A 52,716-nucleotide genomic window follows, 5' to 3' on the forward strand; every position below is an offset into this window, starting at 1 on the left:
AGTCGCCGTCGGGGCAGGTGCATTCGGCCGGGGTGCCGTCGGGGGTGGTCATCGGGTCTTCTTTCGGGCGCTGGTGGTCCAGGAGAACGGGCCGGGCAGGTCGATGCTGGTGGTGCGGCGTCCGGTGGTGGAGTAGGTGCGCTTGATGCCGCGCGGGCCCAGGCTGAGCGAGGCGGACTTGCGGCCGACGTTCAGCCGGACGCCGGGGAAGAGCTTGACGCTGGTTCTGAATCGGAAGCCCATGGCGGGCACCCCCTTCTTGGTTGATACTTTAATCCTAGACTACGGGATGCGGGGAAGCAAGTTTCCGCAGGTCAGACCTCATACGCCTCGGCCTTGTAGACGTCATAGTCGGCGAGTTCGGCGCGGCCGGCGCCGGTGATCTCGACGCGGTCGCCCCGGCCGTAGCGCAGCCATCCGCGGTCCACGGACTCCAGCACCCAGCGCGGGGCGGGGTAGCCGGGGATCTCGCGGCTGCGGTCGGTGAAGCCGACGACGGCGCCGAAGGCACGCTGCACGTGCAGGGCGTCCGCCGCGGCGGCGCGCAGCGCCCTGGCATGGGCGTCGGCGGCGCGGCCGACCCTGCGGGTCAGGGCAGGTGCGAGTTCGCCGGTCATCGGCGGAAGGCGACGGACTCGAGGTCGCGTACTTCCACGGCCGACTGGGCGATCTCCAGTTCGTCGATCCAGCGGTCCTCCTCCTCTTCCAGGAAGTCGCGGATCGCGTCGATGTCGCCGGCGATCGGCTGCGGCACCTCGACCTTGATGTACTGGTCGTAGGCGAGTTCCTCGTGGGCCGTGACGTGGAGTTCGACCAGGACGGTGTTCTCCTCCCACAGTTCGACCGGTTCGACGGCGGTGGTGTGCAGGTGGTTGGCGCTGTCGCGGTCGAACCACTGGGCGGCGGCGTGGACGGCCGCAGCCTGGTCGGCAGTCAGGGCCTCGGCGCGGTCGCCGTTCTCGCCGAGGAGTTCGACGGCGGCGCGGGCCAGGACGGCAAGGGCTTCGGTGCCGAACTCGGCGACCAGCCGCTCGGGTTGGGTGGTGGTGGTCATGGCGACTTCCTCTTCTACTTGTAGCGGGCGGTGACGGCCGGGCCGCCGTCGGCCGGGTGGACGGTGATGGTGCACTCGGTGACCCAGTCGATGCCGTCGCTGATCCAGCGGGCGGTAGCGAGCGCCCAGGGGGCGCCGTAGCCGGTCATCGCGTCCCAGGTGCCGCCGTTGCGGGCGACGGTCCAGCGGCCGGCGGTGGCGCCGTGGTCGGCGGCCAGTTCCGCGAGGGTGACGGTGACGGTGGCGTTCTGGGTGTCCACGGTGCTTCCTCTCATGCCTTTTTGATACTTTAATCCTAACTGTCGGTGTGGGGGGAAGCAAGTTTCCGCAGGTCAGAGAGCTTCCGGCTGGCCAGCGGTGAGCCTGCCCGACCAGACCCCTGCTGGCAGTGGGCGCGGTCGCCGTCGCGGTCGCGGTCGCGTCGGGCGCGCTCGGCGCGCAGCGCCGCGAGGTAGAGCCGGGCGTGGGCCCTGAAGCGGGCGTGCCCGCGCCGGCGGGTGGCGCAGATCCAGGCGTAGCGGTCGATCTGCTCGGCCAGCACGGCATCGGTCAGCTGCTCGATGCGCTCCAGGGCGCGGGTGGCGAAGGAGTTGTCCGGTCCGCCGCTCACTGCTCACCGCCCGCCGTGCCGACGACCTCGTACGGACCCACCATCAGGTCCGACAGGGAGGAGTCGTTGAGGTTCACGTCGTCCATCCAGCGCTCGCAGTTGTCCTGCAGCCACGCCTGCATGCCCCACCGGTCCCGCCGCAGGACGGCCGGGACCTCGACGCGTTCGCGGACCTTGAACTCGACCTCGGCCTTGACCACGAACTCCAGGTCCAGCTCTACGGTGGGCTGCCTGTCCGGCCGTTCGGGGTTCATGCGGGCTGCTCCAGGAAGGCGGTGTGGACGAGGAAGAGGCGGGCGGCCTCGTTATCGGGGTATTGGTCGGTGCGCTGCTGGGCGCGGGCCAGCTCGCGTACCGCGGCGGCACTGCCGAGGATGGCGGCCTCGGTGGGTGCCTCCCCGATCGGCAACCACAGGGCGGCGGTGGCCTGGGCCATGGCGAGGGCTTCGATACCGAGGACGTCTTCGTTGGTGGCGTTGAGCTGGACGCGCAGGCGGCGGCGCTCGCGCAGGCGCTCCTTGTAGGCCGCGAGGGCGAGTTGGCGCAGGTGGGCGACGTGCTCACCGGGAGGGACGCTGGCACGGTGGAGCTCGCGGACGGTGGGGCTGGCGGTCATGGCGGTCTTTCAGTCGATGGGGTAAAGCTGGCGGTAGGTGCGGTGGCGGCCGGTGCCGTCGAGCAGACGCAGGCGATAGCGGACGTCGCCGGTGAACGCGGCGCGGTCGATGGCGCTGACCTCGGCCATCCGCAGGTGCTGCGGGAGGTCTGGGACGTAGACGGTCTCGCCGACGGCGTACTCGGGCTCCTCGCAATCGGTGAACTGCGGGTCGAGCTGGACGGGGCCGGGGTCGGACATGGTCTCTCTCCTTGTTGATTCTTTAATCCCACCTGCCGGCGCGGGGGCGTGCCTCCGCGGGTCAGCCGTACGACCGGTATCCGCCGCCGTCGGATCCGGCTCCGATCCAGCCGTCGCCGGCCTCGGCCAGGTAGGCGGCGGCCTGCTCGGACATGGAGCCGGGGGCGATGAACGGGCAGCCGGGCCTGCCCTCGTCCTCGGGGCAGGTGTACCGGCCGCTGTCGCAGCCGTAGCAGGCGCTCACCGCTGCTCCGCCCGGGGCTCGTCCTTCGGCTCGACGGTGACGCGGATGTCGGCCAGGTCCCCGGTGATGGTCAGGCCCTTACGGACGGCCTGGCGGCGGGCGGCGGTGCGCAGTTCGTCCAGGTCCTTGGCGGTGAGGGCTTCTCGGTGCCATCCCAGGATGACGTCGAGTTCGCCGCCGATGCCGTCCTTGCGGACGGGGACGACGGCCCGGTAGGTGTGCGGGTACTCGGTCACTTCGGTCACTTCCATTCTTGTTGATACTTTAATCCTACACTACGGTGTGGCCTGGGGCCAGTTCGTGCCCGGTGGCCGCTGCGAGCAGCCGGGCTTCCCACCGGCGCAGCCCTGCTCCGAAGGTCGGCCTCGCGCCTTCGGCCTTCAGCGCCCGGTGCTCCAGGGCGATCCGGCCTGCCACGGAGACCGTGCACGGGTCGCCCTCGCGGCGCAGGCAGGCCAACCAGCCCCGGTCCAGCAGGCGCCACGAGGCGGCGGGCGGGATCTCGGCGAGCCCGGCCCGGATGCGCAGAATTCCGTGCCGGTCGGCGACCAGGCGCGCTGGCGCGGCGGCCACGATCCGCAGGTCAAGGTCTTGGCGCTCCGTCAGTTCGCTGGGGCGCACCAGGGGCTCCAGGGTGATGGTGCGTGCGGCCCGGCCTACGTGCTCGCGCACGATCGTGACCGTCCCGGTCACCGAGACCCGTACCGGGCAGCGCAGCCGTACGGCGCGGGCGACCAAGGCGTCGGCGTGCTGGGCGGTGATCCTCTGTGTGAAGGGCTGTCCGTCGCCCGGGTATACGCGCTCGTGGTAGGCGGTGCGGCGCAGCTCCAGCTCAGGCACGCCCTTCCCCCTGCTGCTCGCGGCAGGACGGGCAGCCGGCCGCGAGGGTGCAGTCCAGGCCGTCGCATTCCTCGCCGTCTTCCAGGTCCGATCGGGAGCACGCGCCCGCGGGGCCGCTGCCCGAGCAGTTCCCGCTCCCCTGGTGGTAGCCGGAGGCGGCCTCCTCGACCAGGGCCAGGACGGCGGGCGGGGCTCCGGCGGTGGCGGCGGCGCGGTTCACGTCGCCGAACCAGCCGCAGGTCGCGTCTCCCCACCCGGGGTCGACGGCGTGGGCGCGGATGCGGTCGGCGCCGACCGGGGTGCCGTCCAGGAACAGGGACACCCACAGCGACCCGTGCGGGTCGCGGTCCACGACCACGTCGTAGGCCGTCGCCTGCGGGGGCGTGCCCGGGTCGGGCGCCGGGGCGGGGGTTTCCGGTGGCGTGTCCGACGGGGCAGCCGTGGCGGGCCGGTACGCCCCCGTATCGGCGCTGATGGCGACAGCGGTGAGGGCCTGTGGAGCGCCGATCACTGCTCGCCTCCGGCGAACGCGCATCCGGAGTGGTAGAACTCGGCGGTCTGGTCGATCAGATCCCGGACCGCGCGGGGCACTCGGTCTCCGTGCTGGCGGACGGCGGCGAACCAGTCGCACCCGCCGCCGGAGCGGCCGGGGTCGATGTTGTGGATCTCCAGCAGCGGCCCGGTGGGCAGCTGCGCGCCGTCGGCGAAGACCGTGGTGGTGGTGTCGCTGTCGCTGTCGCGTTCTACGACCACGTCCAGCCGCGTGGTGGGCGACGGCTTGGGCAGGCGGGCGTACACCGCGCGGGCGATCTCTGGGGCGCGCTGGTCGAAGTAGGTGGTGCCGGGGTGCCAGTACGTCCTGGCCACCGCGCCGTCGGGCAGCGGCGGGCTGAGGAGGGCGATGTCCTGGACGCCCCAGCCGAAGCCGCTCGCCTGCTCGGTGGTGTCCAGGACGTACGTGATCTCGACGGCAGCCACCTGGAACCGTCGGCCGCCTTCGTCCTGCCACTCGACGGTGCGGGCCAGCCGGTGGCAGCGGGTGGTCTCGGTTCGCTCTCCGGTAGCGGTCAGCGCGGGCAGCTCGAAGGCGCTGGCCGTGCTGGTCTCGGAGGTCTCGTTCATGGTGGTTGTGCTCCTAACGTGCATGGTTGCTCATGTCGGTTGCTGTTGTGGGTCAGTGGGCAGGCGATCAGCCACGGGTGACACGGAGGCGGGGGCCGGGCGTCCGGAGGAGGCCCCCGACTTGCGCTCGGCGCGCGGAGCGCGACCGTGACGGCCGGGAACCTCGCTGAGACCGCGCAGCGGACCGCGATGGGTGTTCCTTCACTGGGGGGTAGATCTGGGTGTTCCGGTGGTGCAGCCGGCTTCACCTACAGAGGTGCAACCCGCTTCAGGTACCGGAGGTGCAACCAGCTTCAGGTGGGCTGGCCTGCGATGCTGGCCGGCATGGACAACGAGATCGCGCTCCGGCCGCGGGCCGGTGTGGAGCTGCGGGACGTCGAGTTGGGCCTGTCGCAGGAGGTCCGGGACCGGGCCCGGCTGCACGGGGTGCTCTTCCTGCCGTTCGAGTGGCTGCCGGCCGGGGCGGACGCGGACGCGCACGCCGACCGGGTGATGGACCGTCTGCTGGACCAGCTCGCCGAGCGCGGCCAGGTGCGTGGGACGGTGCTGCCGGTGACGGTGTACGGGCCGGACGAGCTGCGCGAGTCGGCCCCGGCCGCCGTGGCGTCGGGCAGTTGGCCGCGCGAACTGGCGGACCGGTTCCAGTGCGTGCTCACCGCGTCGGGCGACGCGGTGTTCGTGGCGCGTCACGACCGGGCCGCGGGGTCGATGTAGGTGTCGGCGACCGGCAGGTCCGGGCGCAGCTCGGCCAGCACGTCGGGATGGACGGGGCGCTCGCCGGAGGCGATGGCGGTGAACAGGGCGCCGCAGCCGGGGCCGGGGAGCCAGCCGGAGACGCGGTCGTGGGTGAGGGCCTGTGGCAGGGTCTGGGCGCCGCAGTGGGGGCAGCGCGAGGACCAGTCGTCGACGTAGATCGTGGCGGTGGCGCTCATGCGGCGTGTCCCTGGGAGTAGGTGTCCTCGTCTACGAGGTAGCTGCCGGGCAGGTCGCCGGCGGTGATCTGGCACCAGTTGCCGCTGCTGTAGAGGGGGCGTCCGGCCCACAGGCCGCACAGGTTCCAGCGTTGGGGGTCCTCGATGTCGGTGATGCGGTCCTCTGCCTCGGTGCCGAACAGGATCGCGACCTCGCGTGCGGTTGCGGCGTCGGGGGCGGCGATCGCGAGCTGGTAGAGGTTGATGTCGCCTTCCTCGTCCATCCCGGCGTCGACGATCGCGGTGAAGACGGGGCCCTGGTCCTCGGCGAGCAGGTCGCCCAGGGAGGTGGCGCGCTCTGTGCCGTCGGCCAGGGCTGCGCGGTAGAGGTCGATCAGCTGGCGGGCGTCGGGGGCGGGCATGCCGCCCTTGAGGAGTCCGTCGGTGATGCTGGCGCGGAAGCTGGTGGCGCACAGGGCGGGGTCGGTGTCGTTGAACGCGGTGCCCATCGGGGCCGTCCTCTCTCTTTCTTGATACTTTAATCCTAGATGAAGTCGGGGGCGGAAGCCAGTTTCCGCCCCCGAAAAGACCTGGTCAGAGTAGGTTTTGTCAGCCAGCCAGGGCGAAGTCCCGGGCGATGTCGCGGGCCAGGTTCACCGCGCGGATCTTGTGCGGGCTGGCGTCCACCAGCGACCGGGTGAACCGCGTCTCGGCGTTCTTGGCCCACTGCACGTGGTCCGACCACTCCACCGCGCCCTGGACCAGCTTGTAGGCGGAGGGCCGCATGTCGTTGGTCGGCGAGGCCAGCAGGCTCCGCAGCTGGACGCGTCGGGTCTCCACTCCGTTGACCTTGCGCACGGTCCGCTCGTGCTCGGGCGGCAGCGGGAAGAAGCGCTGGACGAACTGCTCCTCGGCCGCGGCGTCCACCCGCTGCAGCGCCAGGTGGTCCAGGACCTCCATGGTCGTGTCGAACTCGGCCCGTGCCCCGTGGACCGCGAGCCGGGCGGCCTCCAGCATGCTGCGCCAGTTCTTGGTGTGCCGGATCGTGAAGATCCGGCCGCCCTTCTTGCCGGCGGCCTGGGCCGGGCGGATGACGTTGGCGCAGTCGTAGCGCGCGAGCAGCGTGGTGGCGGAGAACGCAGCCCCGCCGGTGTGGCCGGCAGTCACCAGCAGGTGGGGGAACTGCGGGGAGAAGTCGCCCAGTACCGTGCGGCTCTCGCCCAGGTCGGCGAGGGCCCAGATCTTCTTGCCGCCCTGCAGTTCGCCCAGGCGGCGCCAGGAGATGCGGGTCTCCACGCCGATGGCCTCCAGGATCTCGCCGATGTCGTCGTGGTTGATCATTGCGAGTCCGGTGTTCACCACACCCAGGCGCTTGCCGGTGTCGGAGCGGACGCGCTGCTTGGACTCGGGTATCTCGACGTACTTCACGCCGGGCACGCCGTCCTCGATCACGATCGTCTCGTCCCACACGGGGCGGTCGATCGGCTCCCAGGTCAGGCCGGCGGACTGGCGGGCTTCGGCCCAGGTGCCGGTGAAGGAACCGCCGGACATGGTGTTCCACAGCGGTTCGTTCGCGGGGGCGCGGTTCGGGCGCTCGATGGTGATGGTCATGGTGCTCTGCTTTCTGCTCGGAGGCGGCGCGGGCCTGTGGGCCCGCGCCGGATGGCTCAGACGACGCTGTCGGCCGAGAAGGTCTGGAAGCCCAGGTCACGCAGGGCGCGGGCGGCGTCCTGGGCGGCGTAGTCGGCCGGGTGGGTCAGCGCGATGGACACCAGGCGGATCAGCGGGAACAGGCGGCCCGCGATCAGGACGCCGAACATGATCCGCTCGCCCGGGTCGACGTCGATGACGGCCGCGGCTTCGAGGACGGCCGTCCGGGCGAGCACCGCGGGGGTGTCGCTGTCCTGGACGCGCATCTGGGTGAGGTGCTGCACTGGGCTTCCTTTCCTTGCCTTCTTGATACTTTAATCCTAGATGACAGCATGGGCGGAAGCAAGTTTTCGCAGGTCAAAGGCCCAGGAAGTTTCGCCGCACCACGGCGGCCTCTCGCTTGCGGGCCTGGCGGCGGCGCAGCCGCTTGGCCTTCGCGCCGGCCTGGCCGTTGAACCAGAAGCACGTGCAGCCGTTGCGGGTGTGCCCGCACTCGCGCCGGTAGCCGGGGTTGGTGCGGCCAAGGAGCGGGGCATTCATGGAGCCCTCCGTTCAGTGGGACTGATTGATACTCAAATCCTATACAATGGGGGGCTGTTGGGCAAGTTTCCGCAGGTCAGCACCTGCTTGTGTGCAGCCGCTCCCCGACGCCGCTCGGCGAAGGGGAGCCGTGCCGCGTCCGCCCGTGGTCAGGCATACGGGAAGGGCGGCTGCTTGAACCCACCGGCACGGTCGACCAGCAGGGGGTCCAGGCGACCGCGGCGGTCCACCACGACGCCGGGCGGCAGTGCCCTGACGCCGAGGACGCTGTAGCCGGCGACGTCGTGGGCCAGGTTGAGGGCCGCCCACCACCCGGGCACCAGCCGGATCGGGTCGCGCACCCCGGCCAGAGCCTCGGTCAGCGGATGCCCCTGGGGGACCTCGGTGCGCTCCATCAGGCGATTCAGCGCGTCCCTGTCCAGCTCCAGCCTGTCGAGCACGGACACGAGCGGCGTCAGACCCACCGATGACCCGTCAGCCGCCCCCAGCCCCTCGGCACGAGCCGCGTCGCAGAGGGCCGCGGTCAGCAGAGCCTCGGCAAGGCCCACGACCGCCGGGCCCAGGCCAGGCTGCCGCCATGCCGCAGCGTGCGCCTCCCGGGACCAGTCCATCATCTGAACCGCCCAGGCGTGGCAGGCCGACCAGACATCCCCGAACGCCCCGCCCACCGCTGCTTCCGCCTGCCCGCTGTTCACGGCCTGCCCCCCGTATCCGCTCGAACCGCCCGTCAGTGCCCCGCACGCTACCGGCACTCCCGGCGCGGACGACCTCCTTCCCGCTACCCGGCGCGACCCCGGACCAACCGGATTCCTCGGTTTGACCGACCGGCACCCACCGGCCGATACAGGTCGCTACGGTGTGCTTCCATGAAGTCCTTCGTCTTCCAACGGGCTGCCTCGGACTGGGCCACTGAGACCGAAACGCTCCTGCACGTCTACGCCTTGATCGACTTGGACCGCCACCGGCAACTGGCCGGCCTGCTACGCGGATGCCGGGAAGCCACGCAGGACTTCCCGCTGACCTTCGTCGAGGACCGCTGGCTGCACATCACGCTCGACCAGATCCCCGACAAAGCCGCCGTCGACATTCCGGAGCCCGAGCGGGAACAGCTTCGGGCCGAGCTCGCCAGGCGCCTTGGGGACTTCCCGGCCTTCGAGGTGACGATCGGTTCCGTCCTCAGCTACCACTCCGGTCTGATCGCGGACATCAGCCCCGACGACCAGCTCGACGCACTGCATGAAGCGGTCCACGGCGCGATCCGCGACCTGCGCGGCGAAGCGGCAGCGGCCTACCCATGGTCTGCCCAACATTTGACTTTGGCCTACGCGAACGGCGAGGCCGACTCCGATGAAGTGCAGCGCCGTCTGCGGCGGGTCAGGCCCAGCCACGCGCCACTACGGATCGACTCGGTCCACATCGTCGACGTCGCCGCCGACGCCTTCGCGAAGACGATCACCTGGACGGACCTGGCCGAGATCCCTCTCGGTCGCGCTGCCTGATCCAGGATCGCACGGCGATTCCCGAAAGGAAGGCAGACAGATGACCGCGTGGGAGATAGCCGAGAGCGCGAGCAGGGCCAAGGGGCCGTCCGCCCCCAGCGAGGACAGACTGACCCTCGCCACCAGCGGGTGGATCGCCGCTATCGACGGCGCCACCGATAAATCCGGCAGGGACTACGGTGGGATGACCGGCGGTGCCAGGGCCGCTGACTGCGTCGCCGAAACCCTGTCCTCGCTCCCGGCCGGCACCGCGCCCGCCGAGGCGGTCGCCCGCATCACTCAGGGCCTGGCCGATCTTCGCGCCAAGTGGGACATCCCGCTGGACGACCCGGTCGCCCCCAGCGCCGTCGCCGCCGTTCTCGTACCGGACCTGGAACTGGTCTGGCGGGTCGGTGACGTGCACATCGCCCTGCGCACCGCGGACACCTGGACGTACCACGCGGCCGGCAAAACCGTCGACGACGTACTGGCCGGTGCCCGCGCCGCCTACCTGCACTGCCTGCTGGCGTCGGGGCGCACCGCGGACGAACTCGCCGACACGGATCCGGGCCGCGCGCTCATCCTGCCCGTCCTGGAGCAGCAGGGACGGCTGGCGAACCAGAGCGGCCCCTACGGGTACGGGGTGCTCGACGGAACGAGTGTCCCCGAGTCCTACGTCGAGGTGTTCCCCCTCGCCGGGGTCGAGGAAGTCGTGCTCGCCACCGATGGCTACCTGTCCGCGGCCCCGGCCCTGGATGCGGCGGAGAGCGCCTTGGCGCTGTCCCTGTCCGAGGACCCGCTGCGGATGACCACCCACCCGGGAACCAAGGGCGTCAAACCCGGAGCCTCCTCCTTCGACGACCGCACCTACATCCGGCTGCTGCGCCGCACCGGAGCAGCAGGTCCTGCGACCGTGGAAGCCTGAGCGGGGTCAGCGGCGCGCGAGGCGCCGGCCGGTCGACGCGACAAGCCCCGCTGCTCCTCCAACCAGGCCAGCAGCTCCGGCGAGGGGTCCAGGTGGGCGTTCCAGCACCTCGGGTACCAGCAGTCGAACCACTGCCCTCCCCACCGCTGCTCCGGGCTGGGGTCCTCTATGGGCTGCATCGTCCCGTGGCCGGCAGGGCACGGCGGGCCGCTCACTGCTCCACGTCCTTCCAGTGCGTGGCCGCCTGGACCAGCACGGACCGGATCTGCTCGACCGGGACGTGCATCCGTGATCCGGAGACCACGTCGGTGGCCTCCACCGACTGGCCGTCGACGTACACGGTGTGGACCTGCGCGGGGGACACCGGCTGGCCCGGGTGGTCGACCAGCTCGACCTGGACGACCAGGCGCTGTCCGATCTCCAGGGCGTTCAGCCGGTCCCGCAGTCCGGCGGCGGTGATCGGCGACCGGCGGTAGAGCGGGGCCTCGACGGGCACGGTGAACCAGTAGTCCCGGCCGGTCTCGGTGTCGTCGCACTCCAGGGTCACCGTGCCCAACGCCGGTGCGACGTCGGCGTCGGCGCGCATCTCGAACGTCCTCACCCCGAAGGACATACCGGGGCCGCAGGGCAGCCCGGCGTCGGCGAACGCGAACCAGTCACCGGCGCGCAGTTGCTGCGGCGGCACGGGCCGGCTCACTGCTCGCCGCCGGGGCAGCGGGCGGGCATGACCACGTCGTAGGCCAGGGCGAGGATCTGCGAGGTGCCGAAGTCGGCGCGCACGTAGTGGCCCTGCGGGGTGCGGAACGAGTCGGCGTAGTCGGCCGGGTCGGCGTCGCCGTGGCGCACCCGCCACCAGCCCTCGGCCTCGGCCAGGGACGCGGGCGAGGCGTCGTGGCGCAGGTTGACGCCCTCCAGCGGGTTGGGGCCGGTCCGCGGGCCGCCGACGGTGGCCAGTGTCAGGGTCTCGGCCTGCTTGAGGGCGTCGGTGATCTCCCGGACCTGGGTGGTGGAGGGCCCGTCGGTCCAGGCGACCAGCGGGAAGTCGCCGCGGCGCGCGGAGACGGTGAACTCGGTTCCGGGGAACGCGGCTGCCAGGGTCTGGCGGATGTGCCGGTTCACCTGGGCGGTGGTCAGGTTGCTGGTGGCCATCAGTCGTTCACCCACCCGAAGAACAGCCAGGTGCGGTTGCCGGACCGCCGGCGCGAGCTCTCGGCGGCCGGGGTGCCGGTGTCGATCTGGATGGCGCCGGCCGGACCGAGGTCGCTGTACTGGCCGCGGGGGTCCTCCATCAGTCGGGTGGCTTCGGCCTGGGCGAGGGCCAGGGGCATCGGCCGTTCGGCGGCCAGTTGGTAGGCGTCGCCCTTGGTGTCGGCGTTGTAGCCGCCCTCGTTCCAGTCGGCGTGCCGGGCCGCCTTCCAGGCGGCGGCGACCGTGGGGCCGGTGGCCGTGGTGGTGAACTGGTGCGCTCCCATCGGTGCGCACCTCCTCTCTTGTAGGTGGCCGTGCCCCGGGTGGGGCGCGGCGGGGTCAGAACTGGTCGTACAGGTCGCGGGGGTCGGGTCCGAGGGGCGAGTAGTAGCCCTCGGCGGCGCGCAGCCAGGCGCCCTCGGCCCAGATCTCGGCTTCGGTCTCGGCTCGCTGGTCCAGCAGCTCGGCGTGGTCTTCGGCGGAGACCGTGGCCGCTATCTCGTCGGGGGTGAACAGGCTGCGCGTCACGGTGCGGTCCTTCGGGTCGGGCGGTGCGGGGACCGGCCGGGCCCCGCACCGGGGCGGTCAGGAGAACTGGGGGTGCCCGCTGAGCCGGGCGATGGTGTTCAGCGCGTCGACGGCGTTGCCGAACCAGTCGGGCGTCAGGCTGCCGTCATCGACGCCGGCGACGATGCCCTGGGCCTCGTCCTTGATCAGCTGGCCTTCGGGCTTGGCGGTGTCGATGCCGTCCGCGTACTCCGTGAGCCGGTCCAGAACCATTCCGATGTTCACTGCCGCACCTTCCCCTTGCTTCCTTCTTGATACTTTAATCCTAGCTGACGATGCACACGGAAGCAAGTTTCAGCAGGTCAGAGCCTGTACGGAGGGCGGAAGTCTCCAGCGCTTGCGGTCAGCAGAGATCCCCGTGCGGGGCGACCAGTGTGACCTCGCGGGTACGGCCGTCGGCCGCCCGCTGGACCAGTACGGTCGAATTGTCCATGTAGTTGATCGTCTTCACGTCGACCCACCCGGGGTCCACCTCGCGCAGCTGGTGCAGGATCTGCCGGTAGCGCTGCTGGGCCGCGACCATGGCGTCCCAGGTCGGCAGGTCGAAGGCGTAGCGGCGCGAGCCGCCGTACTGGCGCTGGTGGCGCCAGGGGTCGGCGTCGGAGCCCAGGTAGGCGGTGCCGACGGTGCGCCGGACCCCGCCGGGGTAGTTGATGATGCCTTCGGCGATGGCCCAGCGCAGCATGGTCATGGCGTCGGCGAAGTGCAGGTCCGGTGCGGTGCGGATCTCCTGCTTGCCGTCGACGATCCAGTTCACGGGGCGTCCGGCGACGGTGTACCTGGCCACGGCGTTCCTCCTTCGGTTCAGCGGGTTGGGTCGGGTGGGTCAGCAGCCGCAGGCCGGGGCCTTGACCATGAAGCAGTCGGGGCAGGTGGCGTCTCGGACCTTCTTCGCGGCGGCGGCGTTTCGGGCGGCGCCGATCCGGGCGTTGTGCGCCGCGGCTTCCTGATTGCGGACGGCAGCAGCCCTGGCGTACTCATCCTCGGCGCGGGAGCGGGCCAGCCACTCCCGCGCCTCCAGTTCCCGCCGCTGGTCGGCGGGCATTGCGGCCCTGGCCTGGGAGTCGGCGATGAAGTCCAGGACGCCGGCGCGTCGGGCGGAGTCGATGATCTGGTCTACGGTGATGGCGGTCCTGGCGTTCACTGCGCTTCCCTTTCCTTGCCTTCTTGATACTTTAATCCTATGTGATAGCGACGGCGGAAGCAAGTAGAGACCCCCTTTGGCCTGGGGTTATACCAGTCCCAGTGCCGCCTGGCAGGCCCGCAACTGATCCGGGGTTGCCTCCAGTGCGAAGGGCGCCTGGGGCGTGGCACCGGACACCTCGACCCCGCAGATCCAGACCGCGCACTCGCGCTCGTCCAGCTCCACCAGCTCGACCCAGTAGCGGTGCCCGTCGGCCGCCACCCAGGAGGTCAGGTACCCGACCCCGTCCGGGCTCGGCGTCCAGTGGCCCTTGGCGGCGGCGGCGAAGACCTCGTCGGCGATGGCAGAGGGAACAGTCACGGCGTCTCCTTTACTTTTTGATACTCTAATCCTAGATGACCGGGTCAATGGAAGCAAGTTTCCGCAGGTCAAAGCATCCCTTGCCGCTGCATTGCGGCGAGTAGGTCCGCGGCGTACTGCCGAGTGCCACCCATCACCGAGACCGCCTCCTCCCATCGGCCGGCCGCAGCCAGCAGGTGTCCGCGGCGGGCGCCCTGCTCGATCCGCCCCGCGTACCAGGCCACCCACGACGGCAGTGCGGGGTCGCAGGCGCCAAGCTGGACGGCCATGTCGTAGGCGTCCAACTGGGCCCGGCGACCGGTGGCGTACTGCGGCTGCCGGTCGGGTTCCGCGCCGAGAGCCGCGATGGCGCGGGCGACCAGGTCGGTGATCTCGTACGCCACCGTCGTGGCCGCCAGGTCGGGGGTCACCGGCCGGCCGCCGCGGTCCACAGCGCCCGGTGCTGCTCCTGGGTGGCGTGGACCCGGTGGACGTTTTCGCTTCCGCCCCAGCCCTCGGCGCCGTCGATGCAGGCCAGGTAGCGGCCGGACTCGTCCAGGGTGAGCCAGTAGAAGTAGCCGTCGGAGGCGGAGACCTGGGCGCGGTAGCCGAGGTTGGTCAGCGTCCAGCCGCACTTGGCGGCCTTGGCGAAGACCTCGTCGGCGACGGCGGGGGCGATAGTGAGCACGGGCTTCCTTTCTTCAACCTTCTTGATACTTTAATCCTAGATCAGAACGAGCCGAAAGGCAAGTTCTCGCAGCTCAAAGGCCGGTCGCCCCGGAGTCGGCCGGAACCCCGCCCCGGAGGGGTGCCCGCGCCGTCGCACCGCGGGCACCACCTCCGAACGGCCCGTCAGAACAGTTCGACCTCCTCGAAGTCCGGCGGCGGCGGGGGCGGGCCCGGCACCGCACCCAGCTCCGGCACGACGATGCCGGCGGCGGCGAAGTAGCCGCCCAGCATCGAGCGGTGGCACCAGTTGCCCCTGCCCTTGTCGGTACGCGCGAGCTGCTCGAAGCACATCAGCACCAGCGGCGTGGTCGGCGAGGCGTTGACCGCCTGGTGGATGCGCCACGCCTCGGCGGCCGACACCTCCAGTTCGCGCCGCCAGATCTCGGAGAACCGCTCCTCGTACCGCTCCTTCGGCAGCGACAGCATCGGCCGGGTGGGCATGAAGCCCTCGATCTTCCACGGCAGGGGGTACCGGATGTAGCGCGGGAAGCCCGTGGAGATGCGCACCGGCACCCCCATCTCCTCGCGGTACTCGGGGAACGAGCACGTCGCCAGCGGCGGGAATTCAGGGATCGCCATAGAGGCCCCTCCAATCTGTTGATACTCAAATCCTATATGTGATGGGTCGCAATAGCCAGTTTCCGCAGGTCAGGAAGCCGGTAGGTTCAGACAGCCCCAAACCGGTCATACACATACGGAAGCCATCACACTGCTACAGTCCCGACACGCGGCCATCCTTCCCCCCGGGATGCCCGCGTCCTGCGCCGGTGGTGACAACGACAGCACGACCCCATGCCTGTGGGTAGGTTCAGGTTCAACTCCTGGCCGGCGCTCCAACACCCGCCCCTGGGAGGCACCGGATGTTCCAGGGGACCATCCCGCCCGAGATGCGCGCCATCGTCCACGAGCACGCCCGCCACTGGCCCGCCGGCTCCGACGTCTACGTCGGCTGCTCCGGCAACCTGACGATCGAGCGGACCCTGGACGGCATGGGCCACCGCCTGCACTCCAACGATGTCAACCCCTACAGCTGCGCCCTGGGCTGGCGGTACTCCGGCCAGGAGGTCCCCTTCACCGTCAAGGACGCCAGCCGCGAGCTGCTGGGCTGGCTCGACCCCTACCTGTCCACCCCGTCCGGGGCGCTGGCGGTGTTGATGCTCGGCACCCGGTTCCTGGACTTCGTCGGCAAGCCCCTGCCCTACCACCAGCGCATGGTCGCCGCCTACCGCGCCCAGTTCGACCGGATGCACGCCGAGACCGTCGGCAAGCTCGACGCGGTCACCCTCAAGCTGGACAGCTTCTACGCCGGCGACGTCCTGGACCACCTGCGCGGCGCCCCGCCCAACGCCCCGGTCGCTTCCTTCCCCCCGTTCTGGGCCGCGGGCTACGAGACGATGTTCCGCGGCATCACCACCCACTTCGACTGGCCCGAGCCCGAGTACCCGATGCTCGACGACGAGGGCAAGGAGGAGATCATCCGGCTGGTCGCCGACCGGCCGCACTGGCTGCTGGGCCTGCACTTCAAGCACGCGGACCTGGAGCCCTACCGGGTGGGGTACGTCCGGCTGACCCCGCGGGCCATGCCGATCTGGGTCTACGCCCACCCCGGCACCTCGCGCTACATCGGCCCGTCCACCAAGACCGAGCCCGTGCTGATGCCCAAGATCCGGGCCCGCGAACAGGTCACCGGCCCGCTGACGCTTCACCCGCTGACCGCCGGCCAGTTCGCCAGCCTCCGAGCGCAGTTCCTGGACCCGCGCATCGCCCCGGGCACCCCCTCCCTCGCGGTGGCCGTGGCCTCGCAGGGCCGGATCATCGGTTCCTTCGCGTTCCTGCCGCCGAAGTTCGAGGCCGACACCGCCTACCTGATGTCCGACTTCCCCGTCGCCTGGTCAGCCCACAAGCGCCTGTCCAAGCTGATCGTGATGGCCGCCCTGTCGGACGAGGCGCGCACGCTGCTCCAGCGGGCCATGAACCGTCGCCTCAACCACGTCACCACCACGGCGTTCTCCGACAACCCGGTCTCGCAGAAGTACGGTCGCGGGGTGCCCGGCATGAAGCTGACCAAACGCGCCCCCTGCGAGGACGGGCAGCACACCTGGCAGCTGCAGTACGGCGCACCGCTGGGTCAGTGGACCCTGGCGCAGGGCCTGGAGCTGTGGCTGCGCAAGCACGCCGGCGTGATGAACGGAGTGATGAACTGATGGCCCGCCCCCGCAGCCACGCCCCCGCCCCGGTTCCGCAGCAGGCCGACGCCCCGAGCGTCGAGGAGTACCTGCCGGTGCCGAAGATGGTCAAGCGCAACCCGGCCGACCTGACCCGCCTTGAGGTCAACGCCCGGTACATGACCCAGGCCCAGTACCAGCGGCTGGTCGACAACGTCAGGCGCGACGGCTGCCTGACCTCCGTGCCGCTGATCTGGGCCGAGCCCGGCCTGCCGGAGGGCAGGGAGCGGATCCTGTCGGGCAACCACCGCACCGACGCCGCCCGGGACGCCGGGCTCGAAGAGATCGACTGCATGCTGCTGGACGGGCCGCTGGCCTCCGCCCGCCGTATCGCCGTCCAGCTCTCCCACAACGCGATCAACGGGCAGGACGACGCGGCGACCCTGGCGCAGCTGTACGAGGAGATCGACGACGTCGACTGGCGCGACTACGCCGGCCTGGACGACAAGACCCTCCAGCTCCTGGACAAGGTCGAGCTGCAGTCCCTGTCCGAGGCCAATCTGGACTTCGCGACCGTGCAGCTGGTGTTCCTGCCCCACGAGCGCGACGCGGCCACCGCGGCGCTGGAGGCGGCCCGGTTGTCGGCGGACTCGACCTGGCTGGCGGCCCGCCGCGACTACGAGCCGGCGCTGGACGCCCTGGCCGCCGTCCACGCCGCGCACAACGTCGGCAACGTCGCCACCGCGTTCGGGATCGTCCTGTCGGTGTTCGAGGCGCACCTGGAGGACCTCAAGGCCGGCTTCGTGGACCGGCTCGGCCAGCCGCTGCACAAGGGAGCCGTGGGGTGGGAGGCGGTGTTCGCCTCCCGGGCGGTGCCCGCCGCGGACGCGGCCCGGGTCCTGGCGGCGGCGAAGGCGTGCGGCACGGCACTGGGCCGCGACGTCGATGCTGCTGAATGGGTTCTGCTGGCCGCTGAGCGACAGCTGTCGGAGCAGGACCTGTAGTGGCCGCCATCAAGCCCCTGGTCATGGACCCCGACCGGCCGGCGTGGGAGCAGCAGCCCGGTGAGCGGGACGAGGCGTGGGACCAGTTCCGCACCTACCGGGACCTGGGGCGGGCCCGGCGCTCGCTGCCCGAGGCGGCGAAGGCGCTGGGGCTGTCGTACGGGCACACCAAGACCCTGGCCTCGGCCCGGCGGTGGGTGCAGCGCGCGACCGCCTACTACCGGTGGCTGGACGAGATCGCGGAGGCCGAGTGGGTCGAGGCCCGCAAGAAGGCGATGGCGGACGACGCGAAGCTGCTGCGGATCGTCATCGGGGCCGCGGCCCAGCGCCTGGCCACGGTCGACCCGGCGAAGCTGACGGTGACCGAGGCGACGCGGTTGATGGACCTGGGGCTGCGGCACCGCCGGGCCCTGTTCGGGAACCCGACGGACGTCATCGCGATCACCGGGCCGCAGGGCGACGCGCTGACCGTGCAGCTGCAGGACTTCGAGCAGCTGCCCGAGGAGCAGCGGGCGGTCAAGCTCAAGGAGCTGGCCGCCTCGGCGGCCCGCCGGGCACACGCGCTCGCTGAGGCCGACGAGGAATCCGACGACGCGTGAGCGTCGGCACGGACGCCGAGCTCTACGGGGAGCTGCTGGCCGGCACCAAGGCCGTGTCCCGGCAGCTGCTGCGCGACCCGATGACGCTCGCGCGGGGCCTGGACGGGTTGTTCGTCAACCGGGCGCACCTGCGGGTCCTGTCGCGGGCCTACGCCCGGATCGAGGCCGGGGAGCTGGACCGGGTCCAGATCTCCACTCCGCCGCAGGTCGGCAAGTCCTCGCTGTCCGAGTGGGCGGTGTTCTGGTGGCTGTGCCTGCACCCCACCCACCGGGTCATCATCGCCTCGTACTCCGCCTCGCAGGCCATCAAGCGCGGCCGGAAGGTCCGGGCGCTGATCCGCCAGTACGGGGCGGAGTACGGCCTGTTCCTGGACCCGGAGAACTCCGCGGTCGACGACTACGCGCTGACGTCCGGCGGCGGGGTCAAGTCCGCCGGGTTCGGCGGGTCGATCACCGGGTCGCCCGGCGACATGGTCGTGATCGACGACCCGCACAAGAACCGCGCGGAGGCCCGGTCCACCCGGATGCGCGAGTCGGTGTGGAGCTCCTACAGCGCCGACCTGCTCTCGCGCCTGGCTCCCGACGCCCCGATGATCTTGATCCAGACCCGCTGGGACCCGGACGACCTGGCCGGGAAGGTCGTGGCCCAGGAGGGCCGGGTCGAGGATGGCGGCCGGTGGCTGGTCATCAACATGCCGGCCTTGTGCACCGACCCGGCCACTGACCCGCTCGGCCGGGCCATGGGCGAGCCGCTGCCGCACCCGAAGATCGACCCGAACGACAAGGCGAAGGCGCGGCGGCACTGGGAGGGCCGCCGGGCGGGGACCAGCGTGCAGGACTGGTTCGCGCTCTACCAGGGCGAGCCGCGGCCGGTCGAGGGGGCGCTGGTCACCCGGGAGCTGATGCGCGACCGCCGCCACTACCGGTCGGGTGTGCGGCCGGTGCGCATCGGCGTGGCGGTCGACCCCTCCGGCGGCGGCCGGGACAGTGCCGGCATCGTCGGCGGGCACCTGGGCGACGACGGGCGCCTGTACCTGACGCACGACCGCACCGCGCCGATGTCGACCTACGAGTGGTCGCGGGAGGCGTGCCGCCTCGCCGCGGAGATCAAGGCCCAGGTCTTCTACGTCGAATGGAACTTCGGCCGCGACCAGGCCACCCTCGCCCTGCACACCGCCTGGGACGCGCTGCGCCGCGAGTGGGACAAGGCCCGCGCCGCCCTGTCTCCCGCCGAGCTGGAGCGCATCAAGTCGATCCCGGCCGCGGAGCAGACCCTGGAGCAGCGGCCCACCAACCCGTTCAGCGAGCTGCGCCCGTACATCGACCCGGTCAACGCCAAGTTGGGGAAGGTCTTGCGGGCCGAGCCGATCGCCCAGCAGTGGCGCGAGGACCGCATCCGTACGGGGAAGTACCTGCCGGAACTGGAGGACGAGTGGTCGACGTGGCAGCCCGGCGGCGAGTCGCCCGGCCGCATCGACGCTTCCGTCTACTTGGCCTACAAGTTCCTGCGGGTGCCCGGCAGCGGGGAGGCGTTCTCCTCCCCGGCGGAGGTGTCGATCAGCCAGGTGGAGGCCGGCGGCGGGTGGACCGCGGCGCGGATCGAGCGCGGGTGGCTGCCCGGCCCCTGACGGCAGATCCAGGGTCTCGCGCCTGGAACAATCGTTACCGATCCGTATCCCGCCCCAGTAGAGAGTCAGCGCATGTTCACCGTAGGACTGACCTGCGACGGCCCCGAGTACGTCGACGTTGCAAGCTGCCGGGTCGCCTTCACCCACGGCGGCGCGACCGACGTCGAGGAAGCGGCAGCCGCAGCCGCCGACCTAGACGACCTGGCCCTCAGTTCCGGATGGCGCAAGCACCGGCACGACGGCCACGAGGTCTTCTTCTGCCCGTCCTGCTGGCCGCACTACTCAGAGGAGCAGAACGCGATCCGCGCTCGCTGCGGCATGGACCCGATCTGAGGAACGGGCGCCGGCCCGGTATCGCCATTCCCGAGACAGGTGATCCATCGTCAGAGTACGTATTAGCTAACTATCGCCGCTGATCGACGGGATCCGCATGACAGTGCAGCTGCGCATCGGCACCTACAACATCCACGAGGCCGAAGGCGACCTGGCCGAGGCGCAGATCGCGATGCTCGCCGAGCACGGTCTCGACGTGCTGTGCATCCAGGAAGCCGGCGGCACCGGCTGGATGGAGAGCCCGGATCCGCACGAGTACACCGGCACCGGCCCGGTCCTCAAGCGCTACTGCGAGGGCCTGGGCATGGACGGCATCGCGGCGCGCAGCCGGGCCGACCACCGGCACACGGCGCTGCTGTGGCGCCGCGGCCGGATCCGCAGCGAGGGCATCAACGACTACTCCTGCATCGCGCACCGCACGTTCGCCCAGCACCGCCTGGACGTCGACGGCATCGGTGTGGTCTGCGCGATGAGCGTCCACGGCCACAACGCCAACGGCGAGTCGCGCTACAGCGAAGCCCAGCACATGGCCCGCCTCGCGGCTCCGAGCGGGCGCGCGGTCGCCGCCGGGGACTGGAACGCCGTCCACGGGCGCCCGGCCGGAGCGCTGTGGGCGCACCTGGGCGAGCCGGACGAGGAACCAGACATCACCCGGCTGCCGGACTACATGCTCGCCTCGCAGGCGCTGCTCGACCACGCCGGCGACCCAGTCCTGGACGAGTCCGGCCAGCCCGTCTTCGACCGCCGTGCCAGCAAGGTCCTGGGGGTCGGGGGGTTTCGGGAAGTAGCGGCTGAACTGCTGCCACCGCACGAGCGGCAGCAGACCGGGGCGTTCCTCCACCGGGACGCCCCGCGCCGCCTGGACCGCGTCTACACCTACGGTCTGCGCCCGGTGTCGACCGAGACCGTCGCCGATCCGCAGGCCGACTTGTCCGACCACTACCTGGTCATCGCCACCGTGTCCGCCTGAGCCGGGCCGAGCCGAGAGAGGAATCACGATCGTGGCACTACAGATCACGGCAGCGGGCCAGATCCACCTGAAGCGGTGGGTGCAGGAGCTGCAGGACGACCTGGCGGACGTACTGGCATGCCACCAATGCGGCGCCGACCAGGACCTGACTCTGGTCGTGGAGGACGAGGAGGTGCGCATCCGGTGCCCTCACGGCCACGAGTGGAGCGACCGAGAGGTGGTGCCCTGGGCCGTGCGCCAGGTGCTCCACCAGTCCTACACGAACTCGCCGGTCTGGCTCGCCTCACCGGGTCAGATCATGGGCATGGCGCTGCCGCTGATTGACGAGGACCAGACCCTCCAGCCCTTCGCCGTCGACGACGTCGACGAGGACGATCCGCGGTGGGGGTGGGAATGCGATACCGCTCTTCCCGAGGGCCCGGCCCTGGTGCAGAGCATGCGACTGGCACGAGACCTGGCCAACGGGGCGATGCTCGCCGAGGGCACCCTGTTCGACCTGTGGCACCCTGCGGTGGGCGGCGACCCGGTCCTGTCGCACATGACCACCGTCGTCCTCGCCCTGGCCATCTACGCCGCCGCGGAACAGGAACGGCGGATCATCCTCAAGGAAGTCTCCCTGGAGGCGGTGCGGTTGCAGCTCGCCGCCACACCTGCGGACCTCCTTCGGGCACTTCGCCCGACGGGGACCGCGGACTGGGGCGGCCGGCTGCGCCGTGTGGACGCGCAACGCCTTGATCGGGCGACCGACCAGGAGTGGGCGCTGTGGCACGGAGCCGCCCTCGCCACCGTCAGGTGCCAGGCGGAGTTCGAGACCAATGCCCACTGGTCCCGCTCGCCCTCCCTGAGCCTTGTTTGCCGCCAGTACTGGGAGGACGACATGACCTGGTATCAGGGAGAGATCGGCGGGTTCCCCGTGTGATCCCGGGGGATGGTCAGCGCTTGGCGGCGACGGCGGCCAGGATGCTGACGCGGTCGTCGGGGTTGACCTCCTCGTCGGGGCGCCACTGCGGGCACAGGACCAGTCCCGGCTCCAGCAGCTCCAGGCCCTCCAGGAAGGCGGCGACCTGTTCGCGGGTTCGCAGGTTCATGCCCTCGGGGACCTTGCTGTAGGCCCGGCCGACGCCTGCGATCTCGTCGTCGGTCAGGGCCTCGCCGGTGACGTGGCTGAGGACCACATGGCTGCCCGGGGGCAGGGCCTGGACCAGGTGGGACACGATCTCGCCCGGGTTCTCGGCGTCCTTGAGGAAGTGCAGGACGGCGACCAGGAGCAGTCCGACGGGGCGCGAGAAGTCGATGGTCTCGGTGACTTCGGGCGCGGCGAGGATCTTGTCCGGGTCGCGCAGGTCGGCCTGCAGGACGCGGGTGGAGCGCTGCCCCACCTGCGACATCAGGGCGCGGGCGTGGGTGAGCACGATCGGGTCGTTGTCGACGTAGACGACCTTGGCGTCGGGGTTGGCCGCCTGGGCGATCTGGTGGGTGTTGCCCGCGGTGGGGATGCCGGTGCCGATGTCGAGGAACTGGTCGATGCCCAGACCGGCCAGGGTGCGCACCGCGCGCTGCAGGAAGGCGCGGTTCGCGCGTACCGCCTGGCGTGCGCCCTCGCCCAGGGCCATGACCGCTTCGCCGGCTTCGCGGTCGGCCGCGAAGTGGTCTTTTCCGCCGAGGAGAAAGTCGTAGACCCGGGCCGGGTGGGGCACCTCGGTACGCAGGTCGGTGGGGGCGGGGAAGCCGCTGGGGTCGGCGTGCATCCAGTCGTCGCCCTGGGCCACGGTGCTCTCCTTCGCGTGATCGTCGCTCGGAGTCCCAGGCTAGAGGTCAACGGTCGTACGCGGTCTGACAATCGTTCAACTGGTGCCAGCTGCGAGCGGCCCGGTCGCGGACGAGCAGCAGCACCGTGCGGATGGGCGGACGGATCCGGTCAGGCTCATACATGCCCAGAGCAGCACTATTCGGCAAATTCGGTCATCAAGGCCATATCCTGCGGTCTGTGCCTGAATCAGACCCTTTCGTATACGTGCTCGCCCTCGGTGCCGTTCTGCGCCTGACCCACCTGCTGGTCGACGACCGCATCACCCTGCCCCTGCGGACCTGGGCGGCCCAAGGAGCCGGCCCCGGGCGCAGGTTCGGGGCCGCGGTGCTGTCGTGCACCTGGTGCACTTCGATCTGGACCTCGGCGGCCACCGTCGCCCTGTGGTGGGCAGCCCGCTGGGCGCAGCACCCGGGCCTGTTCGCGGTCCCGGCGCTGGTGCTGTCGCTGTCCTGGGTGGCGTCGGTCCTGGAGATCTGGTCCGACCCGACCCCCTCGGAGCGCTCCTCCCACCATTTCCACCACCTGCCCGACCCGGCCCGCATCGTCCTGACGTCGAGCGAACGGGGCTGACCTGATGGAGTGGCCGAAGATCCTGCGCCACGAGCGGGGCAAGTTCAAGGCTGTCGAGGTCGAGGGCGGCGTCCAGCTGCAGCCCATCGGCATGGCCGTCATGGCGTCGGCCGCTTTGGTCTCCCAGGCTCAGGTCTCCGGCATCCTGCAGCGCCAGAACTCCTGGCAGACCGAGGCGTGGGAGCTGTACGACCAGGTCGGCGAGCTGCGCTTCGGCCTGGAGTGGCTGGCCAACGCCTGCTCCCGAGTCCGGTTCTACCCGGGCAGGGTCGACCCCGACGGCAGCACGGAGGTGACCCGGCTGGCCGACGACGACCCGCTGCGGGAGGACCTGCGCGCCCCGCTGGTGGAACTGTTCGGCGCTGCGGTCGGGCAGGCGGAGATGATCCGCCGCTTCGTCACCCACCTGTCGATCCCCGGCGAGTCCTACCTGGTCGGGTTCCCCGACCCCGACACTGAGAAGCGCCGCTGGGTGGTCTGCTCGCGCGAGGAGATCCGCGCCAACCAGCTCGGCAACGGCAAGGTCGACATCCAGCTCCCGGACCGCCCCGGGCGCACCACCCTGGACCTCGAGTCCGGCGAGTCCGTGATGATCCGCCTGTGGCGCCCGCACCCGAAGATCGCCATCGAGCCGGACTCGGCGATGATCCCGCTGCGCAGCGTGCTGCGCGAGGTCCTCTCCCTGTCGGCGCACATCGCCGCCTCTGCCGACTCCCGCCTGGCCGGGGCCGGCATCATCGCGATCCCCGACGAGATCACCACCCCCGACTCCCGTCAGTCCGACGGAGTCAACCCCATCCATCCGGACCCCTTCACCGCGGCCCTGATCACCGCGATGATCACGCCGCTCAAGAACCGCGACAGCGCGTCCGCCGTGGCGCCCATGGTGCTGCGCGGGCCCGCCGCCGCCATCGACAAGATCAAATATTTGACGTTCAGCACGCCCTTCGACGAGCGGGTCTCGCCGATGCGGGACAACGCGCTGCGCCGTATGGCGACTGGCATCGACATCCCGGCCGAGGTGGTCCTGGGACTGGGCGACACTTCGCACTGGAATGCCTGGACCATCACCGAGAGCGCGCTCCAGGTCGCGGTGTCGCCGATCATGGGCCTGCTGTGCGAGGCCCTGACCTCCCAGTTCTACCGTCCGGCGCTCAAGGCCCTGGATGTGGAGGACGTCGAGGGCTACGCCATCGGCTTCGACATCACTCCCCTGGCCAAGTCCCCCGACCGCGGCCCGGACGCGCAGGCCGCCCACGACCGCATCCTGCTGAGCGACGCGGCCCTGCTCCGCGAACTCGGCTTCGACGAGGAGGACATGCCCAGTGAGCAGGAGCGCCTCCAGCGCCTGGCCGAGAAACTCATCAGCGCCCAGCCGCAGCTGGCCCCCTACTTGCTGCCCCTGCTCGGATTCCACATCCCACCAGCAGCCTTGGCGGCCATCCCGCAGCCGGCGGCGCCGGTGACGGTGGAGCGAGACGGCACCGAGCCGCCCGCCGACGGCCAGCAGGAACCTGCCGACGCCGAGGAGCAGCACCCGATGCCCTCGCCGCCGACCCGGCTGTCGAAGATCCCGGTCCAGCCCCGGCGCGGACACCCCGCGCTGGCCGCCTCCGCTCTGCCCCCCCAGGCCCCGGCCGCCGACGTGCCGAGCGACGCGGACCAGCTGGCCTCCGCAATCCTGACAGCCGCCGCGCAGGCCGAGCGGTGGCGCACCACCGCCCTGGAGATCGGGGTGCTGCGCGCCCTGGAGCGCGCCGGGCAGTGGCTGCTGAACGCCTACGGCCGCACCTACCGCGGGCAGCTCAAGGACGTGCCGCTGCACGAGATCCACACCAAGCTGGCGCCGCAGGAGAACTGGCTCGACAAGATGCTCGAAGGCGCCCACCGGGAGCTGACCGCCTCGCTGAGCGACCAGCCGTGTCTGGTGGAGGCCGTGGACCGGTACGTGCGCGCCCTGCTGCTCTACCAGCACCCGCACGCCCGCGAGTACCTGTCCGCGGCCGTCGAGCAGGCCGGGTGTGCCGATGCCGCAGCCTGATGCCGCGTCACCGGTCCTGTCGGGCGACGAGGAGCTGCTGTACCGCGCCGTCTACCAGGCGCAGTACGCGTTCCTGGACGCGGTGCGCGCGGCCCTGCTGCAGGGGCAGGCGCCGCCGCTGACTGCCGGGTTCCGTCCGGACTGGAACCTGTGGCCCGGGGTGCAGCTGTGGCGGGACCTGCTGGACAAGCACGTCGTGCCGACGGCGGCCCGGATCTACGCCGCCGCCGCCGGCCACGGGCGTGAGCAGGACCCCGCCGCCACCCGGTTCGCCCGGCAACTGGTGGAGCGGATGGCCGAGTGGCCGACGCGGGTGTGGACCGCTGTGCAGGCCACCTGGCGGCAGGGCCAGGCCCGGCAGGAGAGCGACACCCAGCTGCAGGACCGGATCCGGTCGGCGGTCGGCGAGTCGCGCTGGGACTCCTCCGCTCGCGCCGCGGCGGTCACCGGCACGACGGCGGGCACCAGCCAGGCCCTGGTGGAGACGGCCCGCTCGTCGGGCCGGCAGCTGGTGAAGACCTGGCGCATCAAGGAGCCCCACGACCAGCGCACCCGCGCCGCCCACCGGCTTGCCGACGGGCAGTCCGTTCCGTTGAGCAGCACTTTCAGCGTCGACGGGGAGCAGCTCGACTTCCCCGGCGATCCGGCCGGGTCCCCCGGCAACGTCATCAACTGCCGGTGCGGCGTGGTGCTGCACGGGGTAACGGCTTCGGCCTTGGAGGACAACCTGATGACCGACACCATCACCGAGCCGCTGGCGCAGCCGGCCGACGCCCCCACGGACGGCACGCTGACGGCCGCGATCACCGCGGACACCACGCTGCCGTGGGCGCCGCGCGACACCAAGTGGGACGGTGCCGGGGCCCGGCAGCGCATCTCCGCGTGGGCGGAGGGCCACCCGGCCGACACGGCGGCGTGCTTCGTCTACCGGGTCGACGACAAGCACCCCTCGAAGGTCTCCTCGTACAAGCTCCCCGTCGCCGACGTGATCGACGGCAAGGCGATGCTGGTGTGGTCCGGCGTCACCTCCGCCGCCGCGTCGATCCAGGGCGCACGGGGCGGGGTGAAGATCCCCGCGAACCAGCTCGCCGAGGCCAAGGCCCGCCTGGCGTCGCTCTACATGGCAGCGGCGAAGGAGTTCAAGGACTCCTCGATCGAGGTCCCGTGGAACAAGAAGCAGCCGCCGATGAAGGCCGCCGTGGACCCCTACGAGCTGATCACCGGGCAGCTGCTGGCGCACAACGCCTGGCTGACGGCCGCCGCGCTCGGCGAGGACGGCGAGTGGCGCCCGCGGGCCGACTGGTTCGTCCCGCACGAGGGCGGCAAGCACGGCATCCGGATCACCAGCGACGGCTCCGACGCCCGGGTGTCGGGGTACCTGGCGACGTGGGACGGGCAGATCGGCGCGAACTGCCACATCGGCATGAAGTCGACGTGCACCCCGCCGCCGCGCAACCCGGACGGCCTGTACCCGAACTTCCACCAGGACAACGTCGTCCTGACACTGGACGACGGCACCCAGCTCCACCCGGGCCTGCTGACCATGGACATCGGCCACGGCAACCCGAACAACCCGCAGGCCGCCCGCGTCGCCCACTACGACAACCCCGAGGCGATGGCGGCTGCCGTCATCGCCGGGGAGGACGCCACCGGGATCTGGGTGGCCGGCCAGGTCCTGCCGGAGGTCGCGGCCGACCCGGCGAAGATGACCCGGCTGCGGCTGTCGCGGTTCTCGGGCCACTGGGAGCCGGTGGGCCAGAACATGCAGCTCATCGCCGCCACCGCCGTCAACGTCCCGGGCTACCAGAACGCATCGGCGACCGGCTACCGGCTGGCCGCCTCCGCGGCCCCGGCCCCGGCCCCGGTGGTGCTGCCGGCCGCCGCCGTCGACCGCTTCGCCCAGCTCCTGGACTGGCCGGTCGCCGACATCCGCGCCGCGGTCCTTGAGCCCTGCCTGGTCGACGAGCTGTCCGCGCTGCTGGCCTCCGCCCGGGAACTGGCCGAGCCGGGCTACCTGGAGGACGCCGACGCGCGCAGCGAGGGCTTCGAGCTGGCCGGGTGCGGCTGCCAGCACGAGCCCGGCCAGCAGCAGCCCGACGAGGGCGGGCAGGAGCAGCCCGACGTCCCCGAGGGCGAGGAGGGCACGGAGCAGGTCGTGCCGGAGCCCGCCGCCGCGGAGCCGGAGGTGGCCGCCGACCCGGTACCGCGTGTCCTGGAGGACCTGGACGACGAGCTCGCCGCGCTGGTCGCGGCCGTCATCACCGCCGAGGGCTTCGCCGACCCGACCGACAAGGAACTGTCGGACGTGCAGGCCCTGCTCGACGCGCACCCGCTGCTGGCCCAGGCGAACAGCGAGGAGCTGTCGGCCGCGGCGAACTGGGTGGAGAGGGCCGGCGGGCTGCCGGACTTCGTCAAGCGCATCGCCGCCCACCTGGTGTCCAAGGGCATGACGCAGGATCACGCCATCGCGACCGCGATCAACGCGGCCAAAAAGATGTGCGCGAGCGGCGACACGAACCTGCCCGGCATCCAGCAGGTCAACGCGAAGTCGCGGGCGGAGGCGTGCCAGGCGTCCGCCCAGTGGCAGGCCATGAAGGCGAAGTCCGCGACGAAGGCCAGCGCCGCAGCCGCGGCCTGAGCACCACCAGGGAAGGGAGCAGCACCCATGGGTTGCAACTGCGGGGGCGGCGCGAAGGCCCGCCAGGTCTCCACCACCGCGGCCGGAGTGCCGTACACGGCGTCGTCGGTGGCCTACCGGCACCAGTCCGAGTCGGGCGGCTACTCCGACTACGGCACCCCCGAACAGGCGCGCGAGGCCCAGCAGGTCCTGCGCGGCGGCACCGTCACCAAGGTCGACCCGATCAGCGGCCGGCAGCTGGACTGCCCCGAGTGCGAGGCCCCGTGAGCGCCCCCGACGACTTCCGCGAGTGGGTGTGTCGGTTCGTGGGCTGCGAGGACCAGGTCGGCGCGCTGGCCCGCGAGATCGCGGCCGACGACCACTGGCCCTACGGCGTGCCCGAGTCGCTGGAGCGCTACCGGGCCCGGCTGGTGGAGCTGGACTGCGACCAGGAGGTCCGGGAAACCCTGGAGGCCGTCTGGTCGCAGTACCCAGGCTCGGAGCCGCTGCTGCGGTACTTCGAGGCCGGCCACCTGCCAGCACACCTGCGCGAGGTCTCGCTGATGGTGGGCGAGGTCGCCCGCCGCGCGGTGCGGCTGCTGCCGCCCGGCGAGCAGCGGCGGCTGGGCGTGCAGCGGCTGCTGGACGCCAAGGACGCGCTGGTGCGCGCCGCCCTGTAGCGGGCCGGCCGGGTGGTGCTCCGGCGCGAAGCACCACCCCCGGCGTGCCGGACTTGTCCCGATGTGTGGTTTACGCTGGTCGGTGATCCTCTGATGGCTGGTGGGCCTGGAGCGCTGTGAGTCATGCGCTGAAAGGCCACCACCAGTGAGTGTTCTCGACAACCTGCTCGACAAGCTCGCCAAGCTGGGCGAGGAGTCCGACGAGTCCGCGCGCCAAGACCTGATCACCGCGGCGGTCACCGCCGAGGACGTCGACCTGGCGCAGCTGTCGGACGAACTGGCGGAGAAGTCCGCGACGATCGACCTGTCCGCCGAGGACGTCGACATCAGCACCGACCAGCTCGGCTACCTTCAGCGGCTGGCCGAGGTCGGGCAGGGCGTGAGCGCGGAGGTCGAGGCCCGCGAGGCCGCCCGCCAGGCCGAGGAGCGCCGGCAGACCGCCAAGGCCCTGGCGGAGAAGATCGCCGCCACGCGCCGCCCTCCGGTCCTGGAGGAGCCGGCCGAGCCGGAGGAGGAGCCCGAGGGCGAGCCGGCGGCGGAACCGGCGGCGGTCGCGGCCAGCGCCACCGCGGGCAAGTCGGCGCGCAAGGGCCCGATCCCGCTGGGCGGCATGCGCTCCACCGTCCCGGACCGGCGCCGCCAGGGCGGGCAGGCCGTGGTCGAGCCGACCACGGTTGTGCGCGGGGTCGAGCGGTTCACCATGACCGCGAGCGGGGACGGGCCGGGCACCTTCTCCGGGCAGGAGTTCCCGACGCTGGCGGTGCTGACGGCCGCCGCGCAGAACAAGGTCCACTCGCTGTCGCGCCTCGGGACGGGCTCCGGGCGGGCCGGGATCGCGACGTTCACCCGGCAGGTCGACCCCGCGTACCTGATCGAGGACGAGATGCGGGACTGGGCCAAGTTGGAGTCGGCGTCCAACGAACGCCTGTTGCCCGGCGGTTCGCTGGTCGCCGCCCTGCAGGCCCGCCGCGCGATCATGGCGGCCGGCGTCTCGGAGCCGTCACCGATCGGCGCCGGGCTGCACGCCTGGTGTTCTCCGATGGACATCCTCACCGACCTGTGCCCGCTGGAGGGGTCGCTGGAGAACATGATCGACCTGCCGACGCTGACCACCCTCAAGGGAGGCGTCATGTGGCCCAAGACCCCGGATTACAGCGACGTCTTCAAGGACCAGCCGTTCTGCTTCTCCTACGAGGACATGAGCAAGGCCGACTTCGAGAAGCCCTGCGTGGAGATCCCCTGCGAGACCGGCTGGGAGCAGTGCATCCTCGAAGCCTGCTCCTTCTGCATCGTGGACAACATCCTCCTGAGCAGGATCGACGACACGCTCTCCCAGCGCGCCATCGCCCAGGGTCTCTACCTGCAGAGGCGTGCGCTCAACGCGAAGCGCATCCGGCAGATCGAGAACCTGATCACCGCGGCGAAGGGCGACACCGTCGTCACCGCCGACGAGCTCAGGTGCCACGGGCCGGGGATGTTCGAGGCGTTTCTGTCGTACCTCTCGCTGCAGGCCGCGCACCTGCGCGCCACCAAGCGGTTGCCGGCTGCCACGACGTTCGAGGTCGTCGCCCCGGCCTGGCTGCTGCCGATCTTCGTGACCGACATCAGCAAGAAGCTCGGCATCGACAACCGCTGGTCGGTCACCGAGGCCCAGGTCGCGCAGATGCTCGCGGCCAAGGGCTTCTCCATCCAGTGGGTGTGGGAGTTCCAGGACGCCGGTGTCGACAAGGACGCCGTCATCGGCGGCACCACCGTGCCCAAGTGCTGGCCTGACAAGGTCAAGATCCTGATGTTCCAGGCCGGCTCCTTCCAGGCCATCCAGGGCCCCTCGGTCCAGCTCGATGCCATCTACGACTCGGTCCTGCTGAAGAAGAACAAGAGGGTCAGGCTCTTCGTGGAGGACATGACCTGCCTGATCCACCGCTGCGGCATCATCCGCTCCTACGAGCTGCCGCTGTGCCCCAACGGCATGTCGGGCAGTCACGAGATCATCACCTGCCCGCCCGGCCCGGTCCCGCTCCCGGAGCCCGAGGCGGAAGCGGCGCCGCTGGTGAACGGCGGTGGGGCGAAGGAGCTGGCGGCGGCCGGGTCCGGGTCCAGCTCGGGCAAGAAGTCCTCCTGACCCCCTGACCCCCTTGACCACGCCCCGCGCAGCCGCCCGGCCGCGCGGGGCGGGGCCCTGTGGCCAGGAGGCCGCCCACCATGACGACGTTCACGCCGTACTACCGGCCCAGGTACCAGGTCCCGCCCCCGCCCCTGGTAGCGCGGCGCTACACCCTGCTGTCGGCCGCCCAGATCGTGCCCGGCGAGGACGGCTCCCTGTGGGAGCAGGGCGTCGAGTACTGGACGACTGCCTGCGACATGGCCACCGGCTTCGTCGACGGCTGGTGCGCCCCCAAGGACGAGTCGGGAGAGCCGACCGAGTGGGACAAGGACATCCGCTCCTTCGACCCGCAGGTCGTGACCGGCGACCCCTTCACCGTGAACTCCGGCATCGCCTGCCAGAGCCCGGTGTTCAACGCCGTCCAGGCCGCCGAGGCGCTGCTGGAGCAGTCGGAGTTCCTTCAGGTCGAGCAGCAGTTCTGGCTCCAGCAGATGGCCCGCGCCGACCTGCTGGACCTGGGCGACGGCGGCGTCTTCGGTCTGGACGACGCCCTGGGCGTCCTTGAGGCCGAGGCCGCGGTCCGGTACGCGGGACAGCTGTTCATCCACGTCCCGGTTCACGCCCTGGCGATGCTGCTGCGGCTGCGGCTGGCGGAGCGCGCCGGTACTCAGTTCACCACCCCGTCCGGTTCGGTCCTGGTACCTGGCGCCGGCTACAAGGACGCGCTGGGGCCCGGCGGAGAGCGACCGCCGTCCACCGGCTACTGGGTCCTTGCCACCGGACAGGTCCAGATCCGGCGCTCGCCGGTGTTCACCAACTCCGCGTTCGACGTGAAGAAGAACCGGCAGGGCGCCATCGCCGAGCGCACCTATGTCATCACGGCGGACTGCTTCGCCGCCGCGATCAGGGTCGACCCCTGCAAGTGCACCCCCACCACATCCGACGGCGGGGACTCCGCCACGGCCCAGACGGAGGCACCAGTTGAGTAACTGCATGACGGTCACCGGCGGCGACCGGATCCGCATCACCCAGCTCGACGGCTGCGGGCGGCCGGTCTACGGGCCGTGCAGCGCGGTGGTCACCGACGGCATCGTGAACCTGACGCTGTCCCCCGAGGTCGACGACGGCGACGCCAAGGAGAGCAAGAACTTCTCCGGCGGCTACTGCTACTCCCAGCCCGCCTGTCCGACGATCAAGTACTGGAACACCACGATCGAGTGGTGCGAGGTGAACTTCGCCGCCTTCAAGTTCATCAACCCCTCGTACGAGATCGTCTACGACGAGGACGGCATCCCGATCGGTTACTACTCCTCGAACACCATCGACTGCTCGCGTGGGTACGCGCTGGAGATCTGGCTCCAGCTCGCCGGCAGCTCCGACGCCTGCAAGGGCGAGGAGGCCGAGGGCCTGTGGGGGTACATGGTCGTGCCGTGGATCACCGGCGGCGCCCCGGACGACATCAAGCTCGGCGGCACGGACGCGATCACCTGGACCACGAAGGGGACCAGTAAGAACTCCGGCGGCTGGAACAAGGGCCCCTACGAGGTGCTGCGCGACAAGGACGGCAACCCGGTCGCGCTGCCGCAGAAGTTCAAGGACGACCAGCCGTGGGCGATGTTCCAGACCACGGTGGCGCCGCCCGAGATCGACTGCGACTGCGTCGAGGTCGACCGACCGGTCCCCGACCCGGCGGACCTGGTGGTCGAGGGCGTCTCGGGCGAGGACCCGCGGGTCACCGTGCAGCTCAAGCCCGACAACCACGGCATGGGCACGACCACCGTGGACTGGGGCGACCACTCGGCCCCCGAAGACGTCTCGGACCTGTCCAAGGCCCTGCACAAGTACGCCGCGAACGGCACCTACACCGTCAAGGTCTGCGACAAGCAGGACCCGGACGTGTGCACCACCAAGGCCATCAAGGTGCCGCTGGACCCCGACGCCCCGGTGCTGACGCTGACCTGCTCGCAGGACAAGCCGCTGACCGCGGTCGCGGACGTCAAGCTGCCCGAGCACGCCGGCAAGCAGGCCCTGATCACCTGGGGCGACGGCACGCCGGACCAGGTCGCCGAAGTCGGCGACGACAGCACGATCAAGGCCACCCACCTCTACAAGCGCAACGGCCGCTACACGGTCACGGTGCGCCGCGCGGAGACCAAGACCTACAAGGACCGGCGCACCATCACGCTGCCGTGCACCGACTCGGAGACGAAGAAGCCGACGCTCGCCGCGGTCAAGGGCGTGGAGACCGACGAGAGCGTCACCTACGCGCTCAACGTCACCGGCGCCGACGGCCAGGGAACCATCACCATCGACAGCACCGGCTACCCGGTCACGGTCGCCGGCGGCGTGGGCACCATCGACCATCCCTTCGCCAAGGGCGAGGCCGAACGGACCGAGCCGGTCACCTTCACCGACCAGACCGGCAAGTCCGCGGACCCGGTGAACGTCACGGTCCCGGCGAAGCCTGCGGCGAAGGCCAAGGCCAGCACGGCGAAGGACTGACGGCCCAGGACGGCGGCACCGCGCCCGCCCGCGACTCCGCGCCCTGCCGGGGATTTCCCCGACCGGCAGGGCGCGGCACCACGAAGGAACGCCGCCGCCGGTCTGCGGACCCGGTGCCGATACACCCGTGCCGCAGCCGGGCTGGGTCGGACGGTTCCGCAATGCCGGTTGAACTGACGCCCTGTTACCGGAATCATTCGGACAGAAAGACACATATATCAGGAGACCTTCATATGTCGGACAATGCGTTCGTTTTGGGTATGACGGCCGTGATCTGCACCGCGCTGGTCGCCCTGGTGGCCGTGGCGGCATGGTCCCAGGTGCGACAGGCCCAGGCCAAAGCCGGACCGGAGGGAGGACGGGATGTCCTCGCCGAGGCATGACACCCCCACCTCCGCCTCGCCCAGGGGCTGGTGCGTCCCCTGCCGTCGCCGGCGGGCACTGCTGCGCGACGAGCGGCCCAACTTCCGTATCTGGTACTGCGCCCACTGCGGCACCGAGCGGGCCGAGTTCATCAAGCTCCGCCCGCGCGTCCCGCGCCAGCTCGCCCTGTTCGAGGACGCGGCGTAGCACCGCCCCCATCCCCTGAGCGCCCATCGGAGACTCTGCCTGTGACCCGCACCATCACCCTGGACGTCGAGCCCGGCTGCCTGGACTGGCCGCTGGACCTGGAGTGCTGCCCGGACTGGCCGGGCGAGGACTCCACCGACGAGCAGGCCAAGGCCCGCGCCCTGACGGCCCAGCGCATCGCCTCCAACCGGCTGCGCCGACTGACCGCCGGCCGCTGGGGGCTGTGCGAGGAGGTCGTACGCCCGTGCCGGGACGTGTGCCAGGTGCCGGTCGGCGACCTGGTCCTGTCCCCGTACCTCAAGGCGGGCAGGATGCAGAACGCCTGCCGGGGCGGGTGCGTGGAGGACTGCTCCTGTTCGGTGGTGTGCCGCACCACGCTGCCCGGCCCGGTCGCCCGCGTCCTTGAAGTGCGGGTCCACGGGCAGGTCCTGCCGGCGGACGCCTACCTGGTGACCGAGCCGCCGGACAACTGGCTGGTGCGCCTGGACGGCGGCTGCTGGCCCGAGTGCCAGCACATGGCCGAGCCGGCCGACGGGCCCGGCTCCTTCGCGGTGAGGTACCTGCGCGGCAACGACCCCGAGGACGACCCCGACGCGATCCGCGCGGTCTCGGCGCTGGCGTGCGAACTGTTCCGCAAGGCATGCGGGCAGAAGTGCCGGCTGCCGGGGCGGATCCGCACCGTCTCCCGGCAGGGGGTGACCTACGACATGCTCGACCAGTGGCCCAAGAACGGCACCGGCCTGGACGAGGTCGACGAGTGGCTGGCGCTGGTCAACCCGAACTCCCTGCGCGCCCCGGCCATGATCCTGACCCCGGACCTGCCCATGCCGCGCTTCCACGGCCGGGGCGCGCAGTGGTGACCGCCGAGGACCGGTACCCGTTCGCCACAGCCCCGGGCGACCAGAACATGGAGGCCCTGATGCTCGGGGTCCTGACGTGCCTGTGCGAGGCCCTGTCGGCGGCCGGGCGGGCGGTGTGCTGCTGCATGTGGTTCCGGGGCGCGGCCCGGCCGCCGATGGACGGCTGCGACTGCTCGTGCTCCGGCGAGCAGGGCGAGGGGCAGGGCGTGGCGTGGATCCGGTGGATCTCGACCGAGGACGCGCTGGCCTACACCACCAACCGGGCGGTGGCCGCCCGCGGCTTCGGCGCAGCGACCTGCGCGGCCACCGCCCAGAAGCTGCGGGTGACGTTCGAGCTGGGCATCTACCGGTGCGTCACGGCCGGGGACCCCGAATCCGGCCCGGACTGCGGCGAGCAGACCCAGGCCGCGGCCGACGGTGCGTGGGACGACCGGCTGCTGCGCGACACCGCCCACTGCTGTCCGGCCCTGGCCGGGCGGGCGGCGGTCATGCTGCGACAGGAGTCGCTGGGGCCGAGCGGCGGCTGCGGGGGCTCGGTGGCCACGTTCACCGCCGACCTGGTCCTGCGCTCATGACCGTCGAGTGGAACGAGCCGGAGCTGCGGGAGCTGCTGACCGGGCGCACCGGGGCGGTCGTCACCCATATCAGCGAGGTCACCGAGCAGGTCCTGGTCGCGGCCCAGGCCATCTGCCCGCGCCGCTCCGGCGCCACCGCGGCGTCGCTGCACGCCGAGGTCGAGGTGGTCGGCGACCTGGTGATCGGCCGCGTCGGCTCGGACTCGCCGGTGGTGGGATGGCTGGAGGAGGGCACCGGGCTCTACGGTCCGCGCCACCAGTGGATCACCCCGATCCGGGCCCGGGTGCTGGGGCCGCTGCCCTCGCCCTACCCCCGGTTCATCGCGCGCTCGCGCGGCATGAGGGCGCAGCCGTTCCTCAAGCGGGCGCTGGAGATCGGCTCCCCGTACCCGGTCCGCGACGGGTGAGGGCACCGGTCAGGCACCGGCGCGCACCTCGCGCAGCCACCGGTTGTAGGCCGCCTGGTAGGCGCGGACCGCCGAAGGGTCAGGTTCCTCGTCGAGCGAGGCGTTGGGCACGGGCTCCGGGGCGGGGTCGCCCGCTCGCCAGACCGGTCCCACCGCAGGGTAGGCCGGAGCGGTGGGACCGGTGCCGTCCCACTGAGCCACGGTGAAGCCGGCCGCCGCCAGGCCGGGATCGTGGGTGGCGTCCACCAGCACCCAGACCCCGCCGACCGCGACCTCGAGCGCGGTGTGCACGTCCTGGCGGCTCGGGAGCAGCGCGACCTGCGCCGGGTGGGGCGGCAGGAGGTAGAGCCAGCGCACCCGGCGCACCCGGAGGCCGAGCGCGGCGAACCCCTGGAGCAGGTAGGCGGACTTCGCCAGGCAGTCCCCGCAGGGCGCCGTCAGCAGCGACTGCGCGTCGTGCGCGCCGTCGGTGCCGTACGGCACCGCGCGGACCTGCTCGAACAGGCGGATGCGGTCGCAGGCGGTCACGGGGCCGGGTAGACCTGGGCCGGGGGCGGGGCGGTGGGTCCGGCGGGGGCGGGGAGCAGGGAGCGGGCGGCGGCCAGGTAGTGCACCGCGCTGCGCAGGTGCCACAGCTGGACCACCTGGGCGGCCCCGCGCAGGCGGACGACGGCCTCCAGCCGGTCGCAGGCTCCCGACAACAGGTCCTCCACGGGCTCGGGCAGCGGCGAGTCCTGCCGGGCCTCGACCTCGCACAGCGCCTGGTAGAGCTCGCCGGGCCCGGGGCGGTCCTCGACGGGCAGGCCGTAGACCGGCAGTTCGGCGGCGATGCACCACAGCGCCGTCGCGCGGTTCAGCCGCGGCAGTCCGTCCCAGGTCGCCTCCACCATGGCTCCATGATGCCCGCGCCCGCCGGGCGCAGAGCCGCTTTCGCTCAAACCACCCGCCGGGGTGGACAGGATGGCCACCCACACCATCATTTAGGATTTAAGTATCAGTTTGGGTGTCGTGCCGCGCGACACGGGAGCTGCGCGGCTGGCATCCTGAGGGGGCTGCTGGCTGGTGGGCCGGGCGTTGGCTTCGCCCTGCCCGAGAGGACTCCGCCGCCGTGGCCGAGATCGTGATCGACACCGCCAAGTACGCCAAGCCCCTGGCCCCGGACGCGCCGGTGCGCATCGGGGGGACCGTGTTCTCCGCCCGCTGCCCCAAGGGGCACCTGTGGTACCAGCTCGCCCAGCAGGCCGGGCGCGACGGCGCGGGCCTGGAGAGCCTGGACGCGGCGAAGGTCGAGGGCTTCGTGGTGTCGGTGTTCGCGCCCGCGGACGCGGAGCAGATCGAGAAGATGCTCTCCGACCCGCAGAACTTCGAGGTCGACCTGTACGCGATGGGCGAGGTCTACTCGGCGTTGATCGAGTTCTGGCGGCCCCACGTCGAGGCGTACTTCACCGAGATGGGCTCGGGCCAGACCCGGGCACAGCGCCGGGCGCTGGCGAAGAAGGCACCGGGGCGGGCGCTGCCGGCGGGCAGGGGCGCAGCCAAGAAGCCGGCGGCGAAGGCAGCCGCGGCGTCCAAGCGGCGCTGAGGTGGGGTTCGGGCCGCCCGCGGTCGCGGTGGTCGACTTCGTCCTGGACGGGGCGGCCCTGTCCGCTTCGATGCCGGAGCCGGACGGGATGGCGGCGTGCGCGTGGGCGGCGGCAGACGACTGGCTGTCGCTGTTCCCCGGGGCGCTGCCCGCGGACCAGGCCGCCTACTGGAGCGAGCGCCTGGAGGACCCCGACGACGGGCTGGAACTGGCCGCAGTGCGCGCCCTGGCCTGGCAGTTCGCCGAGCAGGTGTACGCGGTGCCGTGGTGGGCGGCCTACCGGCTGTGCTCGGCGGCGGCGGCCAACTGGCTCTCCTTCGAGTCCTGGGCGGTCTCGGCGGGCTTCGATCCGCGCGGGTGCGCGGCGGCGCGGATCGTGGCCGGGTGCTGGTCGTGGCGGCTGGCGTGCCTGGACCCGGAGCAGAAGGACGCGGCCAAGGAGCTGGAGGCGGAGGTCTTCGCCGCCCCGGAGGGCTTCGCGGTGTCCGAGGCCGGGCACGAGGCGAAGCTGGCGCGGAACCGGGCGACGTTCGCGCAGCTGGGCGGGGGGCTGCTCGCCCCCGTGCCGTAGCGGGCCGGGCGGACCTTTCGGTCTAGTCTTGACGGGACGCCGCTGGCTGGTGGGCCGGGCGCGCTCTTAGCGCGCTCTGGAGCCCACCGGGTGGCGATCGCAACATCCAGCGTCGAGATCGTGGCGGACACCGCCGCGTTCCGGTCCTCCGCTGCCCGCGACGTCCAGGCGGCCACCCGGGGACAGCAGGTCTCGATCGCGGTCGTCGGCGACACGACGCGCTTCCGCGCGCAGCTGGTCCGCGACCTCAAGGATCTGCCGGCCGTCCAGGTCGGGGTCGTCCCCGACACGGTCCGCTTCCGGACGCTGCTGGAGGCGCAGCTGTCGGGGCTGCCGTCGGTCCAGATCGCGCTGTCGCCGGACATGGCCCGCTTCCGGGCGGAGCTGGAGGCGGCGGTCCGGGCGATGCCGCCGGTCCCGGTGCCGATTGGCCCCTCGGGCACCCCGACGCCGGGTCCGGGGGCGCCGGGCGGCTCGGCGCCGGCGTGGTGGGCGCGGATCCGCAACGCCACCAACGACCTGGACGGCTTCAACACCGCGCTGGGCCGGATCGGCGTCGCGCTGCGGGGGCTGTCGGCGTTCACCGGCATCCTGATGATCGGCGCGCAGGCCGCCTCGGCGGTCGGCTCGGTCATCTCGCTGGTCGACGCGCTGGCTCCGCTGGCCGGGCTGCTGGCGGCGGTGCCGGCCGCCGCCGCCCTGGGCGGGGCGGCCCTAGCCACCCTCAAGCTGGCCACCGACGGCCTGGGCAAGGCGTTCGGCACCGCCCTGACCGGCAACGCCAAGGACTTCCAGAAGGCCCTGCAGGACCTCTCCCCCGCGGCGCAGGCCGCCGCCCTGCAGATCCGCACGCTCCAGCCGGCGTTCGAGTCGCTGAAGAACAGCGTCCAGTCGGCGTTCCTGACACCGCTCACCTCCCAGTTCGCCGGGCTGGGGCCGGTCATCTCGGGCACCTTGCTGCCCGCGATGCGCGGGGTGGCCACCGAGTTCGGCCTGGCCGGTCGGGCGGTCCTGCAGTTCGCCCAGCAGTCGCAGACCGCCGCCGCGATCTCGGCGGTCTTCGCCACCCTGCGCGGCCAGCTGTCCGGCCTGGTCCCGGCCATCCAGCCGGTCCTGGTCGGACTGCGGTCGATCACGGTCGGGGTGCTGCCTTTTTTCGACCAGCTCGGCAGCTCGGTCGCCAGTACTGCCACCCGCTTCGGCACCTGGCTGGCGCAGGTCGGCAAGGGCGGGCAGGCCCTGGCCTGGGCGCAGAACGGCCTGGCGGTCCTTGAGCAGCTCGGGACCGTCCTGCGCAACGTCGGGGGGATCCTCCAGTCGGTCTTCTCGGCCGGCGTCGGGGCCGGCGGGTCCATGCTGGGCCTGTTCGGGCAGGTCACCGCCCAGCTCAACACCTTCCTGCGGTCGGCCCAGGGCGCTGCCCTGCTGGCGCAGGTCTTCCAGGGGCTGGGCCAGGCCGGCTCTGGGATCGGCCCGATCCTGGGCGGGATCGTCCAGGTCCTGGCCGCGCTGGCGCCCACCGCCGGGCGGGTGGCGGCGATCTTGGGCCCGGCCCTGGGGCTGGCGCTGAACGCGCTGGCCGCGGGGGTGGCAGCTGCCGGTCCCGGACTGGTCGCCTTCGCCGGCGCCCTGGCCTTGGCGCTGGGGGAGGTCGCCAAGGGCAACACGCTGACGCTGCTGGGGCAGGCGTTCTCGCAGCTGGTGATCGGGGTCGCCCCGCTGATCCCGGACATCATCCAACTGGCCGTCCAGCTGGTCCCGTTGGTCGCCGGGTTCGTCAACCTGGTAGCTCCGGCTGGCGAGTTCATCGTCATCCTGATCGCGGTGGGGGCCGCGGTCGGCCCGGTGGTCACCGCGATCACCACGATGATCGCGGTGCTGGAGTTCGTGGCGTCGCCGATCGGCATCGTCGTCGTCGCAATTGCCTTGCTGGTAGCGGGACTTGTGTACGCATATGTCCATTTTCAGACATTTCGTACCGTTGTAAACGCGGTCTTCGGGTTCGTCGGCTCGTACATCCTCGCCACGATCCACGCGGTGGTGGCGGTCTTCGGCCTCCTGCAGACCGGCGTCGGCGCCACGATCACCTGGTTTTCCCAGGTCCCGGCCACGCTGGCCGCTGCCTGGGGGGTCGTGGCCGGGTTCTTCTCCGGACTCTGGCGGAACGTAACTTCCGCTTTTTCCACGGGAGTTGCCGCCGTCCTCGGCTTCTTCTCGGCGCTGCCGGGCCAGGCGCTCGCGGCCCTGGCCGCGCTGCCGCAGCTGCTGTGGTCCGCCTTCACCGGCGCCTTGTCGCTGGCGCTGCAGGCGGTGGGCGCCGGGATCGCGCTGATCGTCTTCGCGATCACCCAGCTGCCGGGCCTGGCGATCCGCGGGCTGGCCTCGCTGGGCCAGCTGCTGTGGTCCGTGATGACCTCCGCCTGGAACCTGGGCACCCAGGCCGTGTCCGCGGGCGTCTCGGCGACCGTCAACTTCTTCGAGCAGCTGCCCGGCCGCGCGATGGGGGCCCTGTCGTCGCTGGGCTCGATGCTCTACTCGCTGCTCACCGGGGCCTGGCGGCTGGGCAACCAGGCCGTGTCCAGCGGCGTGTCCGCCACGGTCAGCTTCTTCCAGCAGCTACCCTCCCGGGCCGCCTCCGCCCTGTCGTCGCTCGGATCCATGATCGGCGGAGCCTTCACCTCCGCCTTCCACTACGCCGAAGGGCTGGTCACCTCCGGGATCAACGCCATCGCGAGCGGCTTCCGGTCGCTGCCGGGCCTGATCACCGGAGCCCTCTCCGGCATCGGAAACGGCATCTGGGGCGGGCTGCAGACCGCCCTGAACTGGGGCATCTCCGCGATCAACAAGGTCATCTCCGGGTACAACGCGGTCGCCGGGAAGCTGCCCGGGATGTCGAAGATCGGCGAGATCCCCAAGCTCGCCAACGGTGCGATCGTCACCCGCCCGCAGATCGCCCTGATCGCCGAGGCCGGCCGCGAGGTCGTCATCCCGCTGACCCGCCCGAACCGGGCCAGGGAGCTGGCCGACCGCTCCGGCCTGACGGCGATGCTCGGCTCCCGCCGCGACCGCCCGGCCGCCCCGACCACGATCCACAACACCTTCCAGCTGCACACCGCGGCCACCCAGCCCGACGTCATCGCCCACCGCATGGCCGGCGCCATCGCAGCAGCAGCAGGAGTCTGACGATGGCCTACGAGGGATACCTGGACCTGGGCGGCAACGAGGTCGTCAACAACGCCCGAGTGCGGGCCGCGGCCTCCGCGTACGGGATCGCGTTCGGCGACTGCGACCCCTGCTCCGACATGCTTCCCGAGGCGCTGTGCGGCGAGGAGTACGCGACCCCGGACACCGGCGACCAGGCTCCCTGGTACGACCCCACCCGCCCCGAGTCGGCGCGCTTCCTGGGCGTGTTCGGCCTGTCGGTGACCGGACTGTCGTCCAACCCGGTGGCCCGCACGCCGGTCGAACTTCCCGGCGACGGCGCCCTGCTGGGCCCGATCCGGCGCACCCACCGCGAGATCGCCTACACCGTCCAGCTGCTGGCCCTGGACCAAAGCGCCCTGGTCTACGGCCGCGAGTGGCTCGCCTCGGTGCTCCGCGGCGACGTCTGCGGCACCGACGGCTGTCAGGGCGCGGAGATGACCTTCTTCGCCTCCTGCCCGTGCGAGGAGGACTGCGAGGGGCTGACCGGCCGCCAGGAGCTGCGGGTGCTGTGCGACGTCGGGCTGCTGGAGGGCCCTACCCCGGGCACCGACGACAACGCGCTGATCGCGCTCAGCGCGGCCGGCTGCGACAGCGCCCAGTCCGGGGCCTGCGGACCAGCACTGGCCGCGACCTGCGACTTCACCCTGGTCGCGGGCAAGCCCCGGATCGTGCACCCCGCGGTGCGTACCGCCCCGACGTGCACCACCCTGCACCTGGGCGACAAGCTCCCCGGCTACGACCCGGACGCGGCCATCGCCAAGTGCCCTCCGCCGGTCGCGGACTGCCTGGTCGACCCGTTGTGCGCGGCGCCGCCGCTGCCCCCGCAGCCGCCAGTCCCCCGGGATCCGTGCTACCCGACGGGGGCGTTCAACGCGGTCCGGTCCTTCCTGTCGGTGGACGCCACCTGCATGGCCGACTGGCTCGACCACGTCCCGGTCGTGGAGGTCTACGCCGGGAACAAGGCCCTGCGGCGGATGACCGTCCGCTTCCACATGAACCCGGCCGCCCTGCCCTGCGCGGCCAACGTCGACCCCTGCAACGCCTGCGTCGACCTGGACCTGCCCTACCTGCCCGCCGGTTCCACCCTGACCCTGGACGGGCGGGTCCAGCGCGCCTCGGTGGACTGCACCACCGCCACCCCGGTCCTGTTCGGGGCGCGTGGCACCGCGTTCTCCTGGCCCACCTTCTCCTGCCCCAGCGGGTTCTGCGTGGAGGTCATCACCGCCGACGACGTCGACACCTGCGCGTACGCCACCGTCGACCTGTTCCCGCTGTCGGACGCCGCATGACCCGCCGCCTGGGGTGCCCGACCCGCTACGACGTCGCGATCCACGCCCGCTGCGGCGCCCAGACCCTGGTGCCGCCCGGCGCCCTGCCGGTCACCTCCGTCCTGTGGGAACGCACCCTGGACGCCACCTCCACCGCGACCGTCGTGCTGAACCTGGAACAGGCCCAGACCGAGTGCTGCCAGGGCCTGGACGCGGTCGAGCCCGGCATGGCCGAGCTGTCGGTCTACCGCGACGGGCAGCTGGCGTGGCAGGGACCGGTGTCCACCACCACCGGGCAACCGGGCGGCCTGACGATCGAGGCCCGTGACGTCTCCGCGTACCTGGCCAGGGTCGTCAACACCGCCGACGTCGGGATGAAGTCCGACACCAACCAGGACCTGACCGCACTGGTCCGCAAAGCGGTCGTCAACAACCTGAACGACCGGGCGTTCTCCTGCCCGACCGACTACCCCTGCATGGTGCCCAGCCTCCACCTGGAGAACACGGGCGTGAAGTGGACGACCGCGCGCACCACCCTGTGGGTCGCCTACGTCCTGGACATCGTCAACAAGCTCACCGAGCTGGGCGGCGAGTGGTACGCCACCGGCCGGACCTTCGTCTTCCGGCGCGAGCGCAGCGACACCGACCGCCCCCAGGCCGTCCTGACCGCCGCCGACCTGACCGGCGACGTCCAGATCGTGCGCTCCTGGGACGACCTGGCGGCCCGGGTGTGGGCCACCACCAGCACCGACACCACCGCGGGCATCACCGTCTCCGAGGGCCAGTCCTGCACCCCCTACGGCCGCGCCGACCTGCTGCTGACCGGCATCACCGCCCCCAAGGTCGAGACCGCCGCGGACCGCACCGCGCTGGTCAAGCAGCTGCGCGCCCAGCGCGACAAGGACATCGACGCCGAACGGGCAGCGGCCAACACCAAGCTCAAGGCCGTCACCGCCAACGACAAGCTGACCCAGAAGGAGAAGGACGCCCAACGCACCCAGATCCAGCACGACCGAGACGCCAAGATCGACCAGCTCAACCGGGAGTTCACCGCGGCCGTCGACGCCCACGACACCAACGTCACCCGCGAGCAGAACGCCCTGACCACCGCCTACCTCCAGCAGCTCGCCCGCCAGGCCCTCAAGGGCCGCTACCCCGTCCCCGCGAGCCTGCGCGTGACCGACGGGGCCGCCCTGTCCCCGGACGCCCCGGTCGGCATCGAACAGCTGATGCCCGGTGAGCGCTTCGACGTACGCGTCACCGACCGGTGCCGGCCGCTGGTGCAGTCCATGCGGCTGACCAAGCTCTCCGTGACCTGGGACACCGACAACGGAGAGAAGGCCGCCGTGTCCTTCGCCCCCCTGGCCGTACCCCCGCCGCTCCCCAACGGAGCCGCCCGTGCCTGACACCTCCGGGGCCCGGCCCCGCTGCCTTCGACCCCACCCACCGATGAGGAGAGCCAGTGCCAGGTAAGTGCGGATGCGGACAGCTGCTGTGCAGCTGCGCCATCAGAGCCGAGGACCCGTTGCAGATCAGCGGCAACGGCACCCCCGACACCCCCTACCTGATCAAGCTCGTCCATGGCGGCAAGACCGACTGCGCCGCGGTCGCCGCCTGCGTCGGCGAGCACGTCACCGACCTGGTCGGCTACGACGAGGCCGCCGGCACGATCGGCCTGGTCTACAAGGGCCAGAAGGGCTGCGGCGCGGTCACCGAGTGCCTGTCCGAACACCTGGGCCCGCACATCGTCTACGACCGGACATCGGGTCGCTTCGAGGCGACGACCAACTGCGACGCGACGATGGCGTGCGTGGTGGGCCGGCTGGACCAGCTGCTCAACACCACCGACCCCGGCGGCAACGCCCTGCAGGTCCACGACGGCAAACTGCTGGTCAAGCCCGCCGAGTCCGGGTCCCCGTGGGACTGCGACCTGACCGTGGCGTGCCTGGCCGGGCGTCTGGGAGACGGGCTGGCGGTCGACGGTAGCGGCGACACCGCCAGGTTCCGTGTCCAGGCGGTGCCGGGTCTGTCCCCCACCGGGGGCGGCCTCACCGTCACCGACGCCGGAGTTCGCCTGGACCCGCAGTTCCAGGCACAGATCCGCAGCGCCTGGGGCCAGGTCCAGCGCAACCAGGGCATGCCCCTGATCCAGGAGAAGGAGCGCGCCGCGAACCCCAACGGCGTCGTGGTCTCGATGAACCTGGCGCTCCAGCTGTCCGGCGCCAAGTTGGACGCCGGAGCGCTGCTGCTGGAGGAGCCAGGCATCTGGACGGTCTCCGCGAACATCGAGTTCGCCTTCCGGGCCAACCCCGTAGCGAACTACCACAACATGATCTATTGGGACGTCACCAACCTGATCGGGGACGGTAGCTACGGCGGGGTGGACGCCCTTGCCGTGGGTCGCCGCTACGGGTCGTCCAAGAGCGGCATCGCCATCGTCCAGCCCGGCAAGCCCGTGCGCGTCGCGATGGCGGCCTGGCGCGCGGACAACTCCGGTGCCTGTGACCTCGTCGGGGCCGAGATCGGGGCCGCGAAGGTCGGCTTCCTGCCGGACACCGGCCCCGTCCGCAGCACCGGCGGGCCGGTGCAGTACGGCGACGGACACGGTGGCATCGAGCAGCCCACCCCGATGCCACGCGGCGACCTCGACGGCCAGCCCGCTGCCCCGACCGGAGCAGACGATGCCTGACATCCCCGGGGGCCTGCGCTCCCTGCCGCTGATGGACCGCACCGTCGCCGCGCTGAAGAAACCCCCGCCCGCCGGAACCGACGCCGGCACCCACCTGCTCCTGGCAGCCATCGACGGAGTCCTGTACCGGCTCGACCCCGCCCCTACCCGCCTCCTCGCGGACCCCTGCGGCCGGGTCTGGTCCACCTACCCCGACGGAGCCCCCTGCCCCGAACCCGACCCCACCCACCACTGAGGAGAGGCGCATGCCCGGAAAGTGCGGATGCGGACAGCTGCTCTGCAGCTGCGTCATCAAAACCGAGGACCCGTTGCAGATCAGCGGCAACGGCACCCCCGACACCCCCTACCTGATCAAGCTCTCCCACGACGGCAAGACCGACTGCGCCGCCGTGGTGGCCTGCGTCGGCGACGTAGGACTGGGCGACTTCCTGGTCTACGACAAGGGCACCAACAAGATCAGCGTCGGGTACAAGGGCGCGACCGGCTGCAACGCCGTCGCGGACTGCGTCAGCGAACACCTCGGGCACGGCCTGGCCTACGACCGGGCCAGCCGCGTCATCACGACGGTCACCGACTGCCCGGCCACCATGCAGTGCGTGGAGGACAACCTCGCCTCCCTCCTGGACATCAGCGACCCGGGCGGCAACGCCCTCCAGGTCGCACCCGGCGGGAAACTCCTGGTCAAGCCTGCGGAATCGGGCTCGCCGTGGGACTGCAACCTGACACTGCAGTGCCTAAGCACACACACCGACGGCACCTTGCAAGTTACCGGCGCCGGCGACGCCGCGAAGGTCGGCATCAAGCCCCGCCCCGACTCCGGGCTGCTGCTCGACGGCCAGGGCGTCGGCATCCTGGTCGACCCCGCCAGCTGCCTGACCGTCACCGAAGCCGGCCTCGGCCAGTCCTCGTTCCGGTCGAAGTCGCAGCACACCGGCGGGAAGTGGACCGGCCCGGCACCCTGGCGCGACACCGTCGTCGCCACCGAGGGCGCGCAGGCCGGGCGTTGGAAGACGATGGACGGCTCGCACGCCATCCGGTACTGCCACGACTACATCTGGATCCAGGGCTGGATGAGCCGCACCGCGGCCAGCCTGACCGCCCACGCCAACGGCGACATCACCGACGAACCGCTGTTCGTCCTCCAGGACCCGTACCTGCCGGACGCGCTGAACCTGTCGCTGATGTTCCACTGCTCGAAGATCCCGAACCTGTGGGCCCACGGCTACCTGGGCGCTAACAACCTCGTCTACGTCGCCGCGTTCGCCCCCGGCTACCTGATGGAGCAGGGCCAGGCGATCCAGTTCCAGGTCGGCTACCCGGCCAAGGGCACCTTCACCACCGCTGCTCCGGGCAGCGCCGTCCCCTACCCCGGTCCGTACGACACCGAACTGGAGGACTGAGCCATGGTCTGCTGCGGCAAAGGCGGCACCGGCAGCTGCACCTGCAAGCTGACCGGCACGAACGGCATCAAGACCACCGACAAAGGCGGCGGCTCCTTCGAGGTCGGCATCGACTGCGACAACCTGCCCGACTGCCTCAAGGGCGGCGGCACCGGCATCACCGAAGTCACTGGCACCGACGGCGTCACGACCACCACGGCCGGCGGCAAGGTCACCGTGTCGCTGGACTGCTCCACCCCGCTACCCGAGGACTGCCGCACCCAACTCAAGGGCGACCCGGGAGCGAAGGGTGAACCGGGGAGCCCCGGGGAAGCGGGCAGCGACGGACGCGACGGTGACCCGGGCGCTGCGGGGAAGACCGCGTTCGAGATCGCGAAGGACCACGGCTTCACCGGGAACGAGGAGCAGTGGCTGCTCTCACTCAAGGGAGACCCGGGCACGCCGGGCAAGGACGGGAAGGACGGTGCCGACGGCAAGCCCGCCAACTGCACCGACCTGGCCGGCCTGGGTCTTGAGTGCGCCGGGGACAAGCTCACCATCACCGTCGCCCCCGCGCGGGACGGCAAGCCGAACACCCTGGTCGTGGACGAGCGAGGCGTCTACGTGCCGCCCGGTGAAGGCGGCGGAGGCAGCGGAATCACCTGTCCCGACGTCACCGGCTGCGTCGAGATCAGCAACGGCCTGGACCGCCAGGCGGGGAAGATCATCGTCAAGCCGGACCCGGACCCCGGCAACCCGGTCACCGTGGGACCCGACGGTGTCGGGATCGACGCCTCGAAGCTCCCCGTGGACTGCACCAAGGTCCGCGCGTGCGTGATCGGCGGCGACCTGGTCCTGGACCCCGATGACCCCACGAAGGTCATCATCGACCCGCAGGAGATCGACAAGCTCCGCGGCCCCAAGGGCGACCCGGGGGAGAAGGGCGCGGACGGGAAGGACGGTACCGCTGGCAAGTCCGCCTACCAGACCGCGGTGGACGACGGCTTCGTGGGCGACGAGGCGGCATGGCTGCGTTCCCTCAAGGGCCAACCCGGCGACCCCGGCGCGAAAGGAGACCCCGGGGAGAGGGGCGACGACGGCACCCCCGGCAAGTCGGCCTACCAGGTCGCGGTCGACGGCGGTTTCCAGGGCGACGAGCAAGCCTGGCTCACGTCCCTCAAGGGCGAGCCGGGCCAGAAGGGCGACCCCGGCGCGAAGGGTGACCCCGGCACGTTCGACCCGGCTACGGACTGCGGCGGCGTCGTGGACTGCATCACCGGCCCCGGCTCCGACCTGGAGAAGGACCCCGACGGCGCCGTCAAGGTCAAACCCAAGGCGTTGGACTGCACCGCGGTCACCACCTGCTTCACCGAGGCCGCGAAGGCCGACACGGACCGCCCCGCCCCGGACAAGCAGGTCATCGCCCCCACCGACGGCACCGGCAACCTCCTGATCCCGGACGAGCTCGGCCGCCTGCGGGTCTCCTGCTCCACGGTCGTGGCCTGCGTCAAAGACAGCCTGGACCACCTGGTCGACGACCCCGAGCACAACCTGATCACCATCAACCTCGACGAGCACGGCGGCAAGAAGGGACTGATGCTCAGCTGCGACAGCGTCACCGCCTGCGTCCACGACCACGCCGGTGCCGTCCTGGACACCAGCGCCGGGAACCTCCTGGTCCCCGGCCCCGGCGGCAAGGGCCTGCGCCTGGACTGCGAAGCGGTGCGCGGGTGCACGCCGGCGCCGATCGTGTCGATCGTCGACGCGACTGCCAAGGGCTCGCCCGTGGTGTGGCGCGGGGGGCCGCCGGCGTGGGAGGAGCTGACCGGCACCGTCGGCAACCCCGCGACAGCGACGAGCTGGCAGACCAACTGGGCCTACTGCGTCAGGTACCCCGACGGCTCGGTGTTCCTGTCCGGGAGCCTGTGGTTCACCGGCGAACCGATCAAGATCCCGGCAGACGGCAACATCGCCCCCGACATCCCGATGATCCGAATCCAGGACCCGTACCAGACCGACGTCCTGCAGATCCCCGTGGCCTGCCGCACCGAACTGTCGGGCGCGGACATGTTCATCGTCGGCAAGGAGGGCCAGCCCGGGGACCGCAGCCTGCTCAAGCTGGGCAGCTTCTACACCGCGGCGAACGTCGGCCCCGCGTGGCCCAAGACGGCGGACAGCCGCATGCGCTTCGCCATGACCTACCCCGGGCGCGGCTCCATGCCCGCCACCGTCGGCAAATCCGAGTAGCCATCTTTCCCGAAGAACTGAGGTGTGGTGATGAGATCTCCTTCTCTGCCTGTTCAGGCCGCAGCTGCGATCTGGACCGCGCTGCTGCTGGCGTCCGTGGGCGCCCCGGCGGCCCAGGCCGCTCCGGTACCAGTGGCGGCCGGGTCCTGCCCCTGCCTTCGCCCTGTGGTCGGCGCCGAGCTGGTCCGGCTCTGCCGCTGCCCCCGCGGCCAGGAGAAGCAGCCGCTGCCCGTAGCCGTCTCCCGGCCGGGTCGAGGCCACGTGCCGGTCTGCGGTGTGTGCCGCCCCCCTCTGCCCGTCAACCCGCTGCCCAGCCCTGTCGTGCCGCCGCCGATCCTGCCTGTGCCCTCTGCAGCAGGTCCGACCCCCGGGGGGCTGTGCCTGCACGACATCGGAGGAGCGGACTGGAGGGGTGGTGCTGGTATTGGTGTCGGTAACGGCTGTCCGGGTGGCGGTCCAGGAGGAGAAGGCGGTGCCGGTGGAGGGCCAGGAGCAGGGACAAGCGGCGGCGGAGCCGGCGGGGGTGGCGGCCATGGTGTTGGACCTGGCGGCGGCGGGGCCGGTGGTGTCGTCGGTGGCAGCGGCGGCGGTAGCACGGGCGGCCATGGCGGCAGCGCTGGGCCGGGAGTCGGCGCGGGTTCCGGCGCGTCCGGGTCTGGCGGAGATGGCAGCGGCGTGGGCTGCGGCTGCGGACCCGCAGGCCCTGGTCACGGCGGCTCGCCGGGCGGGTCTGGTGGCACCGGAGGCGCCGGAGGACCTGGCGCTGGCGGCGGCCAGGGTAGCGGCGGCGGTGCTGGGTCAGGTGGCGCAGCTGGTGGTGGAGCAGGCCCAGGCTGCGGCGGAGGTGCTGGCGGGCCTGGTGCCAGCGGTGGTGGAGGTGGAGGCGGCCAGGGCGGCGGCGGAGCAGGCGGCGGGTCAGGCCATGGCTCCGGTGGTGTCGGCCCTGTCGGGGGTGGTCCGGAACGTAGCCACGGCGGCCACCCGGAAGGCGGCGTCAGGGTGAGTTCGGGATCGCCCCGGCCCGCGCCCAACCGAGTGGGCGAGGAGAGTGGTCGCCAGAGTGCCGCTGGCGAACTGGCGTCCACCGGCGAGAGCGGCCTGGTCGAAGTAGTCCTGGTGGCTGGGGTGCTGGTAGTCGGCGGAGCAGCGATGGCCGGTCGCAGGTCTCGGCGCCCCTGAACCCCATACCACGGAGCGTGATGAGTGCTAGCGTTTTCGTTACGCAGCCCCGGTTCTCCCCCGTACTGGGGCTGCGGCGCTCGGCACGCTATCACCGGGGTCCGGGGCGCTGTGCTCCGGACCCCGGCGGCGGCCGGTGCCGCCACTGACCTCACGGTGGCGGCCCGTTCCTGGCTTCTCGGGGTGCGGTCCGTCAGCTGGCAGCGGGCGCGTAGAGCGGGTTCTGCTCCCTCAGTCGGTACAGGGCGGCGAGCTCGTCGGCCAGGACGCCGGTGTCGATGCGGCAGAGAACGGCGTCGTGGTCGGACAGCCCCGTCATGTCGATCACCTCCACCTCGACCACGGCCGGCAGGAGTTCCTCGGCCAGGTATATGCGGTCGGGCCGGGCGGCGGGGCCGTGGGTCGTGGTGGCCCGGGTGGTCGGAGCGAGCCCGTGGTTTCGGCCGAGCTTGTTGTCCATCGCGTGCCAGGCCACGTCCTCGACTCCCGACACTCGCCAGATCCTGTCGGGTTCGGTGTCCATCTCCCACTGACCGGCCGCGTTGCGCCGGGCCCGGTGCACCAAGTGCTGCTTGTCCTTGATCTCCTCCGCTCGCGGCAGGGGGATCTCTCCGGGCCGGGGTTCCGGGTAGCTGTTGGCGTCCACCCCGTAGAGCCCCGGGAGCTTCATCGACACCTTGTTGGGGCCGACCGGCCGCGCTTTGTCCAGGATGGTCGTCGCCCACTCGCTCTCGGCCTGCCGGTAGGTCACCGACGCGTAGTTCAGGTGGATGGAGGCGACGGTCAGCGGCAGGGAGTCCTCCCCGGCCTCCAGCAGTTGCAGGGCTCGGCAGGTGAAGGGCATCGCGGAGATGGCGCCGGCCGAGAAGCCGCGCAGCGAGACGAACACCTTGGGGTCGAAGGCGACGCTGGTGAAGGTTCCTTCGCCGATGTAGCCGCGCAGTCCCAGGCGGGAGTCGGCGGCGTCGGCCAGGGTTTCGCCGTCCTTGCTCGCGTCCCAGACTTCCTGGCGCAGCAGCAGGTGCGGGCGGTGGCTGGCCAGCCGGTCGTGCATGGCCTTCCACAGGGCGGCGTCTCCGCCGCCGTTGCGCTCGAAGTTACAGCTGATCACGTTGATGATCACGGGTTCAGTCCTTCGGGTCGGGTGTGAGCGGTCGTGAGGGGCGGCCGGGCGGAGTTGAGGACTCGCTACGCTGGCGCGGTCGCGCAGTGGTGCACCGGAAAGGGCGCAGATGTTCGTGGAGTCGGTTGATCCCGAGACCGGTAAGTCCGGGTGGCAGTGCCGGGCTGAGGCCATGCGGTTGGAGGACTTGGCGTACTGGGAATGGCGGCAGGACAGCGCGGCGGCTCTGCGCAGGCGGGCGCAGCAATGGTGGGATCGGGCTGCGGCTCTGGTTCCTGCGTCGCCGCGAGGATGAACGAGGCGACCGGTCGCGGTCCGGGATCAGGCGGATGACCCGTATCGGGCGAGTTCGTCCGCCAGGTCGACGATCGTGCAGCCCACGAGACACACGACCATCTGGGCTGCGAGGGTCCAGCCGAGGCCCGGATCGCCGTACGGCAGCGTGACCGCCTTGCCGCCCGACAGCCTGTTGTCAGGGCCAAGGGCGTACTGCCTGCCGTACACGCCCCACGGTTGGGGATCTTGGACTCGCACCGCGACATTCGACCCGAGCAGGTACCGGCAGCGGTCCACGGACTCGCCGGCGCACGGCAGGCACAGGGGCGGGTGGGCCATGCACAGGTTTTCGGGCCAGTCCTCCCAATCCGTGCGCTGGTCCTCGTTGAGGAACAGCGTGCCCTCGCTGGTTCGCGATGGCGGCCCGGCGCAGACCTGGCAGAGCATCCGGGTCATGCAACGTCGCTGCCGTCGGCTGTTGACCTTGGCCAGCTGAGCGACGCCGCGGTCTCCGCTCACGATGGCCTGCCGTCGCCACAGCGCGCCGTAGGCGTCGCGGTCACCGGGGACGAAGTCTTCGTAGGTGAAGCCCGCTTCCGGGTCGATCCGCAGCACGGGGTCGAGCTCCACTTCGCGGCTCCAGGCCGCGATGTAGGGCACGATGCTCGTGCTGCCGGAATGCGGTGTCAGTGCTGTGCCGGTCAAGCCGTGTCCTTCCTTGATCATGAAGGCCGTTTCAAGCCAGGAGTGTTAGCAGGGCAGAGGCCAGCGAGGCGACTGCCGCGGGGCCGACCACGATCTGGAAGGTGTCGCGCTCCAGCAGGCCAAGGACGGCGGGGTGGTCACGCAGTGCGTCGCCGTCGACCTGGGAGCGGTCGGCGAGGGTCAGGCGCAGGCGGGTGACGCAGTGGTTCAGGGAGGTGATGTTGTCCCGGCCGCCCAGTAGGGTCAGCAGGACAGCGGCGGTGGCCGTGTACCGGTCGGCGGATTCGCTTTCGGCGGGGTTCATCGGGCCCCCCAGAGGTAGCGTTCGATGTCGATGTCTGCGTACGGGATTTCCTGCTTCCCGTCCCAGTACGCCTTTCCGACCTCGTGTGCGATGAGGGATCTGAGGCGGAGTTGGTTGTCCAGCCAGGTCCCCGGCGTCCGCCAGACTTGCCAGGTTTTCGGGTCGGTGCGTTCGAGGTCGCGGTGGAGGCGGTCGAGGTCGCATCGCCACTGGTGGAGCACCGAGGTCAGCACGCTCGCGCGGGCGTCGCCGCCCAGGTGGGTCCTGATCGCGGTGGCGGTCTGCCTCAGCGCGGCGAGGGTGGGGGTGGACGGCTCCTGTTCGGGTGGGGCCGCGAGCGCGGACAGCAGGTGGCGGGTGGTCGCGGCGGCGCTCGAGTCCGGCGTGGGTCCTCGGACCGGACGGGCGGGTTGGGCGTGGATCTTCTGGCGGACCTGCTGGGGCAGCGCTTCGAGGAGGGGTGCCCAGCCTGTGCTGTGGGTGGTGTCGTGCAGGGTGAAGGTGCTCTCGGGGACCCAGGTCGCCAGGTGGGTGAGGAAGTAGTGGTAGGCGGCGAG

At 71.3% G+C, this 52,716-nt stretch carries 71 protein-coding genes and 1 tRNA gene (2 of these 72 cut by a window edge); 34 read left to right on the forward strand and 38 right to left on the reverse strand.

The features are described 5' to 3' along the window. The 14 genes from ACEZDE_RS18890 to ACEZDE_RS18955 form a co-directional block, all read right to left on the reverse strand. A protein-coding gene (locus ACEZDE_RS18890) for a hypothetical protein (RefSeq protein ID WP_380537476.1) crosses the window boundary here: on the reverse strand, nt 1-52 show its 5' portion. The gene continues 359 nt to the left of window position 1, outside the view; the window shows 52 of its 411 coding nt (coding positions 1-52); its start codon is at nt 50-52; its stop codon lies off the left edge, out of view. Beyond that, nucleotides 49-243: a DUF4236 domain-containing protein gene (locus ACEZDE_RS18895; RefSeq protein ID WP_380537477.1), complete on the reverse strand. Its 195-nt coding sequence runs from the start codon at nt 241-243 to the stop codon at nt 49-51. The genes ACEZDE_RS18890 and ACEZDE_RS18895 overlap by 4 nt, the downstream gene beginning before the upstream one ends. 71 nt (nt 244-314) lie before the next feature. Further along, entirely contained in the window at nt 315-617 is a 303-nt protein-coding gene (locus ACEZDE_RS18900; RefSeq protein WP_380537478.1) for a hypothetical protein, read from the reverse strand. Beyond that, complete coding sequence (locus ACEZDE_RS18905; protein WP_380537479.1) at nt 614-1,054, reverse strand: hypothetical protein; 441 nt, start codon at nt 1,052-1,054, stop codon at nt 614-616. Before ACEZDE_RS18905 ends, ACEZDE_RS18900 begins: the two co-directional genes overlap by 4 nt. Before the next feature lie 14 nt (nt 1,055-1,068). After that, nucleotides 1,069-1,329, reverse strand: coding sequence for a hypothetical protein (locus tag ACEZDE_RS18910; RefSeq protein WP_380537480.1), 261 nt, complete (start codon nt 1,327-1,329; stop codon nt 1,069-1,071). 20 nt (nt 1,330-1,349) lie between these two features. Then, nucleotides 1,350-1,664: a hypothetical protein gene (locus tag ACEZDE_RS18915; RefSeq protein ID WP_380537481.1), complete on the reverse strand. Its 315-nt coding sequence runs from the start codon at nt 1,662-1,664 to the stop codon at nt 1,350-1,352. Continuing rightward, nucleotides 1,661-1,918, reverse strand: coding sequence for a hypothetical protein (locus ACEZDE_RS18920; protein ID WP_380537482.1), 258 nt, complete (start codon nt 1,916-1,918; stop codon nt 1,661-1,663). The genes ACEZDE_RS18915 and ACEZDE_RS18920 overlap by 4 nt, the downstream gene beginning before the upstream one ends. Further along, nucleotides 1,915-2,280: a hypothetical protein gene (locus ACEZDE_RS18925; protein WP_380537483.1), complete on the reverse strand. Its 366-nt coding sequence runs from the start codon at nt 2,278-2,280 to the stop codon at nt 1,915-1,917. The genes ACEZDE_RS18920 and ACEZDE_RS18925 overlap by 4 nt, the downstream gene beginning before the upstream one ends. Nucleotides 2,281-2,289: 9 nt before the next feature. Beyond that, nucleotides 2,290-2,520, reverse strand: coding sequence for a hypothetical protein (locus ACEZDE_RS18930; RefSeq protein WP_380537484.1), 231 nt, complete (start codon nt 2,518-2,520; stop codon nt 2,290-2,292). A gap of 61 nt (nt 2,521-2,581) precedes the next feature. Next, nucleotides 2,582-2,764, reverse strand: coding sequence for a hypothetical protein (locus ACEZDE_RS18935; protein ID WP_380537485.1), 183 nt, complete (start codon nt 2,762-2,764; stop codon nt 2,582-2,584). Beyond that, the gene (locus tag ACEZDE_RS18940) at nt 2,761-3,015 is read right to left on the reverse strand and encodes a hypothetical protein (RefSeq protein ID WP_380537486.1); all 255 of its coding nucleotides are present in this window, start codon (nt 3,013-3,015) and stop codon (nt 2,761-2,763) included. Before ACEZDE_RS18940 ends, ACEZDE_RS18935 begins: the two co-directional genes overlap by 4 nt. Nucleotides 3,016-3,034: 19 nt before the next feature. After that, a complete protein-coding gene (locus tag ACEZDE_RS18945) occupies nt 3,035-3,604 on the reverse strand; it encodes a hypothetical protein (protein ID WP_380537487.1) in 570 nt (189 codons plus the stop codon). Beyond that, nucleotides 3,597-4,115, reverse strand: coding sequence for a hypothetical protein (locus ACEZDE_RS18950; RefSeq protein ID WP_380537488.1), 519 nt, complete (start codon nt 4,113-4,115; stop codon nt 3,597-3,599). The genes ACEZDE_RS18945 and ACEZDE_RS18950 overlap by 8 nt, the downstream gene beginning before the upstream one ends. Beyond that, complete coding sequence (locus ACEZDE_RS18955) at nt 4,112-4,726, reverse strand: hypothetical protein (protein ID WP_380537489.1); 615 nt, start codon at nt 4,724-4,726, stop codon at nt 4,112-4,114. The genes ACEZDE_RS18950 and ACEZDE_RS18955 overlap by 4 nt, the downstream gene beginning before the upstream one ends. A gap of 324 nt (nt 4,727-5,050) precedes the next feature. On the opposite strand from ACEZDE_RS18955, the gene ACEZDE_RS18960 reads away from it, so the two are divergent. Continuing rightward, complete coding sequence (locus tag ACEZDE_RS18960; protein WP_380537490.1) at nt 5,051-5,440, forward strand: hypothetical protein; 390 nt, start codon at nt 5,051-5,053, stop codon at nt 5,438-5,440. Here ACEZDE_RS18960 and ACEZDE_RS18965 read toward each other — a convergent pair. The 6 genes from ACEZDE_RS18965 to ACEZDE_RS18990 form a co-directional block, all read right to left on the reverse strand. Continuing rightward, nucleotides 5,413-5,658, reverse strand: a complete 246-nt coding sequence (locus ACEZDE_RS18965; protein ID WP_380537491.1) for a hypothetical protein — start codon at nt 5,656-5,658, stop codon at nt 5,413-5,415. The genes ACEZDE_RS18960 and ACEZDE_RS18965 overlap by 28 nt on opposite strands. Beyond that, entirely contained in the window at nt 5,655-6,146 is a 492-nt protein-coding gene (locus ACEZDE_RS18970) for a hypothetical protein (protein ID WP_380537492.1), read from the reverse strand. Before ACEZDE_RS18970 ends, ACEZDE_RS18965 begins: the two co-directional genes overlap by 4 nt. 100 nt (nt 6,147-6,246) lie before the next feature. Further along, the gene (locus tag ACEZDE_RS18975) at nt 6,247-7,248 is read right to left on the reverse strand and encodes a DUF932 domain-containing protein (RefSeq protein WP_380537493.1); all 1,002 of its coding nucleotides are present in this window, start codon (nt 7,246-7,248) and stop codon (nt 6,247-6,249) included. Nucleotides 7,249-7,304: 56 nt separating this feature from the next. Then, nucleotides 7,305-7,571 (reverse strand): hypothetical protein, encoded by a 267-nt coding sequence (locus tag ACEZDE_RS18980; protein ID WP_380537494.1) that lies wholly within the window; start codon nt 7,569-7,571, stop codon nt 7,305-7,307. A gap of 73 nt (nt 7,572-7,644) precedes the next feature. Continuing rightward, complete coding sequence (locus ACEZDE_RS18985; RefSeq protein ID WP_380537495.1) at nt 7,645-7,827, reverse strand: hypothetical protein; 183 nt, start codon at nt 7,825-7,827, stop codon at nt 7,645-7,647. A 149-nt stretch (nt 7,828-7,976) separates the two neighbouring features. Continuing rightward, nucleotides 7,977-8,522 carry a hypothetical protein gene (locus ACEZDE_RS18990; RefSeq protein WP_380537496.1) on the reverse strand — a complete coding sequence of 182 codons (546 nt, stop codon included), beginning with the start codon at nt 8,520-8,522 and terminating at the stop codon, nt 7,977-7,979. Nucleotides 8,523-8,693: 171 nt separating this feature from the next. Here ACEZDE_RS18990 and ACEZDE_RS18995 point away from each other — a divergent pair, with 171 nt between their 5' ends. Together ACEZDE_RS18995 and ACEZDE_RS19000 are read left to right on the forward strand one after the other, a co-directional pair. Next, nucleotides 8,694-9,326, forward strand: coding sequence for a 2'-5' RNA ligase family protein (locus tag ACEZDE_RS18995; RefSeq protein WP_380537497.1), 633 nt, complete (start codon nt 8,694-8,696; stop codon nt 9,324-9,326). Between the two features lie 40 nt (nt 9,327-9,366). Further along, nucleotides 9,367-10,230: a hypothetical protein gene (locus tag ACEZDE_RS19000; RefSeq protein ID WP_380537498.1), complete on the forward strand. Its 864-nt coding sequence runs from the start codon at nt 9,367-9,369 to the stop codon at nt 10,228-10,230. Between the two features lie 211 nt (nt 10,231-10,441). Here ACEZDE_RS19000 and ACEZDE_RS19005 read toward each other — a convergent pair whose 3' ends face one another. The 11 genes from ACEZDE_RS19005 to ACEZDE_RS19055 form a co-directional block, all read right to left on the reverse strand. Then, on the reverse strand, nt 10,442-10,915 hold the full coding sequence (locus ACEZDE_RS19005; RefSeq protein WP_380537499.1) for a hypothetical protein: 474 nt from the start codon (nt 10,913-10,915) through the stop codon (nt 10,442-10,444). Nucleotides 10,916-10,923: 8 nt separating this feature from the next. Beyond that, nucleotides 10,924-11,379, reverse strand: a complete 456-nt coding sequence (locus ACEZDE_RS19010; RefSeq protein WP_380537500.1) for an LPD29 domain-containing protein — start codon at nt 11,377-11,379, stop codon at nt 10,924-10,926. Then, nucleotides 11,379-11,702 (reverse strand): hypothetical protein, encoded by a 324-nt coding sequence (locus tag ACEZDE_RS19015; protein ID WP_380537501.1) that lies wholly within the window; start codon nt 11,700-11,702, stop codon nt 11,379-11,381. The genes ACEZDE_RS19010 and ACEZDE_RS19015 overlap by 1 nt, the downstream gene beginning before the upstream one ends. Nucleotides 11,703-11,757: 55 nt before the next feature. After that, entirely contained in the window at nt 11,758-11,946 is a 189-nt protein-coding gene (locus ACEZDE_RS19020) for a hypothetical protein (RefSeq protein ID WP_380537502.1), read from the reverse strand. A 57-nt stretch (nt 11,947-12,003) separates the two neighbouring features. Further along, nucleotides 12,004-12,210 (reverse strand): hypothetical protein, encoded by a 207-nt coding sequence (locus ACEZDE_RS19025; RefSeq protein ID WP_380537503.1) that lies wholly within the window; start codon nt 12,208-12,210, stop codon nt 12,004-12,006. A 118-nt stretch (nt 12,211-12,328) separates the two neighbouring features. Then, entirely contained in the window at nt 12,329-12,772 is a 444-nt protein-coding gene (locus ACEZDE_RS19030; protein WP_380537504.1) for a hypothetical protein, read from the reverse strand. A gap of 39 nt (nt 12,773-12,811) precedes the next feature. Continuing rightward, nucleotides 12,812-13,129 carry a hypothetical protein gene (locus ACEZDE_RS19035; RefSeq protein WP_380537505.1) on the reverse strand — a complete coding sequence of 106 codons (318 nt, stop codon included), beginning with the start codon at nt 13,127-13,129 and terminating at the stop codon, nt 12,812-12,814. An 87-nt stretch (nt 13,130-13,216) separates the two neighbouring features. Beyond that, nucleotides 13,217-13,489, reverse strand: a complete 273-nt coding sequence (locus ACEZDE_RS19040; RefSeq protein WP_380537506.1) for a hypothetical protein — start codon at nt 13,487-13,489, stop codon at nt 13,217-13,219. 68 nt (nt 13,490-13,557) lie between these two features. Continuing rightward, complete coding sequence (locus ACEZDE_RS19045) at nt 13,558-13,899, reverse strand: hypothetical protein (protein WP_380537507.1); 342 nt, start codon at nt 13,897-13,899, stop codon at nt 13,558-13,560. Continuing rightward, nucleotides 13,896-14,156 (reverse strand): hypothetical protein, encoded by a 261-nt coding sequence (locus tag ACEZDE_RS19050; protein ID WP_380537508.1) that lies wholly within the window; start codon nt 14,154-14,156, stop codon nt 13,896-13,898. Before ACEZDE_RS19050 ends, ACEZDE_RS19045 begins: the two co-directional genes overlap by 4 nt. A 164-nt stretch (nt 14,157-14,320) precedes the next feature. Next, the gene (locus tag ACEZDE_RS19055) at nt 14,321-14,776 is read right to left on the reverse strand and encodes a hypothetical protein (protein WP_380537509.1); all 456 of its coding nucleotides are present in this window, start codon (nt 14,774-14,776) and stop codon (nt 14,321-14,323) included. Nucleotides 14,777-14,958: 182 nt separating this feature from the next. On the opposite strand from ACEZDE_RS19055, the gene ACEZDE_RS19060 reads away from it, so the two are divergent. The 8 genes from ACEZDE_RS19060 (at nt 14,959) to ACEZDE_RS19095 (ending at nt 21,815) form a co-directional block, all read left to right on the forward strand. Next, nucleotides 14,959-15,033 (forward strand) — tRNA-OTHER (locus ACEZDE_RS19060). A gap of 24 nt (nt 15,034-15,057) precedes the next feature. Next, complete coding sequence (locus tag ACEZDE_RS19065) at nt 15,058-16,401, forward strand: putative antirestriction adenine methyltransferase (RefSeq protein WP_380537510.1); 1,344 nt, start codon at nt 15,058-15,060, stop codon at nt 16,399-16,401. Further along, complete coding sequence (locus tag ACEZDE_RS19070) at nt 16,401-17,366, forward strand: ParB N-terminal domain-containing protein (RefSeq protein ID WP_380537511.1); 966 nt, start codon at nt 16,401-16,403, stop codon at nt 17,364-17,366. Before ACEZDE_RS19065 ends, ACEZDE_RS19070 begins: the two co-directional genes overlap by 1 nt. Next, the gene (locus ACEZDE_RS19075) at nt 17,366-17,965 is read left to right on the forward strand and encodes a hypothetical protein (RefSeq protein WP_380537512.1); all 600 of its coding nucleotides are present in this window, start codon (nt 17,366-17,368) and stop codon (nt 17,963-17,965) included. Before ACEZDE_RS19070 ends, ACEZDE_RS19075 begins: the two co-directional genes overlap by 1 nt. Beyond that, the gene (locus tag ACEZDE_RS19080; RefSeq protein WP_380537513.1) at nt 17,962-19,593 is read left to right on the forward strand and encodes a terminase large subunit domain-containing protein; all 1,632 of its coding nucleotides are present in this window, start codon (nt 17,962-17,964) and stop codon (nt 19,591-19,593) included. Before ACEZDE_RS19075 ends, ACEZDE_RS19080 begins: the two co-directional genes overlap by 4 nt. A gap of 72 nt (nt 19,594-19,665) precedes the next feature. After that, entirely contained in the window at nt 19,666-19,926 is a 261-nt protein-coding gene (locus ACEZDE_RS19085) for a hypothetical protein (protein ID WP_380537514.1), read from the forward strand. A gap of 97 nt (nt 19,927-20,023) precedes the next feature. Next, on the forward strand, nt 20,024-20,896 hold the full coding sequence (locus ACEZDE_RS19090; RefSeq protein ID WP_380537515.1) for an endonuclease/exonuclease/phosphatase family protein: 873 nt from the start codon (nt 20,024-20,026) through the stop codon (nt 20,894-20,896). Nucleotides 20,897-20,927: 31 nt separating this feature from the next. Continuing rightward, nucleotides 20,928-21,815, forward strand: coding sequence for a hypothetical protein (locus ACEZDE_RS19095; protein WP_380537516.1), 888 nt, complete (start codon nt 20,928-20,930; stop codon nt 21,813-21,815). Nucleotides 21,816-21,828: 13 nt separating this feature from the next. On the opposite strand, the gene ACEZDE_RS19100 is transcribed toward ACEZDE_RS19095, so the two are convergent. Further along, nucleotides 21,829-22,665, reverse strand: coding sequence for an SAM-dependent methyltransferase (locus ACEZDE_RS19100; protein WP_380537517.1), 837 nt, complete (start codon nt 22,663-22,665; stop codon nt 21,829-21,831). Between the two features lie 218 nt (nt 22,666-22,883). Between ACEZDE_RS19100 and ACEZDE_RS19105 the strand changes: the two genes are divergently transcribed. The 13 genes from ACEZDE_RS19105 to ACEZDE_RS19165 all read left to right on the forward strand — a co-directional run bounded on the left by ACEZDE_RS19105 (nt 22,884) and on the right by ACEZDE_RS19165 (nt 35,632). Then, nucleotides 22,884-23,276 carry a hypothetical protein gene (locus tag ACEZDE_RS19105; RefSeq protein ID WP_380537518.1) on the forward strand — a complete coding sequence of 131 codons (393 nt, stop codon included), beginning with the start codon at nt 22,884-22,886 and terminating at the stop codon, nt 23,274-23,276. A gap of 4 nt (nt 23,277-23,280) precedes the next feature. Next, complete coding sequence (locus ACEZDE_RS19110; protein WP_380537519.1) at nt 23,281-25,317, forward strand: hypothetical protein; 2,037 nt, start codon at nt 23,281-23,283, stop codon at nt 25,315-25,317. Next, nucleotides 25,304-27,955 carry a hypothetical protein gene (locus ACEZDE_RS19115; protein ID WP_380537520.1) on the forward strand — a complete coding sequence of 884 codons (2,652 nt, stop codon included), beginning with the start codon at nt 25,304-25,306 and terminating at the stop codon, nt 27,953-27,955. Before ACEZDE_RS19110 ends, ACEZDE_RS19115 begins: the two co-directional genes overlap by 14 nt. A gap of 27 nt (nt 27,956-27,982) precedes the next feature. Beyond that, nucleotides 27,983-28,222, forward strand: coding sequence for a hypothetical protein (locus tag ACEZDE_RS19120; RefSeq protein ID WP_380537521.1), 240 nt, complete (start codon nt 27,983-27,985; stop codon nt 28,220-28,222). Next, nucleotides 28,219-28,614: a hypothetical protein gene (locus ACEZDE_RS19125; RefSeq protein WP_380537522.1), complete on the forward strand. Its 396-nt coding sequence runs from the start codon at nt 28,219-28,221 to the stop codon at nt 28,612-28,614. Before ACEZDE_RS19120 ends, ACEZDE_RS19125 begins: the two co-directional genes overlap by 4 nt. A 145-nt stretch (nt 28,615-28,759) precedes the next feature. Next, nucleotides 28,760-30,736: a major capsid protein gene (locus ACEZDE_RS19130; RefSeq protein WP_380537523.1), complete on the forward strand. Its 1,977-nt coding sequence runs from the start codon at nt 28,760-28,762 to the stop codon at nt 30,734-30,736. Nucleotides 30,737-30,816: 80 nt separating this feature from the next. Then, nucleotides 30,817-31,707: a hypothetical protein gene (locus ACEZDE_RS19135; RefSeq protein ID WP_380537524.1), complete on the forward strand. Its 891-nt coding sequence runs from the start codon at nt 30,817-30,819 to the stop codon at nt 31,705-31,707. Nucleotides 31,708-31,711: 4 nt separating this feature from the next. After that, nucleotides 31,712-33,220, forward strand: coding sequence for a hypothetical protein (locus tag ACEZDE_RS19140; RefSeq protein ID WP_380537525.1), 1,509 nt, complete (start codon nt 31,712-31,714; stop codon nt 33,218-33,220). 233 nt (nt 33,221-33,453) lie between these two features. After that, nucleotides 33,454-33,603, forward strand: a complete 150-nt coding sequence (locus ACEZDE_RS19145; protein WP_380537526.1) for a hypothetical protein — start codon at nt 33,454-33,456, stop codon at nt 33,601-33,603. After that, nucleotides 33,584-33,790 (forward strand): hypothetical protein, encoded by a 207-nt coding sequence (locus tag ACEZDE_RS19150; protein WP_380537527.1) that lies wholly within the window; start codon nt 33,584-33,586, stop codon nt 33,788-33,790. The genes ACEZDE_RS19145 and ACEZDE_RS19150 overlap by 20 nt, the downstream gene beginning before the upstream one ends. 41 nt (nt 33,791-33,831) lie before the next feature. Beyond that, on the forward strand, nt 33,832-34,650 hold the full coding sequence (locus ACEZDE_RS19155; RefSeq protein WP_380537528.1) for a hypothetical protein: 819 nt from the start codon (nt 33,832-33,834) through the stop codon (nt 34,648-34,650). Continuing rightward, nucleotides 34,647-35,225, forward strand: coding sequence for a hypothetical protein (locus ACEZDE_RS19160; RefSeq protein WP_380537529.1), 579 nt, complete (start codon nt 34,647-34,649; stop codon nt 35,223-35,225). Before ACEZDE_RS19155 ends, ACEZDE_RS19160 begins: the two co-directional genes overlap by 4 nt. Then, nucleotides 35,222-35,632 (forward strand): HK97 gp10 family phage protein, encoded by a 411-nt coding sequence (locus ACEZDE_RS19165; protein WP_380537530.1) that lies wholly within the window; start codon nt 35,222-35,224, stop codon nt 35,630-35,632. Before ACEZDE_RS19160 ends, ACEZDE_RS19165 begins: the two co-directional genes overlap by 4 nt. A 9-nt stretch (nt 35,633-35,641) precedes the next feature. Here ACEZDE_RS19165 and ACEZDE_RS19170 read toward each other — a convergent pair whose 3' ends face one another. Together ACEZDE_RS19170 and ACEZDE_RS19175 are read right to left on the reverse strand one after the other, a co-directional pair. Further along, a complete protein-coding gene (locus ACEZDE_RS19170) occupies nt 35,642-36,160 on the reverse strand; it encodes a hypothetical protein (protein WP_380537531.1) in 519 nt (172 codons plus the stop codon). After that, on the reverse strand, nt 36,157-36,522 hold the full coding sequence (locus ACEZDE_RS19175) for a hypothetical protein (RefSeq protein WP_380537532.1): 366 nt from the start codon (nt 36,520-36,522) through the stop codon (nt 36,157-36,159). Before ACEZDE_RS19175 ends, ACEZDE_RS19170 begins: the two co-directional genes overlap by 4 nt. Before the next feature lie 218 nt (nt 36,523-36,740). On the opposite strand from ACEZDE_RS19175, the gene ACEZDE_RS19180 reads away from it, so the two are divergent. From ACEZDE_RS19180 to ACEZDE_RS19225, 10 genes are all read left to right on the forward strand, one after another. Further along, on the forward strand, nt 36,741-37,214 hold the full coding sequence (locus tag ACEZDE_RS19180) for a hypothetical protein (protein WP_380537533.1): 474 nt from the start codon (nt 36,741-36,743) through the stop codon (nt 37,212-37,214). Nucleotide 37,215: 1 nt separating this feature from the next. Beyond that, nucleotides 37,216-37,785: a hypothetical protein gene (locus ACEZDE_RS19185; RefSeq protein WP_380537534.1), complete on the forward strand. Its 570-nt coding sequence runs from the start codon at nt 37,216-37,218 to the stop codon at nt 37,783-37,785. 90 nt (nt 37,786-37,875) lie between these two features. Beyond that, entirely contained in the window at nt 37,876-40,968 is a 3,093-nt protein-coding gene (locus ACEZDE_RS19190; RefSeq protein ID WP_380537535.1) for a phage tail protein, read from the forward strand. 2 nt (nt 40,969-40,970) lie between these two features. Then, the gene (locus ACEZDE_RS19195; RefSeq protein WP_380537536.1) at nt 40,971-42,278 is read left to right on the forward strand and encodes a hypothetical protein; all 1,308 of its coding nucleotides are present in this window, start codon (nt 40,971-40,973) and stop codon (nt 42,276-42,278) included. Next, nucleotides 42,275-43,663: a hypothetical protein gene (locus ACEZDE_RS19200; protein ID WP_380537537.1), complete on the forward strand. Its 1,389-nt coding sequence runs from the start codon at nt 42,275-42,277 to the stop codon at nt 43,661-43,663. Before ACEZDE_RS19195 ends, ACEZDE_RS19200 begins: the two co-directional genes overlap by 4 nt. Nucleotides 43,664-43,719: 56 nt before the next feature. Beyond that, entirely contained in the window at nt 43,720-44,946 is a 1,227-nt protein-coding gene (locus ACEZDE_RS19205) for a hypothetical protein (protein ID WP_380537538.1), read from the forward strand. Then, nucleotides 44,939-45,181 carry a hypothetical protein gene (locus ACEZDE_RS19210; RefSeq protein ID WP_380537539.1) on the forward strand — a complete coding sequence of 81 codons (243 nt, stop codon included), beginning with the start codon at nt 44,939-44,941 and terminating at the stop codon, nt 45,179-45,181. Before ACEZDE_RS19205 ends, ACEZDE_RS19210 begins: the two co-directional genes overlap by 8 nt. Nucleotides 45,182-45,191: 10 nt before the next feature. Next, complete coding sequence (locus ACEZDE_RS19215) at nt 45,192-46,346, forward strand: hypothetical protein (RefSeq protein WP_380537540.1); 1,155 nt, start codon at nt 45,192-45,194, stop codon at nt 46,344-46,346. A gap of 3 nt (nt 46,347-46,349) precedes the next feature. Next, complete coding sequence (locus tag ACEZDE_RS19220; RefSeq protein ID WP_380537541.1) at nt 46,350-48,572, forward strand: hypothetical protein; 2,223 nt, start codon at nt 46,350-46,352, stop codon at nt 48,570-48,572. Nucleotides 48,573-48,999: 427 nt separating this feature from the next. Next, nucleotides 49,000-49,575 (forward strand): hypothetical protein, encoded by a 576-nt coding sequence (locus ACEZDE_RS19225; RefSeq protein WP_380537542.1) that lies wholly within the window; start codon nt 49,000-49,002, stop codon nt 49,573-49,575. Between the two features lie 369 nt (nt 49,576-49,944). Here the strand turns inward: ACEZDE_RS19225 and ACEZDE_RS19230 are convergent, their stop codons facing one another. The 4 genes from ACEZDE_RS19230 to ACEZDE_RS19245 all read right to left on the reverse strand — a co-directional run. Then, a complete protein-coding gene (locus ACEZDE_RS19230) occupies nt 49,945-50,874 on the reverse strand; it encodes an endonuclease/exonuclease/phosphatase family protein (protein WP_380537543.1) in 930 nt (309 codons plus the stop codon). A gap of 321 nt (nt 50,875-51,195) precedes the next feature. Next, nucleotides 51,196-51,876: a hypothetical protein gene (locus tag ACEZDE_RS19235; protein ID WP_380537544.1), complete on the reverse strand. Its 681-nt coding sequence runs from the start codon at nt 51,874-51,876 to the stop codon at nt 51,196-51,198. A 10-nt stretch (nt 51,877-51,886) separates the two neighbouring features. Then, entirely contained in the window at nt 51,887-52,159 is a 273-nt protein-coding gene (locus tag ACEZDE_RS19240) for a PTS glucose/sucrose transporter subunit IIB (RefSeq protein WP_380537545.1), read from the reverse strand. Further along, nucleotides 52,156-52,716: the 3' portion of a hypothetical protein gene (locus ACEZDE_RS19245; RefSeq protein ID WP_380537546.1), read on the reverse strand. 453 nt of this gene lie beyond the right edge of the window; 561 of the gene's 1,014 nt are visible here — the last part of the coding sequence; its start codon lies off the right edge, out of view; it ends in the stop codon at nt 52,156-52,158. Before ACEZDE_RS19245 ends, ACEZDE_RS19240 begins: the two co-directional genes overlap by 4 nt.

The sequence above is a fragment of the Streptacidiphilus cavernicola genome (assembly GCF_042510955.1).
Taxonomy (GTDB): domain Bacteria; phylum Actinomycetota; class Actinomycetes; order Streptomycetales; family Streptomycetaceae; genus Streptacidiphilus; species Streptacidiphilus cavernicola.

Bases quoted from the DNA above. Each gene is read 5' to 3' on its own strand.
- ACEZDE_RS18895 (WP_380537477.1), bottom strand. From the start codon at position 243: ATGGGCTTCCGATTCAGAACCAGCGTCAAGCTCTTCCCCGGCGTCCGG.
- ACEZDE_RS18900 (WP_380537478.1), bottom strand. From the start codon at position 617: ATGACCGGCGAACTCGCACCTGCCCTGACCCGCAGGGTCGGCCGCGCC.
- ACEZDE_RS18905 (WP_380537479.1), bottom strand. From the start codon at position 1,054: ATGACCACCACCACCCAACCCGAGCGGCTGGTCGCCGAGTTCGGCACC.
- ACEZDE_RS18910 (WP_380537480.1), bottom strand. From the start codon at position 1,329: ATGAGAGGAAGCACCGTGGACACCCAGAACGCCACCGTCACCGTCACC.
- ACEZDE_RS18920 (WP_380537482.1), bottom strand. From the start codon at position 1,918: ATGAACCCCGAACGGCCGGACAGGCAGCCCACCGTAGAGCTGGACCTG.
- ACEZDE_RS18925 (WP_380537483.1), bottom strand. From the start codon at position 2,280: ATGACCGCCAGCCCCACCGTCCGCGAGCTCCACCGTGCCAGCGTCCCT.
- ACEZDE_RS18930 (WP_380537484.1), bottom strand. From the start codon at position 2,520: ATGTCCGACCCCGGCCCCGTCCAGCTCGACCCGCAGTTCACCGATTGC.
- ACEZDE_RS18940 (WP_380537486.1), bottom strand. From the start codon at position 3,015: ATGGAAGTGACCGAAGTGACCGAGTACCCGCACACCTACCGGGCCGTC.
- ACEZDE_RS18955 (WP_380537489.1), bottom strand. From the start codon at position 4,726: ATGAACGAGACCTCCGAGACCAGCACGGCCAGCGCCTTCGAGCTGCCC.
- ACEZDE_RS18960 (WP_380537490.1), top strand. From the start codon at position 5,051: ATGGACAACGAGATCGCGCTCCGGCCGCGGGCCGGTGTGGAGCTGCGG.
- ACEZDE_RS18965 (WP_380537491.1), bottom strand. From the start codon at position 5,658: ATGAGCGCCACCGCCACGATCTACGTCGACGACTGGTCCTCGCGCTGC.
- ACEZDE_RS18970 (WP_380537492.1), bottom strand. From the start codon at position 6,146: ATGGGCACCGCGTTCAACGACACCGACCCCGCCCTGTGCGCCACCAGC.
- ACEZDE_RS18975 (WP_380537493.1), bottom strand. From the start codon at position 7,248: ATGACCATCACCATCGAGCGCCCGAACCGCGCCCCCGCGAACGAACCG.
- ACEZDE_RS18985 (WP_380537495.1), bottom strand. From the start codon at position 7,827: ATGAATGCCCCGCTCCTTGGCCGCACCAACCCCGGCTACCGGCGCGAG.
- ACEZDE_RS18995 (WP_380537497.1), top strand. From the start codon at position 8,694: ATGAAGTCCTTCGTCTTCCAACGGGCTGCCTCGGACTGGGCCACTGAG.
- ACEZDE_RS19000 (WP_380537498.1), top strand. From the start codon at position 9,367: ATGACCGCGTGGGAGATAGCCGAGAGCGCGAGCAGGGCCAAGGGGCCG.
- ACEZDE_RS19010 (WP_380537500.1), bottom strand. From the start codon at position 11,379: ATGGCCACCAGCAACCTGACCACCGCCCAGGTGAACCGGCACATCCGC.
- ACEZDE_RS19015 (WP_380537501.1), bottom strand. From the start codon at position 11,702: ATGGGAGCGCACCAGTTCACCACCACGGCCACCGGCCCCACGGTCGCC.
- ACEZDE_RS19055 (WP_380537509.1), bottom strand. From the start codon at position 14,776: ATGGCGATCCCTGAATTCCCGCCGCTGGCGACGTGCTCGTTCCCCGAG.
- ACEZDE_RS19065 (WP_380537510.1), top strand. From the start codon at position 15,058: ATGTTCCAGGGGACCATCCCGCCCGAGATGCGCGCCATCGTCCACGAG.
- ACEZDE_RS19070 (WP_380537511.1), top strand. From the start codon at position 16,401: ATGGCCCGCCCCCGCAGCCACGCCCCCGCCCCGGTTCCGCAGCAGGCC.
- ACEZDE_RS19085 (WP_380537514.1), top strand. From the start codon at position 19,666: ATGTTCACCGTAGGACTGACCTGCGACGGCCCCGAGTACGTCGACGTT.
- ACEZDE_RS19090 (WP_380537515.1), top strand. From the start codon at position 20,024: ATGACAGTGCAGCTGCGCATCGGCACCTACAACATCCACGAGGCCGAA.
- ACEZDE_RS19110 (WP_380537519.1), top strand. From the start codon at position 23,281: ATGGAGTGGCCGAAGATCCTGCGCCACGAGCGGGGCAAGTTCAAGGCT.
- ACEZDE_RS19115 (WP_380537520.1), top strand. From the start codon at position 25,304: ATGCCGCAGCCTGATGCCGCGTCACCGGTCCTGTCGGGCGACGAGGAG.
- ACEZDE_RS19120 (WP_380537521.1), top strand. From the start codon at position 27,983: ATGGGTTGCAACTGCGGGGGCGGCGCGAAGGCCCGCCAGGTCTCCACC.
- ACEZDE_RS19135 (WP_380537524.1), top strand. From the start codon at position 30,817: ATGACGACGTTCACGCCGTACTACCGGCCCAGGTACCAGGTCCCGCCC.
- ACEZDE_RS19140 (WP_380537525.1), top strand. From the start codon at position 31,712: ATGACGGTCACCGGCGGCGACCGGATCCGCATCACCCAGCTCGACGGC.
- ACEZDE_RS19145 (WP_380537526.1), top strand. From the start codon at position 33,454: ATGTCGGACAATGCGTTCGTTTTGGGTATGACGGCCGTGATCTGCACC.
- ACEZDE_RS19150 (WP_380537527.1), top strand. From the start codon at position 33,584: ATGTCCTCGCCGAGGCATGACACCCCCACCTCCGCCTCGCCCAGGGGC.
- ACEZDE_RS19165 (WP_380537530.1), top strand. From the start codon at position 35,222: ATGACCGTCGAGTGGAACGAGCCGGAGCTGCGGGAGCTGCTGACCGGG.
- ACEZDE_RS19175 (WP_380537532.1), bottom strand. From the start codon at position 36,522: ATGGTGGAGGCGACCTGGGACGGACTGCCGCGGCTGAACCGCGCGACG.
- ACEZDE_RS19195 (WP_380537536.1), top strand. From the start codon at position 40,971: ATGGCCTACGAGGGATACCTGGACCTGGGCGGCAACGAGGTCGTCAAC.
- ACEZDE_RS19200 (WP_380537537.1), top strand. From the start codon at position 42,275: ATGACCCGCCGCCTGGGGTGCCCGACCCGCTACGACGTCGCGATCCAC.
- ACEZDE_RS19210 (WP_380537539.1), top strand. From the start codon at position 44,939: ATGCCTGACATCCCCGGGGGCCTGCGCTCCCTGCCGCTGATGGACCGC.
- ACEZDE_RS19215 (WP_380537540.1), top strand. From the start codon at position 45,192: ATGCCCGGAAAGTGCGGATGCGGACAGCTGCTCTGCAGCTGCGTCATC.
- ACEZDE_RS19220 (WP_380537541.1), top strand. From the start codon at position 46,350: ATGGTCTGCTGCGGCAAAGGCGGCACCGGCAGCTGCACCTGCAAGCTG.
- ACEZDE_RS19235 (WP_380537544.1), bottom strand. From the start codon at position 51,876: ATGATCAAGGAAGGACACGGCTTGACCGGCACAGCACTGACACCGCAT.
- ACEZDE_RS19240 (WP_380537545.1), bottom strand. From the start codon at position 52,159: ATGAACCCCGCCGAAAGCGAATCCGCCGACCGGTACACGGCCACCGCC.